Below are 57,671 nucleotides of genomic sequence, written 5' to 3'. Positions count from 1 at the left end.
GCCAGCCGTGGACCTATCGCTTCGACCTGGGCGTGATGTACCGCCCGGCCTTTGCCGACCACAAGCTGGCCTTCGGTCTGGACGTGTTCAACGTGCTCAACCAGCGCCGTGCGGTCCAGTCCGATCCGACGTATGAATCGGGCCAGCACACGATTTCCAATACCTACGGTATCGGCACCTTCTACACCGCGCCGCGTTCGGTGCGCCTGAGCGCGTCCTACGACTTCTGATGTAGAAGCCGCTCTCTTTCAGCAGGACATTTGACCCCGGCATCTGCCGGGGTCTTTTTTTTGCAGGTGCCGCCCACGAAAAAGGCGCCCTCAGGCGCCTTCTTCGTTACCGCATCACGGCCAGGTTCAGCGCCAGACCTTGATCTGCTCGGCGTCGGTGCGCTGCATCGGCTGGCCGGCCTTGCAGCTGAAGGTCGCACCGAAGGCCGGCAGGTTCGACAGCGGGCCGTTGGTGCGCCAGCGACCCGGTGCACGGATGTCGGCGGTCAGGCGGCGTGCGGCCTCGTTCGGCGACAGCTGCTGCGGCCACAGGGCGGCCCAGGCGCGGAAGAAGCCCTGCTGCTGCGCCGGCTTGGCCTTCGGTTCCTGCGCGGTGTACGCCGCCCAGGCCAGTTCCAGGCCGGCGATGTCGGCCAGGTTCTCTTCCTGGGTCAGCGTGCCGTTGACCTTGGCACCCTTCACGCCCGGGAACTCGTAGGCGCCGTACTGCGCGGCCACGCGGCTGCCGAGCAGGGTCCAGGCGGTCTTGTCGGCCGGGGTCCACCAGCTGCGCAGTTCACCCTTGGCATCGACCAGGGCGCCCTTGGCGTCGACGGCGCGGTTCAGTTCGTGGCCGACAAGGCCACCGAAGCTGCCGAACTTGTCGGCGGCGTCGGCCTTGGCGTTGAACACCGGGCCCTGCAGGATCGCGGCGGTGACGATCAGGCGGTTCTGCGCCAGGTCGTAGGCCAGCGACGGCTGCTGCGGCAGCACGTCCCAGCGACGGTCGGCGTTGCCCTTGCCGATGCGCTTCATTTCCTCGCGATGGCGCCAGGTCGATGCGATCAGCATGTTGCCGCCGAACGAACCACGGCCCATCGGCTGCACGCTGTAATCCAGGTCACGCAGCGGGGTGCCGATCTCGATCTTCAGTGCGGCCAGCTTGGCCTGTGCTTCGGCCTTGGCCTCGGCGCTCATCCAGGTGCTGTTCTTGACCGCCTCGATCTGCACTTCGCGCACCTTGTCGACGATCCACGCCGCCTGGCGGCGATCTTCGGCGGACAGGTGGCGGGCGGCGTACTCGCGGCCGACCATCGGGCCAGCGGCCACGTTGATGGCGTCCAGCACGTTTTCCCAGCGCTGCGCGGGCAGGGTCTCACCGCGCAGCACGCGGCCGCGGAATTCGAACTCGGCGTCACGGTAGGCCTTGGACAGGTACGGCGCCATCGAGTCGCCCACGCGCCAGCGCAGGTAGGCCTTCCACTGTTCCGGCTTGAGCTTGGTGACCATCGTGTCGAGCTGCTTGAACAGGCCCGGGTCGGCCAGCGAGACCAGGTCGTCGTTCACGCCCTGTGCCTTCAGGAAGGCATCCAGCTGCAGGTTGCGGTAGCGGCTGTTGAGATCCTTGGTCGAGATCGGCGCGTAGTTGTTGAACGGGTTGTTGATGCCGGCCAGCGACTGCGCGTTGCGGGCCAGTTCGGTTTCCAGTTCGATCACCGACTGCGACTCGGCATCCAGCTTGGCTGCCGGGGTACCGGTCAGGGCCAGGATCTGCTTGACGTAGTTGCGGTAGCGGCCCATCAGGGCCACGGTGTCGGCGTCGGTACGGGTGTAGAACGCCGGGTCGGGCAGGCCCATGCCGCCCTGCATGAAGTAGCCGATGTGGCGGTCCAGCGCCTTCAGGTCCACGTCCGGGCCGAAGTTGAAGGCCACTGGGATGCCGACCTGGTGCAGTGCGGCGATCGAGGCCGGGACGTCCTTGGCCTTCTTGATCGCGTTGATGCGGGTCAGCAGCGGGGCGATCGGGTTGGAGCCATCGGCTTCCACCGCGGCTTCGTCCAGGCCGCTGGCCCAGAAGTCGCCCAGCAGCTTCTGCACGTTGCCCTGCGGCGCCTTCATCGAGGCGTCCAGCAGTTCACGCTGCTGCTGGCGGCTGCGGTCGACCAGCTGGCCCAGCGCGGTGGCGGCGCCGGACTGCGGCACCGGGTTGGCCTTCAGCCAGTCCGCGTTGGTGGCATCGTAGAAATCGCTGCACTGGGCGCTGACGGCCGGGGCGCGCACGGCCTTCTTCTTGGCGGCGAACGCATCGTGGGTCGGGACCAGGGTCGCCAGGCTGATACCCAGGGCGACGGCAAGCGGACGGAAATTGGGCATGTAGAACGAATCCGTGATGGATTGAGGGCGGGCGAACTATAGCAAGCCGTGCATGGGCACGGGATGCATGCGTCACGCGGCTTCTGCATGGGGTCAGAGCCCCCGCGCTGCGCGCAGGGGATCGGACCCCGCCAAAAACAAAGGCCCGGGAAATCCCGGGCCTTTGCAGGTCTAGCTTGGCGTCAGCCGCGGCTTACCAGATCACCACCTGCTGGTCGCCGGTGCGGGCCATCGGCGAGCCGGCCTTGCACTGGAACGCAGCGGCGAAGGTCGGCAGGTTCGACGGCGCACCCATGGCGCGGAACTGCGCCGGAGCGTGCGGGTCGGTGGCCAGGCGGACCTTGGCGTTTTCCGCGGTGTACTTGGTGCGCCACACGGTGGCCCAGTTGAAGAAGAAGCGCTGGTCGCGGGTGAAGCCGTCGACCTTCGGATCTTCCTTGCCGGCGGTGGCCTTCTGCAGGGCGTCGTAGGCGGTGGCCAGGCCACCCAGGTCGGCGATGTTCTCGCCCAGGGTCAGGTGGCCATTCACTGCCTGGCCGTCGACCTTGTACTGGTCGAACTGCTTGACCAGCTTGCCGGTCAGGCCTTCGAAGTTCTTCTTGTCAGCCGGGGTCCACCAGTCTTCCAGGTTGCCGCTCGGCCCGAAGCGTGCGCCCTGGTCGTCGTAACCATGGGTCATTTCGTGGCCGATCACCGCACCGATGCCGCCGTAGTTCAGCGCGTCGTCGGCCTTCGGGTCGAAGAACGGCGGCTGCAGGATGGCGGCCGGGAACACGATCTCGTTCTGCAGCGGGTTGTAGTAGGCATTGACCGTCTGCGGGGTCATGCCCCACTCGGTCTTGTCCACCGGCTTGCCGACCTTGGACAGGTTGAACTTGTAGTTGAACTCGTTGGCCGCGCGCACGTTGCCCAGGTAGCTGTCGCGCTGGGTCTGCAGGCCGGCCCAGTCACGCCACTTGTCCGGGTAACCGATCTTCGGGGTGAAGGTTTCCCACTTGGCGATGGCCTTGGCCTTGGTTTCGTCGCTCATCCAGCTCAGGCCCTGGATGCGTTCCTTCAGCGACGCGGCCAGGTTCTTCACCAGTTCTTCCATCTTCGCCTTGGCTTCCGGCGAGAAGGCAACCTTCACGTACAGCTGGCCGAAGGCTTCGCCGGCATCGTTCTCGATGGTGCCCAGCACGCGCTTCCAGCGCGGCTTCTGTTCCTTCTGGCCGTTCAGGGTCTTGCCGTAGAACTCGTAGTTCTCCTGCACGAACGCGTCAGCCAGGTACGGCGAAGCGCCGTCGACGGTGTGGAAGCGCAGGTAGGCGCGCCAGACCGACGCGTCGGTGTCGCCCAGTGCCTTGCTCACTTCCTCGTGGAAGGCCGGCATGGCCAGCGAGAACTTCTCCGGTGCGGCAACGCCCTGCGACTTGAAGAACTCGGTCCAGCTGAAGTTCGGGGTCAGCTTGTCGGCGTCGGCCAGGGTGAGCGGGTTGTAGAACAGCTCGACGTTGCGCGACAGTTCCACGCGCGACTTGGAGGCCTTGGCCAGGCGGGTCTCGAACTTGACCACGTCCTCGGCCTGCTTGGCGGCGTCGGCAGCGGCCACGCCCGACAGCTCCAGCACCTTGGCGACGTGGGCCTGGTAGGCCTTCAGCTTGTCGGCGTTCTTGGCGTCGGTGTAGTAGGTGGTGTCCGGCAGGCCCAGGCCGCCCTGGCTGGCGTAGGCCATGTTCATGGCCGAGTTCTTGAAGTCCGCTTCGGCGCCGAAGCCGAACAGGATGTTTTCACCCTTGGCGGCGCTGGTGCGCAGGTAATCGGCGATGGCGGCCTTGTCCTGCAGGCCGTCGATGGCGGCCAGGTCGGCCTTCAGCGGCTCGATGCCCTGGGCGTTGATCTTGGCCTCGTCCATGCCGGTGGCCCACAGGTCGCCGACGATCTTCTCGATATGGTTCGGGTTCTTGACCTGGGCGACCTGCTCGGCCAGCTGGTGCTGCACCGCTACCGAACGCTCGTCGAGGATGGTGAAGGCGCCCCAGCTGGTGCGGTCGCCCGGAATCTCGTTGGCGGCCAGCCACTTGCCGTTGACGTAGTCGCCGAAGGCGCCACAGGCGTCCAGTTTGCTGTCCAGGTCGCTGGCCAGGAAGGCGTTGTAGGCCGGCAGCTTGGCTTCGTCGAGCGTGTAGGTGCTGGCCTGGTCGGTGGTGGCCGGCGTGGAGGCGGCGGCGTCCTTTGCCGGGGTATCGGTCTTGCCGCAGCCGACCAGCGCGGCCGAAACGGCCAGGGTCAGCAGCACGATCTTGGGAGTACGGGTCACTTGTATGGCCTCCAGGCCGAGTGAGTCAGGGAATGGCCGCAGGACGGCCGTGGGCCGAACGATACGCCGCCGGCCCGCCCTGCAAGGGTGTCGAAGGTCATGGCCGATGGCAAGCCGCCGGCCCGTTGCACGTGGGCCGCTGCACAGCCGCCAGAATCGGGCAGGGCGCCGCACGGGCTGCGCAAAGAACGCTGCCGGCACAAGGCCGGCAGCGGAGACATCAGGGCTTGCCGTTGTCCAGCCTGGGCTGTTCGTCGGCGGTCTGCGGTTCGGGGGCATCCACCTGCGGTGCGCCGGCCTCGATGCGGGTCTTGCGGTCGGCTTCATCCTTGATCTGGGTTGCCGCACCGACATCGACCCGGGCGACCTTGGGCTTGGCCCACACCGAATCCTGCCAGGCCTGGTACTTCTCCGGGTCCCAGTAGCGATCGTCGTAGAACTTGCTGCCATCGATCTCCGTAGTGCCGCCCAGGCCGGGCACCACGATGCGCAGGTTGCCAGTCGCGCCGGTGCGGCTGCCGGTCACCTGGCGGCGTTCGCGGCGCAGCGCGGCATCGATGCGCGGGCGCGCGGCCTCATCACCGAAACGGGCGTAGACCGCCGGGCCTTCCTGCAGGGCACGGTCGCGTTCCTCGGGCGTCAACGCGGCCCAGTAGCGCTCGCGCAGGTCGAGGAAACCTTCATAGCCGCGCTCGGCGGCCAGGTCCATCCAGGCGTAGGCAAGGGCGCGGTTGACCGGGGTGCCGGTGCCGTTCCACAGCATTTCCGCCACCATCGCCTGCGACGGCTTGTCGGCATAGAAGCCGGCGCGCTGGAAGAAGCCGAACGCCTGTTCCATCTTGCCGGCGTCGCGCTTTTCGATGCCCAGCAGGCGGAAGCGCAGGTCCGGGTGGCCGCTGAGGAAGCCGGCAGTGATCATCATCGGATCCTCGGTGGGATCCGGTGCGGCGGCCGGTGAAGGCTTGGCGGCCAGCGCGAGCGGGGCGTGCAGCGCGAAAGGCAGCAGGGCTGTAAGCATGAGCCTGCGGTACATCGGTATCTCTCCTTGATTGAACGATGGCACCCACGCACCCGTTGCCGGGTACGCGCAGGCACACCTTCATGGTGCGCCAAAAGGTGCCCGAAGTTCCCGGCTCCCCTGTTCAGGGAGCCGGGGGACGGCTCAGTCAGCCGCCTTTGCCCCCGATGCCGTCGACGGGCCGATGTGGCGGCTGAAGAAATCGAGCATCGTGGTGTACAGCTTCACCCGCGCCGGCACACCGTAGAAGCCGTGCATTTCGCCGGGCTCGATGATCATGCCTTCGGGCTTGTTGCCGGCGGCGATCAGCGCCTTGTTCATCAGCTCGGTCTGTTCCGGCGGCGTGCGCACGTCACGCGCACCTGCGGCAAGGTAAACCGGGATCTTCACTTCCGATGCGCGACGTGCCGGCGAGGTGCGGGTCCAGTCGGCGGTGTCGGTGCCATGGGTGCGGCGCAGGAAGCGCTGGCCCGACTCGCGTTCGGGGATGTCGCCCTTCTTGAACATCATGTCGATGTCGTAGACGCCGACGTAGCCGAAGGTGCACTTGAACAGGCCCGGTGCACGGATCGGGGCCATCAGCGACGAGTAGCCGCCGAAGCTGCCGCCGTAGATGCAGATGCGGTCCTTGTTGGCGTAGCCCTGGTTGATGGTCCACTGCGTGGCATCGATGATGTCGTTCTGGATGCCATCGGCCCACTGCTTGTGGCCCGCATCCTGGAACGCCTTGCCGTAGCCACCGGAGCCGCGGTAGTTCACCTGCAGCACCGCATAGCCGCGGCTGGCGAACAGCTGCGTTTCGCCGGAGAAGCCCCAGTTGTCACGCGGGCCGATCGGACCGCCGTGCGGGTTGACGATCAGCGGCAGGTTCTTGCCGTCGCTGCCATGGGGCAGGGTGAGGTAGGCATGGATGGTTTTGCCGTCGCGCGCGGTGAAGCTGAAAGGCTTGACCGAGGCCATGCGCGCCTTGTCCAGCTGCGGCGCGCGCTGCATCAGGAAGCGTGCCTTGCCGGTGGCGCGGTCATACAGGTACAGCTCGCCCGGATTGCTGTCGCTGTAGACCGAGACGATGATCTTGCTGCCATCGGCGGTGTGGCTGGAGAAATCCACCAGTTCGCCGGGGAATGATGCGGCCAGCGAGCCATACAGTTCGGCGTCGGGGTGGTTCTCATCGACCAGGGTCACCTTCGGTGCACCAGCTTCGGTGATCACGCCCAGCAGGCGGTTGTCATCGGTGGACCAGATGTAGTCGGAGACTTCGGCCACCGGGTCCTGGAACAGGGAGGTGAACGCGCCGGTGGCGGTGTCCAGCGTGCCCACCGCGCCGGGCGCCTTGTCGTCGCTCTGGGTGACATACACGGTGCCATCGGCGGTGGCGCGCTCGACCCACAGGTGCTTGCCGTCGGTCTTGGAGGCGTTGACCAGGGTCCAGTCGCGGCCATCGCGGCGGTACAGTTCGGTGCGCTCGTCGTACTCGCCTTCCTCGTTGCGGCTGGACGAACAGACCGCGAAACGCGGTTCCTTCTGCGCGTCCAGCGCGATGGAGCAGTCGTCCTTGGGCGCGCGTGCGAGCACGGTGCGGCGGCCGCTGAAGGTATCGACCTGCACCACCTGGGTGCCGGCACCTTCGTTGGAGCGCGGGTAACGCGACTGCATGATGACATTGCGGTCGTCGTCCTTCAGCGTGTCGAGCAGGCTGAAGCTTTCGCGGCCGACGGTCTTGCCGCGCTGGGTGGCATCGCGGGTGCCGTAGAAGATCAGCGGCACGGCCTGGCTGCCATCGGCGTTGACGGCGAACCACTCGCCGGTGGCGAAGGGCTGGGCATAGCCGCCCATCTTCTTCACCGCATTGAACATCAGGCGGTCCGGCGCGATCCAGGTGAACTGGCCGACGCTCTTCTTTTCCGGCAGCTGGTTGACCTTGAGGATCTTCAGGTCGCTGGTGCGCAGGACGGCCAGGACGTCCTGGTCGCCGTGGTCCATGGTCACGGCCAGGTACTCGCCATTGGGCGAGATGCGCACGTTGCCGTAGGCAGCGTGCTTGACGAAATCTTCGACCGAGTAGGCCGTCGCGGCGGAGGCCGGCACGGCGGTGGTGCCCAATGCCAGTGCAAGCAGGGCGAAGGACAGCTTGTACATCGTGTATCCCCTTCAATTGGCGGGCCTTCGTGGCCCAGGGTGTGGCGTTGCTGCCGATGCGCAAACACAGAGCCCGGCCTAGGCCGGGCTCTGCTTGTCACACAACCTGTCGCATCAGAAGCGGTAGGACAGGCTGAAGTAGTAGCGACGGCCCAGCGGGTCGGCGCCGATGTAGCTGTTGAAGTACGGGTATGCGGTGTTGGTCGGATCGCGACGGAACTGGTTGTCGGTCAGGTTGACCACTGTGAACTCGGCACGCACGTTCGGGCCGAACTTCTTGCTGACCTGCAGGTTGTACTGCATGTACGGAGCCAGGCGTTCGGTCCAGGCGGCGTTCCAGTTCGAACCGTAGCGGGTACCGAACAGGGTGGCACCCCATTCGTCGCCGGCCCAGCTCAGGCTGCCGCGCAGGCGGCTGCGCTGGCTGTAGTCATACAGCGGCAGGTCGCGGTAATCGATCAGCTCGTCGTCGCTGTTTTCCTGGTACTTGTTGGTCAGCACCAGCGAGTAGCCCAGGTCCAGGCCGAAGTCGCCGAGGCGATCGGTATCCAGCTTGTACTTGAAGGTGGCATCGATACCGCTGGTTTCCAGCAGCGCCGCGTTGATGTACGCGGTGTTGAGCTGGGTGATGCGGCCGTCCAGGGTGGTGCCCGGTGCACTGGTACGGGTGACCAGCGCGGTCAGGTTGCGGCAGAAGGCCGAATCAGCAGCCTGCTCGAACGGCGTACCATCCGGGCGCACGCCCAGGCGGCAGTTGGCTTCGTTCTGCAGCAGGTAGGTCGAGCTGAGCTGGGTGGAGGCATCTTCCAGGCGGATCTTGTAGTAGTCCACCGACATGGACATCGAGTCCATGATGTCCCACACGAAGCCGGCGCCCCACGACTTGCCTTCTTCTTCCTTCAGGTTCGGGTTGCCGGCGATCAGCGACTGCGCCTGGTACAAGGCGATGTCACCGCTCACGTTGCACTGCGTGCGGGTACGGCCCGGGGTGCCGGCGGCCTGGCCCAGGCCGGTGCCGGAACGGCAGCTGTATTCGTCCAGGATGGTCGAGAACGAGGCGGCGCCTTCGGCGTAGACCAGCTGCATGTCCGGTGCGCGGAAGCTGGTGGCGTAGGAACCGCGGATCAGCAGGTTGCTGAACGGACGGTATTCCAGGCCGACGTTGAAGGTCTTGGCATCGTCGACGGCGGTGATGTCGTCGTACTTGTCCCAGCGGCCGGCCAGGTTCATCGACAGGTTGCTGAAGATCGGCACGCGGAACTCGGTACCCACTGCATAGCGGTTGCGGGCGCCGTGGGTTTCACCGGAGCTGGTCAGGTTGTAGATGGTCTGGTCGTCGATCGGACGCAGCTGGTTGGTGCGCACGTCGCTGACCAGGTCGGTGGTCTGGCGCATGCCTTCGATGACGGCGGCAAAGCCGATCGGGCCCGCCGGCAGCTCGAACAGGTCGCCACTGATGTTGAAGTTGGCCGTTGCCGAGGTGGATTCGGCCACGTTCTTCACGCGGGTGGCGAAGGACTGGTAGATCTCCGGGGTGATCGGGGTATTCCAGCGGTCCTGGTTCAGCGCGTAGATCGGGTTGATCCCGTTGTAGCCCTGCAGCGGGCCCAGGAAGTAGTCATGCACGGCCTTGGCCAGCAGGCGCGGGCGGTCGGCTTCGTACTCGTACTTGCCGTAGTTGACGCTGGCTTCCCAGTCGAAACGATCGGCGAAGGTGCCCTGTGCACCGAAGGTGAAGTCGTAGCTCTTCTCGTCGTACAGGGTGCTGGCCGCTTCATTGCCACCCAGTTCGAACGGGTTGAACGTGCGCTGCAGCTGGATGACGTCGCGCAGGTTGGAATCGAAGTACGCGCCGGGAGCTGCGCCGGTCGGCCCGATGGTGAAACGGTCGCCGGAGGTGCCCCAGAACTCGACGCCGGAGCTGGCCTTGGCCTTGGTCTTGTAGAAGTTGACGCTGCCGAACAGCTGGGTGGTGTCGGTCACGTCGAACGTGCCGTAGCCATAGCCGTTGAAGTTCTGGTTCTTGTTCCAGATCGAACGGGCGGCGACCTGGTCGTAGCTGCCGCAGTAGGTGCCGCGGGTGGCGGTGGTCACCGTGGTGTAACCGAACGCATCACAGGCCGAGGCGTTGTACAGGGCGTTCTGGTTGCGCACGTTGCCATTCCGGCCACCGGCGCTGATCGCGATCAGCGACAGCGCCGGATTCACCGCGACGCCGGCGGCGTTGTTGCGGGTATCGGCCAGCGCGTGGCGCTGCGAAGCGAACACCGGCTCGTTCTCGCTGTACTGCAGGGCGTAGGTCGCGCTCCAGCGGTCGCCGGTCTTGCCGCCGGTGTATTCGACGTTGACGTTGTCGCCGCCGCCTTCTTCGGTGGTGCCGGTGGTCAGGCGCAGCTGGTTGCCGTCGTAGTTCTTGCGCAGCACGATGTTGATCACGCCGGCGACAGCGTCCGAACCGTAGATGGCCGAGGCGCCGCCGGTCAGGACTTCAACGCGCTCGACGATCGAGCTCGGGATGGCCTTGATGTTGACCACGTTGTTGTCGCGGTTGTACGGCTGCGGGTACTGCGCCGGGCGGCGGCCGTTGACCAGGGTCAGGGTGTAGCCCGGGCCCAGGTTGCGCAGGTTGACCACCTGGGCGTTGGGCGTGAAGCCGGTCACGGCGAGGTCGCCGGTGAACGAGCTGGTGGTGTTCTGGGTCAGGGTCTGCAGCATGTCGCCGACCGACTGGAAGCCCTCGCGGTCGATGTCGGCGCGCGAGATGACGGTGACCGGCGCCGGGCCTTCGACTTCAGCGCGCTTGATGCGCGAGCCGACGACCGAAACGCGGTCCAGGTTGGTGGCGCTCTTGCCACCGGCTTCGTTGCCGGCTTCCTGGGCAAAGGCGGGCGAGACGACGGCTGCCAGCAGGGCGGACGTCAGAGCAAAGCTCAGCGGGTGGCGGCTGAGCGCCGTGCGGATGGTCATGGATGGATCCCCTGATGTATCAATTCTCGACAGGCGCGTGGACCTGTCGTCCCTGGAGGGCTTTTCGCCCCGTTCTGTAACCGGCTTCACAGGCCGATGAGCCGACGTTAACACGACCTTAACTTGCCGTGTCAACTGTTCATGCTCCCGTCATGAAGCCAAAGTAGGCAAAGTGCTGATTTGGATGGATTTTTGATCCAAGGCGTTGATTTCAAATGAAAGGTTTTGCTGCACAGCAGGCCGTTCCGCCCCCCTGTAGACGGTGGATACGGTGCCGGATGTTCAGTTGGCAGTTCGGGTTGTGACGGCGGGCAGGGGGGGGGGGGGGGCCGCCATTGCGGCGCCCGTGGGCCGGCCACGCGGGCAAAAAAATGGCCCCGCCGAAGCGGGGCCAGTGCCAGTCATCACTGGAGCGTCGAGGCGCTTATTTCGCGCCGAAGTCGTACTGCATCTGGGCGTAGATCGCCCTGCCGTACGGGTTGTAGAGGTTTTCGTTGTACGGTGCGCTGCTGTTGCCGCCGAAGCTGTGGCGCTGGCTCGACGGGTTCTTGTTGAACACGTTGTTGACCATCAGCGACAGGGTCAGGTTGTCCATCGCGCGGTAGCTCACGCTCAGGTTGTAGGTGGTGTACGAGCCCCACTTGCCCGCCTTGTAGCCCGAGGAGTGGACGTAGTCGTAGCTTTCGCCCAGGTACGCCATGTAGTTGGGGGTACGGCCGATGTAGTTGTAGTACAGGGTGGTGGTCCACTGGTTCTTCGCCCAGCCGATCGAACCATCGGCTCGCACCTTGGCGAAGGCCTGGTAGTTCCACATCGCATACGGATCGCGCAGCAGGTCCAGGTAGTCATCGCCGGTCTGCGGCTGCACTTCGCGCTTGAGGATGTTGGTGTAGTTGCTGGCGAACTGCAGCGAGCCGAAGCGGCCGATGTCCTGCACATACTTGAAGCTGGCGGTCAGTGCATTGAGATTCTGCCGTGCCACGTTGAGCTTGGGCGTGTAGATCTGGTCGAGGTTGCCCGACGCATCGCGGGTGACCCAGTCGGCCACGTTCTGGCAGGTGGCGTTGGTGTTGTTGTCCAGGTTGTTGCGGCAGTAGTACTCGGCACGCAGCAGCTGGTCGGAACTGAGGGTGTCGACCTCGTTCTCGATCTTCCAGCGGTAGTAATCCACCGACAGCGACAGGTTGGCCATCGGTGCCCAGACCACGCCGGCGTTCCACACATCGGCGGTGATCGGTTCCAGCTCCGGGTTGCCCGACTGCACGCCGAAGGTGGACTGGTCTGCATACGGGCAGCCGACGGTGTCGGCCGGCGCGAAGCCGAGCTGGGCGCAGCGGTAGTAGTCGGTGGCGGCGGTGTAGAAGCCGCTTTCGCCCTGGAATGCATCGGGCAGCGACGGCGCACGGAAGGCGGTGCCGTACTTGCCGCGGAACAGCAGGCTTTCAATCGGACGGAACTCGACGCCGATGCTGTACGTCGACTTGTCGACCGTGTTGTCGGCGATCTTGAAGGCGTCGTAGCGGCCCGAACCGGTGACAGTGAGCGAGTCGAGCAGCGGCAGGCGCAGTTCGCCGGTCACCGCGCAGTTGCTGCGATGGCCAGCGCCGGCCACCGAAGTGGTGCCCCAGACATCACCGTTGAGCAGGCGTGCATCCGGGCTGTAGTCCCAGCCTTCGCTGCCGCCTTCGACGACGATGCCCAGGCCGGCGTCGCCACCGGGCAGCGAGAACAGCCCGCTGTTGGTCAGCTGCACGCGGCCCAGGTTCTGCCAGGTGCGGCTCTGGTTGTAGGTGTAGCCGGTGAAGCTCTGGAATGCGCCCGCCGGCAGCTGCGAGTAGAACGCGCCCCAGTTCGGGCTGTAGATGTTGTAGCCATCGTCGGTCTGGCCAAGCACCGGACCGAACACATTCTGTTCGAACCAGCTGTCGATCGGCTCGGCCCAGCGTGCGAAGCCGCGCTCGGTCAGTTTGTATTCGCCGCGGCTGAAGCTGGCGCTGTAATCCCAGTTGGTACCGAAGGTGCCGCGGCCGCCCAGGGTGATCTGGTAGGCCTTGTTGCGGTTGGTTTCCTGGATGTCACGGTAGCCCTGGCCGCCGATGTCCTCCGGCGCGAACGCGCGCTGCAGGCTCATGTACTGGTCGGTGTCCTGGTCGTAGATGTAGCCGAAGCCCGGCCCGGTGCTCCAGAACGTGTAGCCGGAACCGGTGACGTAGTTGATCTCTTCAAGGCTGTAGAGCGCTTCGGCGAACAGTTCGAAGTTCTCGTTGACCTGGAAGTTGAGCGAGGAATAGAACTGGCTGCTTTCCTTGGCGTTCTTGATGGTGCGGTAGCCGGCGCTGTACTTGGAACCGCAGGACTCACCGGCCGCACGCACGCCGAGTTCGGTGGTGCCGCCGAACTGCCCGGCCACGCTGGCGCAGCGGGTCGGGTCCATCATGACGAATGCGTTGTTTTCGTCGGGCAGGTAGACGAGGAAGTCGTTGGACGGCACCTGCGCGCTGTAACCGCCGGGGTTGTTCACCTTGGTCAGGTCGCGCTGGTAGCCCCAGATCGGACTGGATTTTTCGTACTGCACGTTGAACAGCGCGTTGAAGCGGTCATCGGCGCTGTTGAAGCCCTTGGCCACGCTGACCCGGACGTTGTTGCCGCCGCCCTCGGTGTAGGCGCCGCCGCGCACGTTGATCGTGCCGCCATCCATGCGCTTTTTCAGGATGATGTTGACCACGCCGGCGATGGCATCGGAGCCGTACAGCGACGACTGGCCGCCCGGCAGGATCTCGATGCGCTCGACGATGTCGATCGGGATGCCGCTGATGTTGTTGAAGGCGTCGCTGCCGTTGTACAGCGCCGGGTACTGCAGCATCGGGCGGCCGTTGATCAGGTACTTGGTGTAGCCCGGGTCCAGGCCGAACATGCCGGCCGCTTCGGCACCCTGGGTGAAGGCGGCGGAGGACTGGCCGCCCTGCAGGCCGCCGGTGGTCAGCGAGGACTGCTGCAGGACTTCGGCGATGCTGGTGAAACCGCGGGTCTGGATGTCCTCGGCGGTGACGGTCAGCACCGGAGTGTGGTTTTCCACCTGGGTCTGCGGGATGAGCGAACCGGTGACGGTCACGCGGCCGAGGTCGGTGGTTTCCTTGCTGTCCTGGGCGAAGGCGGGAAGGGCGGTGGCGAGCAGGCTGCCGAGCAGCGCGAGCGAGAGCGGGTGGCGGACGACATTGGTGCGACGACGAATCATTGCGATATCCCATCCATTAAGTAAATGCAGGCGCCCCCGTTCCCGGGGCATTCAATCAGCCTTCAGTTTCCAGGCTGTGGGGCCGAACGTAACACGGCATTAACGTTAATGGCACGGGGTTGTAAGAAATCTCTGCGTAGGTCGGATAATTCTCTTGAAAAATCAATTGGATGGGAATTTATTTGCCGAGTTTGGCGTTTCGCCTTCAAGTCGGCTTAATAATATATTCACTTATTCTTAATTATTGAATTTAAAATGAGTTTCGCGTTTCACCTAAATGCGGTCGGCTGAATCAGCGTTGGCAGGAGAATCTGTCGAAGGCGGCAGTCTTCGTGCGGCGGAGGTTCAGTATTGGCCCGCTACGCGCGCATGAGGGGAAGGGCTGCGCCTGGCTGAACTTGTATGATGTGAGGTTGCCCGCCCCATGAACCGCTTCCGGAGTCCGCAGTGAACAGCCCCGCCCGTCGTCCCCATGCCAGCCAGGTGCAGAAGGGCCTTTCGCCCCATGCGCGCATCCGCAACGTGATCGCGGTGGGATCGGGCAAGGGAGGCGTGGGCAAGTCCACCACCTCGGTGAACCTGGCCGTGGCGCTGCAGCAGCTCGGTGCCCGCGTGGGCGTGCTCGATGCCGATATCTACGGCCCCAGCGTGCCGGCCATGCTCGGCCTGTCCGGCCGCCCGGAAAGCCCGGACAACAAGAGCATCGAGCCGATGCGCGCGTTCGGCGTGGACACCATGTCCATCGGCTACCTGGTGGAAGACGAGACGCCGCTGATCATGCGCGCGCCGCGGGCGACCGCCGCCCTGACCCAGCTGTTCGAAGACACGCTGTGGGACGACCTGGACTACCTGCTGATCGACCTGCCGCCGGGTACCGGTGACATCCAGCTGACCCTGGTGCAGAAGATTCCGCTGGCCGGTGCGGTCATCGTCACCACGCCGCAGGACATCGCCACGCTGGATGCGAAGAAGGCGCTGAAGATGTTCGAGAAGGTGGAGGTGCCGGTGCTGGGCATCGTCGAGAACATGGCCGTGCACACCTGCAGCAACTGCGGCCACGTCGAGCACCTGTTCGGCGAGGGCGGTGGCGAGCGCATGGCCGCGCAGTACGGCGTGCCGCTGCTGGGGTCGCTGCCGCTGCAGATCGACATCCGCGAACAGGGGGATGCCGGCAGCCCGATCACCGTCGCCCAGCCCGAGTCGACCGCGGCCCAGGCCTACCGCCGCGCCGCCGAGCGTCTGGTGGAGGAGGTGGGCAAGCGCCCGCGTGCCTCGATCCAGATCCTGTCCTCGCTGCTGTAAGGCCAGGCCTGCGGGGCTGCGGCGTGCGTGCCCGGCCCCCTGCTAGAATCCACGCGCCCCCTCGTACCCAGGACAAAGCATGAGCATCAAGAGTGACCGTTGGATCCGCCGCATGTCCGAGCAGCACGGCATGATCGAGCCGTTCGAGGCCGGCCAGGTGAAGCACGCCAACGGCGAGCGCATCGTCAGCTACGGCACCTCCAGCTATGGTTACGACGTGCGCTGCTCGCGCGAGTTCAAGGTGTTCACCAACATCAACTCCACGATCGTCGACCCCAAGCACTTCGACCCGGGCAGCTTCGTGGACATCGTCGGTGATGAGTGCATCATCCCGCCGAACAGCTTCGCGCTGGCGCGTACGGTGGAGTACTTCCGCATCCCGCGCGACACCCTGGTTGTGTGCCTGGGCAAGAGCACCTATGCCCGCTGCGGCATCATCGTCAACGTGACCCCGCTGGAACCGGAGTGGGAAGGCCACGTGACCCTGGAATTCAGCAACACCACGCCGCTGCCGGCGCGCATCTACGCCAACGAAGGCGTGGCCCAGATGCTGTTCTTCCAGGCGGCGGCCGACGACGTCTGCGAGACCTCGTACAAGGACCGCGGCGGCAAGTACCAGGGCCAGACCGGCGTGACCCTGCCGCGCACCTGATCAACATATCGGTAGCGCCGGGCCATGCCCGGCGTTTTCGTATGGGCCGCGTGGTGCATTCGCCGGGCATGGCCCGGCGCTACCTTTATTTGCCGCGTCCGAACAGCATCGCGATGCCGACGCCGACCAGGCCGACCGGCCACCAGGTCAGGAACAGCTTGGACAGGTTCAGGTGCGTCCAGCCCAGGTTGCTGGCGAGCATGAACAAGCCGATCAGGATCAGCAGGATGGCGGCGACGAGATTGAAGCGCATCGGGTCGTCAAAGGCTCAGGGATGGGCCGGATATCCTAGCCGTTCCTTCCAGTAGGCGACATGCTGGTCCAGTGCGGCCGGCTCGTAGCGGTGCGCCGGACCACTGCCCCAGACCGGGCCCGGCCACGCCGGATCGCCGTCGTGGCGGCCGATCACGTGGAAATGCAGCTGGCGCACGATATTGCCCAGCGCGCCGATGTTGATCTTCTCCACCCCGTCCGTGCCGTGCAGGGCCTTGCAGGCGCGGTTGAGTTCGGTGCGCAGCTTGTCCTGCTGCTCGCCGTCCAGCTCGATCCATTCGGTGATCCCGGCCAGGCGCGGCACCAGCACCAGCCAGGGGAATCGTTCGTCGTTCATCAACCGCACTTGCGACAACGGGCCTTCTGCTACCAGGACGCTGTCGGTGGCCAGGCGTGAATCCAGTTCGAAATCGCTCATCCAAGATGCTCCGTGAAGAAGTCCAGGGTGCGTTGCAGCGCCAGGGCGGCGCTGTCTGGATCATACGCATGTCCGACCTCCCGGTTGAAGGCGTGGTCGGCCGGATAGACGTAGGTGGCCATCTGCGGCAGCTTTTCGCGGTGGGCCTGCACGGCTTCCGGCGGGATGCTCTTGTCCTGGGCGCCGAAGTGGAAGATCACCGGGGCCTTGGGCGTTTCGTCGAGGAAATTGACGTTGCGGCCGCCGTAGTAGCTGGCCGAGGGCAGGCCCAGGCGCATCGCCGCCAGCAGGGCCACGCTGCCGCCCCAGCAGTAGCCGACGGTGCCGACCTTGCCATGGGGGGCCAGGCGCGTCGCCGCGGCGCGGACCACTTCCAGCGCCTTTTCCATGCCCAGGGTGTTGACCCGCTCCAGGCCGTCCTTCACGCCCTCGGGGCTGTAGGGCAGGGCATCGGGGTCGGATTCCGGGCCGTCCACCAGGTCGAAGAACGACGGTGCCAGCACGGCGTAGCCTTCGGCGGCGAAGCGCTCGGCCACCCCGCGCATGTGCGCGTTGACCCCGAAGATTTCCTGTATGACCACCAGCGCCGCGCGCGGCTTGCCCTCGGGCAGGACCTGCCAGGCGCGGACCGGGCCATGATGCGTATCCAGGGTGATCCATTCGGACATCGTCGGGTACCTCGTTGCAGGGGACAGGCCTGCATTGTCGACGCTGGCCGGGTTAGCGGCGTGTCAGCGGCTGTGCGCGATCAGGCGGCTGGCCATTCAGAGCCCGGCCACCAACCCCGTTATACTGGCGCCCTTTCAGGCCCCGGCCCCCAGGTCCCCCTGCCATGCCGGCAGGGGCCCAGGCCCCCAGAGTCCCGCGATTTCCATGTCCCAGCTGAACCCCAAAGTCGGCTTCGTCAGCCTTGGCTGCCCGAAGGCCCTTGTCGATTCCGAGCGCATCCTGACCCAGCTCCGCTCGGAAGGTTATGACATCGTCCCGTCCTACGATTCGGCCGACGTGGTGGTGGTCAACACCTGCGGCTTCATCGATTCGGCGGTGACCGAATCGCTGGACGCCATTGGCGAGGCGATGAACCAGAACGGCAAGGTCATCGTCACCGGCTGCCTGGGCAAGCGCCCGGAGCAGATCCGCGAGGCGTACCCGAACGTGCTGGCGGTGTCCGGCCCGCAGGACTACCAGAGCGTGATGGAAGCGGTGCACGAAGCGCTGCCGCCCAAGCACGACCCGTTCGTGGACCTGGTGCCGGACTACGGCATCAAGCTGACCCCGCGCCATTACGCCTACCTGAAGATTTCCGAGGGCTGCAACCACAAGTGCAGCTTCTGCATCATCCCGTCGATGCGCGGCAAGCTGGTTTCGCGCCCGGTGGATGAGGTGCTGCGCGAAGCCGAGCGCCTGGTGCGCGGCGGCGTGCGCGAGCTGCTGGTGGTTTCGCAGGACACCTCGGCCTACGGCGTGGACGTGAAGTACGCCGAGAAGATGTGGCGCGACAAGGCCTACCAGACCCGCCTGAAGGCGCTGTGCGAAGGCCTGTCCGAGCTCGATGCCTGGGTGCGCATGCACTACGTCTACCCGTACCCGCACGTGGACGAAGTGGTGCCGCTGATGGCGGAGAACCGCATCCTGCCGTACCTGGACATCCCCTTCCAGCACGCCAGCCCGCGCATCCTGCGCCTGATGAAGCGCCCGGGCGCGGTCGAGAAGACCCTTGAGCGCGTGCAGAACTGGCGCCGCATCGCCCCGGACATCACCGTGCGTTCGACCTTCATCGTCGGCTTCCCGGGCGAGACCGAGGCCGAGTTCGAAGAGCTGCTGTCGTTCCTGGACGAAGCACAGCTGGACCGCGTGGGCGCGTTCGCCTATTCGCCGGTCGAGGGTGCTACCGCCAACGACCTGCCCGATGCCGTGCCGGAAGAAGTGAAGCAGGAGCGCCTGGCCCGCTTCATGGAGAAGCAGGCGCAGATTTCCGCCGCGCGTCTGGAAGCCAAGATCGGCACCGTGCAGCAGTGCCTGGTCGATGCCATCGAAGGCGATATCGCCGTGGCCCGTTCCAAGGCCGATGCGCCGGAGATCGACGGCCTGGTGCACATCCAGAACGCCGACCAGGTGCCGCTGCGCGTGGGCGAGTTCGTCGACGTGGAGATCACCGAGAGCGACGAGCACGACCTGTACGGTGACGCGCTGGCCAGCGCCACGCGTCCGGCGTTCGACCTCAAGGTGCTGTGACCGCAGCGACGGCCGCCGGCGGCGACGCAGGCGGCCCTCGTCGCTTCATCCCGCCGCCGCGTGCGGCGGTCGATGCGCGGGTGTTCGAGCATCCGCTGTTCGATGGCGTGCGCGGCTTTGCCGATCTGCTGGCGGGACCGGGTTGGCCGACCGTCGCCGCGCTGGATGCCCGGCTGGCCCTGCCTGGGCTGCAGCTGGTCGAGCAGGATGCCGCGCTGCTGGCCGATGGCCTGCACTATGAAACCCGCATCGCCCGGGGCCGCCTCGCGACCCGCGCGGACAACTGGCACGACCTGTTCAATGCGCTGGTCTGGGCGGGTTTTCCCCGGCTCAAGCGCGTGCTCAATGCACGGCAGTGCCTGCATATCGCGGCGATGGCGCCCGGCCAGCGTAACCGCGCACAGGCCGCGCTGACCCAGTTCGATGAAACCGGCGTGGTCGTGCAGGTGCGCGATGCCGGCGTGCTGGCCGCATGGGACGCGCACGACTGGCACGCACTGTTCGATGCTTCGCATTGGCAGGGCGGTGGCATCGCTGTGGTGGCGGTGTTCGGCCATGCGCTGATGGAGCAGGCGCTGCTGCCGGGCCGGCTACTGGTCGGCAAGTGCGTGGTGGTGCAGGGCGATGGTGAGGCGGGATGCATCGAGACGGTCACCCGAGCCATCGACGAGGGCCGGGTGCTGGGCGATCCGCTGCAGCTGCGGCCGCTGCCGTTGGCCGGTATTCCCGGCTGGCATGAGGTGCAGGATGCCGCCTTCTACCGCAACGCCGATTACTTCCGCCCGCTGCGCTTCGGCCGCCACTACCCGCCGCCGCTGACGCTGCTTCGGTAGAGTCGACTGTTAGTCGACTGCTCTTCCTGCACCCATGAAAATCCCGCGCTGCGCGCGATAGTCGACCGACAGAGAGTCGACTAACAGTCGACTCTACCGCGGCGCGTACTCCACCCCGATCACCGCGAACGTGAACTGCCCACCGGGCAGCTCCACCGCGAATTCGTCATCGATGCGCTTTTTCAGCAGCGCCCGCGCCAGCGGCGAATCGATGCTGATCCAGCCCAGCCCGGCATCGGTCTCGTCCGGGCCGACGATGCGGTAGCGGCTGGTCTCGCCACTGTCCACGTTCTCCAGCTCCACCCACGCACCGAAGAACACCGCCTGCGGATCGGTCGGCGTGGTGTCGACCACGCGCAGCGATTCCAGGCGCTTGGTCAGGTAGCGCACGCGGCGGTCGATCTCGCCCAGCTGCTTCTTGCGGTAGGTGTACTCGGCATTCTCCGAACGGTCGCCTTCGGCAGCGGCCGCGGCCAGCGCCTTCACCACGTCGGGGCGGCGCACGCGCCACAGGTCATCCAGCTCGGCTTTCAACCGGGCGTGGCCGGCGGCAGTGATCAGGGCGGTGCTTTTTTCTGCGGGGGGACGCCAGCGGGACATGCAGTACGACTTCTTTTCAGGATGACGAATAGGAAGTGGGGTCGGAGCCCGGGGTCAGATCCCTTTCCAGCGGAAAGGGCTCTGACCCCGGCAGTGGAAGATCAACGCTTGCCGCCGAAAATGCCACCGAGAATGCCGCGCACGATCTGGTTGCCCAGCTTGGTGCCGACCGTGCGCGTGGTCTGCTTGGCCATGGTTTCGATCATGCCCTGGCGGCGCTTGGTGCCGAAGATCGCGTCCTTGATCGACTGGCCGAAGCCGCCTTCCTGCGCCTCGTCCTGCTCGCGGCTGCGGGCGGCCGGGGCTGCGGCCTGCTCGGTGGCCTTCTGCGCGCGCTGGGCCAGCAGTTCGGCGGCCGATTCGCGGTTCACTGCGGTGTCGTAGCGGGTGCCGACCGGGCTGCCCGCACGCACCTGCGCGCGCTCGGCTTCGGTGATCGGCCCCATGCGGCAGCGCGGCGGGGCGATCATCGTCTGCTGCACCGGCATCGGCACGCCCTTGTCCTGCAGCGTGGACACCAGCGCTTCGCCGGTGCCGAGCTGGCTGAGGGCCTTGGCCACGTCCAGCTTCGGGTTCGGTACGAAGGTCTCGGCGGCGGTCTTCACCGCCTTCTGGTCGCGCGGGGTGAAGGCACGCAGCGCGTGCTGCACGCGGTTGCCGAGCTGGCCGAGGATGTTGCCCGGCACGTCGTCGGGGAACTGCGAGCAGAAGTACACGCCCACGCCCTTGGAGCGGATCAGCCGCACCACCTGCTCGATGCGCTGCACCAGCGAGGCCGGCGCGTCGTCGAACAGCAGGTGGGCCTCGTCGAAGATGAAGACCAGCTTGGGTTTGTCCAGGTCGCCCACTTCAGGCAGCTGCTCGAACAGTTCCGACAGCAGCCACAGCAGGAAGGTGGAATAGAGCTTGGGCTTGAGTACCAGCTGGTCGGCGGCGAGGATGCCGATCACGCCGCGTCCGTCGTGATTGACCCGCATGAGGTCGGCCAGTTCCACCGCCGGTTCGCCGAAGAAGCCTTCGCCGCCGTCCTGGGCCAGGCGCAGCACGGAGCGCTGGATGGCCGCGATCGACTGTGCGCTGACCAGGCCGTACTCGGTGGAGATGTCCTTGCGTTCCTCGGCCACCAGGCCCAGCAGGGCGCGCAGGTCGTCCATGTCCAGCAGCAGCAGGCCACGGTCGTCGGCCAGCTTGAAGACGATGTCGAGCACGCCCGCCTGGGTGTCGTTCAACTCCAGGATGCGCGCCAGCAGGGTCGGGCCCATCTCGCTGATGGTGGTGCGCACCGGGTGGCCGAGCTTGCCGTACAGATCCCAGAACACAGTGGGGCTGGCGGCCGGTGCGTAGTGGGCCACGCCGATCTCGGCGGCGCGCTGCAGCAGGGCATCGGCGCCGGTGCCGGGTACGGCCAGGCCGGACACATCGCCCTTCACATCGGCCAGGAACACCGGCACGCCCAGCCGCGAGAAGCCCTCGGCCAGGGTCATCAGGGTCACGGTCTTGCCGGTACCGGTGGCACCGGCCACCAGGCCATGGCGGTTGCCGAGTTTCGGCAGCAGGGTGACAGCCACATCGTCGGTGATGCCTTTGCCGAGCAGAATCGGATCCATGGTCCAGCCCTTGTGGTGAATGCGCCCAATGTTAACCGCCGACGGTAGCGGGCCGACGGCCGGGTTGCCCGGACCTTGGCGGCACCGCTACTCTGCCTGCCTGTTTCGCACACAGTGCCACCAATGCCCGTTCCTGTCCTGATTTCCCGTGGTTGGCCGCTGCTGGCGCTTGCCGGCCTGGTATCCCTGGCGCCCGACGCCCATGCGCAGCGTGTTTCGGCGCGGGACCAGGCCAAGGCCGATGCGCTGCAGCAGCGCATGGCCACCGCCGAGAAACGCTACAGCGATGCCCTGCTGCTGGTCGCCAATGCCGACCCCAAGGGCAGCAACGAAGCCGACGCGGCGCTGGAGGACATGGAAGATGTCATCAGCGAATGCGTGAAGCAGAAGGGCTGCCAGATGAGCAACATGCTGGCCACCTACAAGCGCCTGCTGAAGCGTGATGCCGACGCGGCCGCCAGCGATGACAGCGCCGACGAGGGCGGCGACCGCCTGGAGGCCGACCCGGACCACGTGGGCCCGTTGACCGCCGACGTGCCCGAGGCCGCCCGCGCCGCGGCCCTGCTCAACGACAAGCGCCACGCCTTCGACAACATGGTCGACTACAACCCGGCCGTGCAGGCGGGCATCCGCCGCTGGCTGACCGACATGCGTCCGGCCCTGCTGACCAGCTACGAGAACTACCAGAACCTGCGCGCGGTGATGTGGCCCGAGTGGGAAAAGCGCGGCCTGCCCGAGGCGCTGCTGTTCGGCATCATGGCCAAGGAATCCAATGGCCGCGTACATGCGTCCTCGCGCGCTGGTGCGGCCGGCCTGATGCAGTTCATGCCGGCTACCGGCCGCCGCTTCGGCCTCGGCCCGGACGGCACCGGCTTCGATACCCGCTTCGACGCGCGCAGCGCCGCCGAAGCCAGCGCCAGCTACCTCAACGAGCGCCTGCGCGAACTGAACAACAACGTGGAAATGTCGGTGGCCGCCTACAACGGTGGCGAAGGCCGTGCCGCACGCGTGTTCAAGCAGAGCGGCGGGCAGAGCTTCTGGACCGACAGCGTCTACAACCAGTTCCCCGGCGAGACCAAGGACTACGTGCCGATGGTGATCGCCGCGGCGTGGATCTTCCTGCACCCGCAGCAGTACGGCGTGGAGTTCCCGAAGATCAGCGCGCAGCCGGCCACCCTGCGCCTGGCCAAGTCGACCACCATCTACGAGCTGACCATCTGCCTGGGCAGCCACGGCACGCGTGACGGCTACATGCGCGCGCTGCGCAACCTCAACCCGCGCTATGAGGCCGATGGCTGGATTCCGGCCGGTACGCTGATCAACGCCACCACCCGCATCACCGGCCTGTACCAGCGCAACTGCGTCAGCGGCCCGCGCGCGGACCTGGCCCGCACCCTGATCACCGCCGATCTGAATGCGGCCATCGTGCGCCCGACCGCCGCCAGCTACACCGGCAGCGTGGCCGTGGGCGGCGTGGTGCCGCTGGCCGACCCGAACGCCAGCGCCACGGTGCCGACCGCACCGACCGCGCCGGTGGCCGCACCGCGCCCGGCGGCGCCCAAGGCCAAGCCTGCCAAGACCTACAAGGTCGGCAAGGGCGATACCCTGGGCCGCATTGCGGCGAAGTTCCAGTGCGAAGTGCCGACCCTGGCGCGCGCCAACGGCCTGAAGGCCCCCAGCTACAGCCTGCGCCCCGGCCAGGTGCTGAAGCTGCAGGGCTGCGACAAGTAACCGAACCGGAAGAGAGCCATGGACCTGGAAGCAACCCGCGATCTGTTCGCCAACCTGCGCGAGAACACCGACTGGGATCTCGCCACGCCCCTGCTGTGGGGCTATTACTTCGTGCATTCCACCCCGGACCGCCTGCAGGCGCTGGCGACCACTCTGCAGGCGCAGGGTTACGAGGTGATTGAACTGTTCGAGCAGGAGCCGGAAGAGGGCGATGCGCCCTTCCACGTGCTGCACGTGGAGCGCGTGGAGATCCACGACGAAGCGTCGCTGGACCTGCGCAACCAGGAACTGGCCGCTTTGGCCAGCCAGACCGGCGTGGAAGACTACGACGGCGTCGACGTCGGCCCGGCCCCGACCCTGCAGTAACGCACCGCTTTCTGTAGAGCCGAGCCCATGCTCGGCTGTTTTTGCCGGCAGCCGAGCATGGGCTCGGCTCTACAGGCCCGGCATTGCCGCTTCCTCAGCGCAGAGTTGCCAGCGCCTGGCCCAGCTGCACGGGGCTTTCGGCGCCCAGCTGCGGGGCGAATTCGGCCACGCCCGGCGGCAACAGCACGATCACGGTCGAGCCGTAGTTGAAGCGCGCCATTTCGGCGAAACGCTCCAGCTGGATGCCCTGGCCGCGGTAATCCTTGCGGGTGATGCGGTCGCCGTAGGCCGGGATCTCTTCGCCGCTCCACACCGTTTCCACGCCGGACACCAGCAGCGCACCGACCATCACGCTGACCATCGGGCCGAAGCTGGTATCGAAATGGCAGACCAGGCGCTCGTTGCGGGCGAACAGGCGCGGCACGCCGTTCACCGCGGCCGGACCGACGCTGAACAGGCGGCCCGGCACGTGCACGGTCTCGCGCAGGGTGCCAGTCCAGGGCATGTGCACGCGGTGGTAGTCACGCGGTGACAGGTACACCGTGGCGTACAGGCCGTCGTTGTACGGCTTGGCGTCCTCGTCGCTGCCCAGCAGCTCGGCGGCGGTGAAGGACTGGCCCTTGGCCTGGAAAATGCGGCCGGCCTCGATCTTCCCCAGCTGGCTGATGCGGCCGTCGGCCGGCATCACCAGGCTGCGCGGATCGGCATCGGCCACGCGCGCGCCCGGCTTCAGGGCGCGGGTGAAGAACTGGTTGAAGGTCGGGTAGCTGCGCGGGTCCGGGTTGGCCGCTTCGTCCAGGTTGACGTTGAACTTGCGGGTGACGGTGTCGATCAGCCAGCGCGACACGCGCGGGTCGTCCGAGTACGCCAGCGAGCGCGCCATCGAGGACAGCAGGCGGTGGGGCAGGGCGTACGTCAGGGCGGTGGTCAGGCTCATGGGGCGGATTTCTCGGTCAGCTTCTGCAGGTCGCGGGCGATGGCCGGCGCGTTGAACGGGGGCCGCACCAGGCCGGCAAGGCGGCCCTGCGGGTCGAGCACGGCCAGGCTGGCCGAGTGCTCGACGGTGTAATCCTCTGGATTCTCGTCGAAATGCTTGCCCGGCACCTTCTGGAACACGAAGCCCAGCGAGGTGGCGAAGCGCTCCAGCGAGGGAATGTCGGCGGTGGCGGCCAGGGTGTCCTTGTGGAAACCGTGCACGTACTCGCCCAGGCGGATGGCGTTGTCACGGTCCGGGTCCACCGACACGAAAAGCACGCGCGGGCGCAGCGTGTCGGGCAGGGCTTCCCACTGCTTCTGCGCACCGGCCAGCTCGGCCAGGGTGGTGGGGCAGACGTCCGGGCAGAAGGTGAAACCCAGGAACACCAGGGTCCAGTGGCCCTTCAGCTCGCCGGGGATGAGCCGGGTGCCATCGGACTGGGCCAGGTTGAAATCGGGCAGCTCGCGGGTGTGCGGGTACAGGGTGATCGCTTCGGTGGCCGGCTGGTTGGCCGGCGGCTTCGGCGCGAACACCTGCTGCGCGGCCAGCAGGCCCAGGCCCGCCGCCAGGGCGATCAGCAGGATGATGCCGACGTTGCGATTGAACATGGGAGCCCCCGCAGGAAGTAATCCCCATCATACCGGCTGCAGCCTGATCGTTTCCGTCGCAACGGATGCCGCCGCGGGCGCCAGCCTCTATAATCGTGGGCCACTTTGCCCGCAGTACCGCCATGACCGCTGAAACGGCCGCCGAACTCCACACGATCATCGACCTGATCCGCTACGGCACCAGCCGTTTCAACGAAGCCGGGCTGACCTTCGGGCACAGCTACGACAACGCCCTGGACGAGGCCACCCAGCTGGTGCTGCACAGCCTGCACCTGCCGCACGACCTCGGCCCGGCCTACGGCCAGGCGCGCCTGCTGCAGGCCGAGAAGGTCCGCGTGCTGGAACTGTTCCAGCGCCGCATCGACGAGCGCGTCCCGGCCGCCTACCTGACCGGTGAAGCCTGGTTCGCCGGCCTCAGCTTCAAGAGTGATTCGCGCGCCCTGGTGCCGCGTTCGCCGATCGCCGAGCTGATCGAGTGCGGCTTCGAGCCGTGGCTGGCCGGCCGCGATGTCAGCCGTGCGCTGGACCTGTGCACCGGTTCGGGCTGCATCGCCATCGCCATGGGCCACTACTACCCGAACTGGGAAGTGGACGGCGTCGACCTGAGCGATGACGCGCTGTCGCTGGCCGAAGAGAACAAGGAACGCCTGCAGGCGCACAACGTCACCCTGCTGAAGTCGGACCTGTTCAACGGCCTGACCGGGCGCCACTACGACCTCATCGTCACCAACCCGCCGTACGTCACCAACGACGAGACCGATGCCCTGCCGCAGGAATACTCCTACGAGCCGGAAATGGGCCTGCGTGCCGGCGACGACGGCCTGGACCTGGTGCTGAAGATCCTGCGCGACGCCCCGCTGCACCTGAGCGAGGACGGCCTGCTGATCTGCGAAGTGGGTGAATCCGAACAGCACCTGATCAAGCTGCTGCCGGAAGTCGATTTCGCCTGGGTGGAGTTCAAGGTCGGCCAGATGGGCATCTTCGCGGTCGAATGCCGCGAGCTGATCGCCCACAGCGCACGCATCACCGAACTGGCGGCGCAGCGCCCGTGAGTTCCAATTCGTTCGGCAAGCTGTTCACCGTCACCACGTTCGGCGAGTCGCACGGGCCGGCCATCGGCTGCGTGATCGACGGTTGCCCGCCGGGGCTGGCGCTGGACGCGGCCGAATTCACCCACGACCTGCAGCGTCGCGCCACCGGCAAGAGCCGGCATACCTCGGCGCGGCGCGAGGCCGACGAGGTCGAGATCCTGTCCGGCGTGTACGAGGGCCTGACCACCGGCACCCCGATCGCGCTGCTGATCCGCAACACCGACCAGCGCAGCAAGGATTACGCGAACATCGGCCAGCAGTTCCGGCCGGGCCATGCCGACTACAGCTACTGGCACAAGTACGGCATCCGTGACCCGCGCGGTGGCGGCCGTTCTTCGGCCCGCGAGACCACCATGCGCGTGGCCGCCGGCGTGGTCGCCAAGAAGTGGCTGGCCGAGCGCTTCGGCGTGACCGTGCGCGGTTACCTGTCGCAGCTGGGCGAGATCCGTCCGGGCGGTTTCGACTGGTCGGCGGTGGAAGACAACCCGTTCTTCTGGCCGCACGCCGAACAGGTGCCCGAGCTGGAGGCGTACATGGATGCGCTGCGCAAGTCCGGTGATTCGGTCGGTGCGCGCGTGGACGTGGTGGCCGACAACGTGCCGCCGGGCTGGGGCGAGCCGATCTACGGCAAGCTCGACGGCGACCTCGCCGCCGCGCTGATGAGCATCAACGCAGTGAAGGGCGTGGAGATCGGCGATGGTTTCGCCAGCGCCGCGCAGAAGGGCACCGAACACCGTGACCTGCTGACCCCGCAGGGCTTCGCCAGCAACCATGCCGGCGGCATCCTCGGTGGCATTTCCACCGGCCAGCCGGTGGTCGCGTCCATCGTCCTCAAGCCCACCTCCAGTCTGCGCCTGCCGGGCCCGTCGCTGGATACCGAGGGCAACGTGGTCGAAGTGGTCACCACCGGTCGCCACGACCCGTGCGTCGGCATCCGTGCCACCCCCATCGCCGAGGCGATGATGGCCCTGGTGCTGATGGACCAGGCCCTGCGCCACCGCGCCCAGTGCGGTGACGTCGGCACCATCACCCCGCGCATTCCCGGGCAGATCGATGGCTGATACCCGGCCGACGGTGTGGGTGAGCCAGCCGCTGATCGACGCGGCCATCGCGCCGCTGCGCGATCGCGTGCAGCTGCTGGCCACCGACACCGTCACCGCCTGGTCGCCGCAGCAGATCGCCCAGCGCCTGGCCTCGGTCGACGGCGCGATCATCACCCTCAACGAGCGCATCGGCGCGGCCCAGGTGGCCGATGCCGCGCAGCTGCAGGTGATCGCCAACGTCGGCGTCGGCTACAACAACCTGGATGTCGACGCGCTGAGCGCGGCCGGCATCCTCGCCAGCAACACCCCGGACGTGCTCACCGAGACCACGGCCGACCTCGGTTTCGCCCTGCTGATGGCCACCGCGCGCCGCATCACCGAATCCGAGCGCTGGCTGCGTGAAGGGCAGTGGGGGCAGTGGTCGTTCCAGACCATGCTCGGCGCCGACATCCACGGCAGCACGCTGGGCATCCTTGGCATGGGCCGCATCGGCCAGGGCGTGGCCCGCCGTGGCGCGCTCGGGTTCGGCATGAAGGTGCTGTACCACAACCGTTCGCGGCTGCCGGCCGAGACCGAAGCCGCGCTCGGCGCGACCTACGTGGACCTGGACACGCTGCTGGCGCAGTCCGACCACCTGGTCACCGTGCTGCCGTATACCCCGGCCTCGCACCACATCATCGATGAGGCCGCGCTGGCGAAGATGAAGCCGTCCGCCACGCTGGTGAACATCGCCCGCGGCGGCATCGTCGACGAACTGGCCCTGGCCGATGCGCTGGCCCATGGCCGCCTGGCCGCCGCCGGCCTGGATGTCTACGAAGGCGAACCGAAGGTGCGCCCGGAACTGCTGGCGCTGCGCAACGTGGTGCTGACCCCGCATATCGGCAGCGCCTCGCTGGGCACCCGTACCGCCATGGTGCAGCTGGCCGTGGACAACCTGCTGGCCGGCCTCGGCCTGGCCGGCGAAGCGGCGCGCATGCCGAGCGCGATCAACGCCGACGCGGCCCTCGCCGCGCGTGGCGTGCTGGGCAAAAAAACCGGGAAACGATAGGGAACCTCTGCGCGCCCCGCCTGAGGAGGTTCCCCGAACCCAGCTGTCGTGCGTGAGTTTTCCCCCTTTCCGTTTTCGTGAGAGTTCCCCCATGAGCAATGCACAACGCAGCTTCCACGTCGCCATCGTCGGTGCCACCGGCGCCGTCGGCGAAACCATGCTGGCCATCCTGGCCGAGCGCAACTTCCCGGTTGGTACACTGAGCCTGCTCGCCTCCGAGCGCTCGGCCGGCGGCGAAGTCGAGTTCGAAGGCCAGAAGGTGAAGATCCAGGACCTGGCCACCTTCGATCCCAGCGGCGTGGAGATCGCCCTGTTCTCGGCCGGTGGCAGCGTCTCCAAGGAGTACGCGCCGAAGTTCGCCGCCGCCGGTGCGGTGGTGATCGACAACTCCTCGGCCTTCCGTTACGACGATGACGTGCCGCTGGTGGTGTCCGAGGTCAACCCGGACCAGGTCGGCAACCGTCCGCGCGGCATCATCGCCAACCCGAACTGCTCGACCATGCAGATGCTGGTGGCGCTGGCGCCGCTGCACCGCAAGTACGGCATCGAGCGCATCAACGTCTCCACCTACCAGTCGGTGTCCGGCGGTGGCCGTTCGGCGATGGAAGAGCTGGGCAAGCAGACCGGCCAGCTGCTGAGCTTCCAGGAGATCGATCCGCAGCGCTTCCCGGTGCAGATCGCCTTCAACCTGATCCCGCACATCGACGACTTCCAGGACAACGGCTTCACCAAGGAAGAGATGAAGCTGGTCTGGGAAACCCGCAAGATCCTCGGCGACGAGAGCATCCTGGTGAACCCGACCGCCGTGCGCGTGCCGGTGTTCTACGGTCACTCCGAATCGGTGGCGATCGAAACCCGCGACAAGGTGACCGTGGCCGAAGCGCGCGCGTTGCTGGAACAGTCGCCTGGCGTGGAAGTGGTGGACCGCCATGAAGCCGGTGGCTACCCGACCCCGGTCACCCACGCCTCGGGCACCGATGCCGTCTACGTCGGCCGCATCCGTGAAGACCTGTCGCACCCGCGCGGCCTGAACCTGTGGATCGTCTCGGACAACGTGCGCAAGGGCGCGGCATTGAATGCCGTGCAGCTGGCCGAGCTGGTCGCCGCCGAACAGCGCTGATCCCTCGCTGTGTAGAGTCGAGCCATGCTCGACTGCTTTGAGGGCAGTCGAGCAAGCTCGACTCTACCGGGCGCTGCCCCCTGGGTGGGTGCGGACCGTGGTCCGCACGCTTTATAGTGTCGCCCATGAATAAACGGGCCAAGGGCGCCTCACGCCCGCTCCTCTATCTCTCTGCCGCGCTGCTGGCACTGGCCAGCAGTTCGGCCATGGCCCTGGGCTTGGGCGACATCCGCGTGCTGTCGCGCCCCGGCCAGCCGCTTCTGGCCGAAATTCCGGTGGTGTCCGCCGATCCTTCCGAACTGCAGAACCTGCGCGTGGCGCTGGCCTCGGCCGTCACCTTCGAGCGGGTCGGCCTGCAGCGGCCCACCGGCCTGGTCAGCGAACTGCAGTTCGAACTGACCACCAACAAGCAGGGCAGGGCGGTGGTGCGGGTCACTTCGCAGACGCCGGTGGAAACCCCGTCGCTGAGCTTCCTGATCGAGGCCGACTGGGGCCAAGGCCGCCTGGTCCGCGAATACTCGGCGCTGGTCGATGCGCCCGCCAGTGCGCTGGCCGTGGCCGAGCCGGAAATCGTCGCCCCGGCCGGCATGCTGTCCAACACCATCGCCCGCGACACGCCCGCGCCGGTCGCGCCGTCCACGCAGGCCGCATCGCCGGCGGCGCCTGCCGTCGCCGCCCGTGCGCCCGCACCGCGCCCGCGCGCCGCCGCGCCCGCGGCCAAGGCCGGCGCCGACGGCAACATCACCGTTCAGCAGGGCCAGACCCTTTCGCAGATTGCCGGTGAGCTGGCCCGTAGCAACCAGATCAGCCGCGACCGGGCGATGATCGCCCTGCTGCGCGCCAACCCCGAGGCCTTCATCCGCGGCAACGTGAACCTGCTCAAGCAGGGCGCGGTGCTGCGCGTACCCGGCAGCGATGCGCTGGCCGCGATCGATGGCAATGAAGCCGCCGCGCTGGTCCGCGAGCATGCCGCGCAGTGGCGCCAGGCGCGGACCGTGCCGCAGCCGGCCGGTGCACCCGCGCCCGCCGCCACGCCGGCCGTGGCGGCGGCCACCGCCGCTGCCGCGACGGCCGGGGCACGTCTTGAGATCGCTCCGGCGCTGGCGTCCGACGCCGCGCACGCGGGCACAACCACCGGCACCGGTGCCGGCAGCGAGGGTGACATGCTGGGCAATGAACAACTGCGGCAGGCCAGGGAAGACGTTGCCACCCGCGACGCCGAGATCGGCGAGCTGAAGCAGCGCGTGGCCGAGCTGGAGAAACTCAAGGACCAGCAGCAGTCGCTGATCGCGATGAAGGACAACGACCTGGCCGCTGCCCAGCAGCGCCTGGGGCAGGCACCCGGCGCGCCGGCCGGTGGCACGCCGTGGTACTGGCTGGGCCTGCCGCTGCTGTTGCTGGTGGCCGGCGCCGCCTGGCTGCTGCGCCGTCGCAAGCCCTCGCCGCTGCCGCCGCTGCGCGAGGAGGGCGATGCCGTGGCGCTGGCCGCTGCGGTGCCTGCCGGTGCTGCGCTGGATTCGCTGGCCGAACAATCGTCCTGGGTCACCGGCCACGAAGATGACGGCCGCCAGGAACCGTCGATGCCGGCCTGGGCCATCGAAGAGGATCATGTCGTCCACGCGCATGACGCGCAGGCCGACGAGGCGCCGTCTGCACTGGTCGTGCAGGAGGACGAACCGGTGGCGCAGCCCGCTGCGGATGTCGAGGCCTCCTGGCAGGTCGGGGCGCTGGTCACCGACGAGGGCGACGAACTGCCGCCGGCGGTGAGCGACGCACCGCGCTGGGACGAACCCGAGGCCGTGGCGCCGGAACCGGCCGACGCGGCCCCCGTGCCCGCCGATGAGATCGGCGTGCCCGACTATGCCCTGCACGCCGAGCAGCAGCCGGAATTCCGTGGCGTGTTCGATCTGCCGGCCGAGCAGGCCGAGCAGGCGCAGCCCGTGGAGGCAGCCAGCGAAGACCTGGACCTGGCCGCAGGCTCCAGCAGCAACGACTGGGCCCCGCGCGCGGGCCAGGAGCGCCTGGAACTGGCCATCGCCTACCTGGACCTCGGCGATGCGCAGACCGCGCGGACCCTGCTGGAAGAAGTCGCCACCGATGGCGACGTGCACTGCCAGGCCCAGGCGCGCGAACTGCTCGCCCGCCTGGACTGACCACTGGACCACAGGGGCCGCCCATGAGCCGCGAAAACCGCATCGACTACGTTGAGTTCGCCTCGGTCGACCCGGCCGCCAGCCGTGCCTTCTTCGAGGCCGTGTTCGGCTGGTCGTTCGTCGACTACGGCGAGGACTACACCGCCTTCGACGATGGCCGCCTGCAGGGCGGTTTCTTCCGCGGCCAGCCGCAGCGTGCCGAGGCCGGCGCACCGCTGCTGGTGCTGTATGCCGACCTGCTGGCACCGGTCGAAGCCGCGGTGCGCGCGGCCGGTGGGCAGGTCGTCCGGCCCGTATTCTCTTTCCCCGGTGGCAGCCGCTTCCAGTTCGTCGAGCCCGGTGGCAACGAACTGGCGGTCTGGTCCGAACGCGACCCGGCCTGAGCGTCGCTCCACCCGCAACATCGAGGTAGCAGCACATGCGTTACGCGCTCGGCGTCGAGTACGACGGCAGCGATTTCAGGGGCTGGCAGAACCTGGGCGAGGGCGGACCCAGCGTCCAGGCCAGCCTGGAGAAGGCCTTGTCCTCGGTGGCCGACGCGCCGCTGCAGGTGGTCTGTGCCGGCCGCACCGATGCGGGCGTGCATGGCCAGTGCCAGGTCGTGCATTTCGATACCGACGCGGTGCGCGACCCGCGCGCCTGGATGCTGGGCACCACCACCCGCCTGCCGCGTTCGATCGCGGTGCGCTGGTGCGTGCCGGTGGCCGATGATTTCCACGCCCGCTTCTCGGCGCGCGCGCGCCGCTACCGCTACCGCCTGCTCAACCGCGAGGTGCGCCCGGCGCTGGACCGGCAGACCCTGAGCTGGGAACGGCGGGCGCTGGACGAGACCCTCATGCATGCCGCCGGCCAGGCCCTGCTCGGCGAGAACGACTTCAGTGCGTTCCGCTCGGTGCAGTGCCAGGCCCTGCATGCGCGGCGTGAACTGCAGTCCCTGCAGGTCAGCCGCCAGGGCGAGGTGATCGAGGTGGCGGTGCGTGGCAATGCATTCCTTCATCACATGGTCCGCAATATCGTCGGTTCGCTGATCATGGTCGGCAGCGGCGAGAAACCGGTGGAGTGGATCGCCGAGCTGCTGGCCGGCCGTGATCGCACCGTTGCCGGCCCTACCGCACCTCCGCAGGGGCTGGTGTTCCTGGGGCCGCTGTACCCCGACAACTGGCAACTGCCTGCCGAGGTCACCTTATGAGCCGCTCCTACTACCGTACCCGCATCAAGTTCTGTGGCATGACCCGCGCCGGCGATGTGCGCCTGGCCGGCGAACTGGGCGTGGACGCGGTGGGTTTCATCTTTGCCCGTGAAAGCAGCCGCCGGGTAGCCCCGGCCGAAGCCCGGGCGATGCGCCAGGCGATCGCACCGATGGTCGACGTGGTGGCGCTGTTCCGCAACAACAGCAAGGAAGAGGTGCGTGAAGTGCTGCGCACCGTGCGTCCAACCCTGCTGCAGTTCCATGGTGAGGAAGACGAGAGCTTCTGCCGCAGCTTCAACATGCCCTACCTGAAAGCCATCGCCATGGGCGGTCGCGAGGACGTCAACGCACGCACGCTGCAGCTGCGTTACCCGAGCGCGGCCGGCTTCCTGTTCGACAGCCACGCCCCGGGCGGCGGTGGCGGCACCGGCGTGGCCTTCGACTGGGCGCGCATTCCCACCGGCCTGCACCGCCCGTTCCTGCTGGCCGGCGGGCTGAACCCGGAAAACGTGAAGGACGCCATCCTCGCCACCCTGCCGTGGGGCGTGGATGTGTCCAGCGGCATCGAGGTCGAGCCGGGCATCAAGGACGGCTACAAGATGCGCACGTTCGTCGAGGAAGTGCGCAGCGCCGACTGCACCGTGCTGGAGTAACGGCACGGTTGCCCGTGCGGTGCCGCCTGCGGGCGGCCCGCACCTTCACATTTGTCCCTGCACGCATTCTTCACATAGGATGAAGGGAACGCTGCGGCCATGAAGGCCGCTGCCGGATGCACGGAAGCGCCCTTGGTGGGCGCGTTCCGAACAGGTGCCACGCGCCCCTCAGCCTAGGAAGGCAAGCGATGCAGGAGTTCTTCACTGTCGTTTTCGGCTACCCGACCTTGCCGTACAGCATCGTGCTGGCGGTATCGCTGGTCTATTGGGGACTTGCCGCTTTTGGCCTGGTCGATGACGGCTTCGGCGACCTCGGCGCCGACGGTGCGCTGGACGGCGGCACCGACCTCAGTGGCCTGTCGGCCCTGCTGCAGCGCTTCGGCCTCGGCGGCGTGCCGGTCATGGTCGTGGTCACCCTGCTGGGGTTCTTCGGCTGGGCGTTGACCTATTTCATCCATCTTTTCATCCTGCTGCCGCTGCCGTACGTGCTGCGCTGGGGCTTCGGCACGCTGGTGGCCGTGCTCGCGCCGCTGCCGGCCGTGCCGATCACCGCACTGCTGCTGCGGCCCATCCGCAGTTTCCTGCAGCGCCTGCAGCCGGTTGCGCAGGCCTCCCTGCTGGGCCGGGTCGGCGTGGTCGCCTCGCCGCGGGTGGACGCCCGCAGCGGCCATGCCAATGTCGATGATGGCGGCGCCGGGCTGATCCTGCAGGTGCGCAGCGACATCGAACTGCAGCGTGGCGAGCGCATCGTGCTGGTCGAGCACGTGGCCGAACAGCACTACTACCGGGTGGTCCGCGCCGACGCGGTCGCCCTCGATTTCCAGGACAACCTGCTTCCGGGCAACAAGGAGAATCACTGATGAGTTTCGCTGGCGCGGCCCCCTTCCTGATCGGGATCATCGTCGTCGTAGGCCTGCTGCTGGGCCTGGCCGGACTGTTCAAGGCGTTCTACCGCAAGGTCGACCAGGGCGTGGCCCTGATCGTCAACGACATGAGTGCCACGCCCAAGGTGCACTTCACCGGTGCGCTGATCATCCCGGTGCTGTACCGCGCCGAGCTGATGCGCATCAGCCTGATCACCCTGCAGATCGACCGCCGCGGCAAGGAAGGCCTGATCTGCCGCGACAACATGCGCGCCGACATCGCCGTGGCCTTCTACCTGCGGGTGAACGAAACCCAGGCCGACGTGCTGCGCGTGGCCAAGGCCATCGGTGCCGACCGTGCGTCGGACAAGCACGCGGTCGATGAGCTGTTCAACGCCAAGTTCTCCGAGGCGCTGAAGACGGTCGGCAAGAAGTTCGACTTCACCGAGCTGTTCGAGAAGCGCCAGGAATTCCGCGACGAGATCATCGCGGTCATCGGCAACGATCTCAACGGCTACGTGCTGGAAGACGTGGCCATCGATTACCTGGAGCAGACCCCGAAGTCGCTGCTGGATCAGTTCAACATCCTCGACGCGCAGGGCATCCGCAAGATCACCGAGCTGACCGCCGCGCAGAACGTGGTGACCAACGAGCTGGAGCAGAACGAGAAGCTCGCCATCACCAAGAAGAACGTGGAAGCGCGCGAAGCGCTGCTGGCCCTGGAACGCCAGCAGGCCGAGGCCGAGGCGCGGCAGAAGCGCGAGATCGAGACCATCCGCGCACGCGAGGAAGCCGAAACCGCCAAGGTGCAGGAAGAGCAGCGCCAGCTGTCCGAGAACGCACGCATCGAAGCGCAGCAGCTGATCGAGATCCGCGACCAGAACCGCCTGCGCGAAGTGGAAGTGGCCGAACAGAACCGCCAGCGTGCGGTGGCCATCGAAGCCGAGCGCGTCGAGCGTGCGCGCCAGCTGGAGCAGGTCACCACCGACCGCGAAGTGCAGCTGCAGGGCGTGGAGCGCGACAAGGTGGTCGAGCAGGGCAAGATGGACGTGGCCAACATCACCCGCGAACGCATCTCCATCGACAAGACCGTGGCCCAGGAAGAAGAGCGCATCAAGGAAGTGCGCGAGGTCTCCGAGGCCGACCGCCAGAAGCAGGTGCTGATCCTGGAAGCCGAAGCGAAGGCGCAGGAATCGCTGGTGCGCGAAGTGAAGGAAGCGCAGGCCCGCGAAACCGCCTCCAAGCACCGTGCCGTGGAACTGACCACCCTGGCCCAGGCCGAGCACGAAGCGGCCGGCAAGCAGGCCGAGGCCAAGCGCCTGCTGGCCGACGCCTTCCGTGCCGAACAGGCGGCGCCGGGCCTGGCCGAAGCGCAGGTGCGTGAAGCCTCCGCGCTGGCCATCGAGAAGGTCGGTATCGCCGAAGCCCGCGTGATCGAAGCCAAGGCCGAAGCCAACCTGAAGCAGGGCAGCAACGAGGCTCGCGTGCTGGCCGAGACCCTGCAGGCCCAGGCCCAGGGCGAGGAGAAGATGGGCTTGGCCCGTGCCACCGCCACCGAATCGCTGGGCAACGCCGAAGCCGGCGTGGTGCAGAAGAAGCTGCTGGCCGAAGCCGAGGGGCTGGTGCGCAAGTTCGAGGCGATCGCCTCGCTGAGCGACCAGGCACGCGGCCACGAAGAGTTCCGCATGATGCTGGACAACAGCCTGAAGCAGGCGCTGGCCTCCATCGAAGCGGGCAAGGAAGTCTCGCGCGAGAACGCCAACGTCATTGCCAGCGCACTGCGCAACGCCGACATCGACCTGGTCGGTGGCGACGGCGGCATGTTCGAGAATCTGGTCAAGGCGGTGTCGCTGGGCAAGTCGATCGAAGGCTTCGCCGGCAAGAGCCCGATCGTGCAGGAGCTGATGCAGCGCTACCTGGGCGTGGCCGTGGCCGAACCGGCACCGCGGCAGATCGCCGGGGACGCCGAGGTGGCGCCGACCGTGTCGGCCGCCGTGGTCGACAGCGCCCGTTGATGCACCGGGCGATGGCCGCTGCGGCCATCGCCCGCCCGCGCCGGCCGCGACCACGGCCGGCCGTCCGTGAGCCGGAAGCCTGCTGATGTCTGAAACCCATCCGTCCGCCGAAACCCCCGCGCCGGAGGCCGGCGGCAACACCGTCGACCAGGCCGTCGCCCAGGGCGGTGCCTACGAAGTCCTGCGCCGCCGCCTCAGCGAGCAGGGCCAGCGCCTGCAGGCCCTGGCCGAGACCCTCAACCGCCAGCGCCTGGCCGAATTCGGTGACAGCCGCCTGGAGGTGATCGGCCGCTTCCGCATCCGCAGCGAAAACAACTGCGTTGGCCGGGATATCGTCCAGGTCGGGCCCGACCGCCTGCTGTTCGGCTACAACGTCTACATCGGGCTGAAGACCCACACCCGCATCGAGGATGTGTTCGGCCTGTACCGGCTGGTGCAGGGCAAGGATGGCTACGACGTGGCTTCGCTGGAGCTGAAGGGCAGCTTCCTCGACCAGCCCGGTTTCGTGCACGACTTCAACGAGCTGTATTCCTACTACAAGCACGCGCGCCTGCTGCAGCTGATCGTGGTCGGCGACAAGCTGCTGGCCTCGTTCCAGATCGGCGAGCGCAGCAGCGACGTGCGCGTGTTCCGCTGGGCGCTGTCGCGCGAAGGCGAGCTGACCTATCTCGATGCGCGCGGCGAACGCGATATCGCGCTGCCGCCGCCGTTCGATTTCGAATGGACCAAGGCTACCCGCGACCTCGCGGTCAACGGCCGCCATTCGCACCTGAACATCCTCGACACCCTGTTCGTGGAGACCACCGGTGGCGACCTGACCATCAAGGTCGAGAACAACACCGAGACCGGGCAGGGCATCTACAGCGAACCGGTGGAGGACAGCACGCAGTCGCTGGACGACGCACAGTTCGAGTTCGCCCGTGTCGGCTCGCTGCTGCTGCTGAAGGTGCTGCCGTACCGCGAGACCGTCTGGCGCGGGCTGATCTACAACACGCTCACCGGCGACATCGTGCGCAACGACGCCATCGTCCAGGCCTGTGTGCAGCTGCCCGAAGACCACGGCGTGATCTTCCCCGGCGGCTATTACCTGCAGGGCGGCGAGCACAAGGCCTTCGATGCCTCGATGGCCGGCATGCAGTTCAAGCGCAGCATCCGTTCGCCCAATGGCGAGGACGTGCTGTACATCTTCTATGAGCGCGAAGGCGGGCGCTCGGCGCTGTTCGTCTACAACACCATCCAGCGCGTGCTGCAGAACCCGGTGTTCGGCCACGGCTATGCGTTCATGCAGGATGGGCGCATGGTGCTGTTCCATGCCGAGGGCACCGAGCCCACGCGCATCCATCCGATGCAGGTCTGGCAGACGCCGTTCAGCAGCGACGAGTTCGCCGCCAGCCGTCCGCCCGGCAACACTTTCATGGGCCGCATCGGCAATGCGGAGCTGGTGCGCGGCATCTCCAACCTGTTCAACCTGGCCCGCGAGATCGACGGCCAGGATGTCTCGGTGCAGCGCTACCAGCGCCTGGTGGCCGACACCCGCCGCCTGTTCGATGCCCACCACTGGCTGGGCGACGAGGCCTGCGATGGCGCCGAGGCGCTGCTGCGGCAGATCAGCGCCACCGGCGAATCGGTGTTGGACGAATACGAGAAGGTCCAGTCCATCCGCGAGCAGTCGGCGCAGGCGATGGTCGAGGCGGAGGCCAGCTTCAAGGGTCTGCTGGGCCGGCTGCAGCCGCAGAACTGGAACGAGGTACAGGCCTTTGTCGAGGCACTGAACGAGATCACCGCGCTGCGCGGTCGCCTGCTGACCATCCGCGAGCTGCGCTACATCGACACCGCGCGCATCGAAGCGATGGCCGCCGAACTGGTACAGGCGCAGGACCGGGTCGGCGCCGCCACCGGCGAATTCCTTGCCGGCGATGCCGCGCTGGCGCCGCTGGGCAGCCGCCTGCAGGTGCTGGACGAAGCCGCCCAGCAGGCAGCCAGTGCGCGCCAGCTGGACGGGCAGCTGGACGGCATGCGCGGCATGGCCAGCGACCTGGACATGCTGTCCGAACTGATGGCCGGGCTGAAGGTGGACGATGCTACCGCGCGTACCCGCGTGGTCGAATCGATTTCCGCGCTGTACGGGCGCCTGAACCAGGCGCGCACGCGCGCCGAGCAGCGACGCCGCACCCTCGGTTCGGCCGAGGCCGTGGCCCAGTTCGCCGCGCAGTTCGCCCTGTTCTCGCAGTCCATCACCAGTGCGCTGGCGATGGCCAGCGACCCGGAAAAGGCCGACGAGCAGCTGTCGCGCCTGCTGGTGCAGCTGGAAGAACTGGAAAGCCAGTTCGGCGAGCACGAGCAGTTCCTCGGCGACATCCTCAGCAAACGCGAGGAGCTGGTCGAGGCCTTCGAGACGCACAAGCAGGCGCTGCTGGATGACCGCCAGCGCAAGGCGCGTTCGGTGCTCGACGCGGCCAACCGCATTCTCGATGGCCTGGCCAAGCGCACCGAGCGCTTCGCCACGGCCGATGAACTCAACGCGTTCTTCGCCGGCGATCCGCTGATCCTCAAGCTGCGCGAACTGGCCGAGCGCCTGCGTGCGCTGCGCGACAACGTCAAGGCCGATGACATCGAGGCGCGCCTGAAGGGCGTGCGCGACCAGGCGGTGCGCCAGCTGCGCGACCGCAGTGATCTGTACGAGGCCGGTGGCAACGTGGTCCGGCTCGGTCCGCGGCATCGTTTCAGCGTCAACACGCAGGCGCTGGACCTGACCCTGCTGCCGCGTGGCGACACGCTGGCCATCCACCTCACCGGCACCGATTTCCTGGAAACCCTGCACGATCCGGAACTGGATGCGCTGAAGCCGTTCTGGCCGGTGACCCTGGATTCGGAATCCAATGCGATCTACCGCGGCGAGTACCTTGCCGGCAGCCTGCTGCTGGCCGCGCAGGCCGGCCGCGACGGCCTGGACCTGGCCCAGCTGCAGCACGACGTCGCCAGCCCCGAGGCGCTGGACCAGCGCGTGCGCACGTTCGCCGCACCGCGTTACCGCGAAGGTTACGAGCGTGGCATCCACGACCATGACGCCGCGCTGATCCTGCGCGCGCTGCTGCCGCTGCAGCAGTCGGCAGGCGCGCTGCGGCACGCACCTCGCGTGCGCGCACTGGCCCTGCTGTTCTGGGCCGCGCAGCAGCGCGAGGACGCGGTGAAGCAGTGGCCCAGCCGCCAGGCCGGTGCAGAGACCATCGCCCGTCTGTTCGGCTCCGACGAAGGACGCAACGCCCTGCGCACGGAAATGGCGGCAGCCATCGCCGCGTTCGCGCAGGCCGAAGCCTTGCCGTTCGATGATGAAGCCGCCGAGGCGGCGGCCGCTTACCTGGGCGAAGAGCTGATCAACGGCGAGCCGGTGTTCAGCACCAGCAAGCATGCGCAGGCGCTGCTGGATGCGCTGGCCCAGCAGCTGGAACAGGCTGGGCAGCGCGAGGCGCTGGAACGCGCCCTGCAGCGTGCACAGGAGCCGCTGGCGGCACGCTGGGCGCTGGCCGGGCAATGGCTGCGCGCACTCGCCGGTCTGCCTGCCCAGGCCGCACACGCTGGCTACGCCGACGAGGCCGCGGCGCTGCTGCTGGTGCAGCGCCAGCTGCGCACGCGCGGCAGCGACGCACCGCTGCGCGTCGACGTGGCGGGCCTGCTGGGTGAACACCCGCGCATCCACGGCGGCACGCTGTCGCTGTCACTGGATGACTTCCTGGCACGCCTGCAGCATCACCTGAAGCGTTTCGTACCCGATTTCCATGCCTACCAGGCGGTGCGCCAGGGCATCATCAACCGCGAACGGCAGACCCTGCGCCTGTCTGAATTCAAGGCGCGGCCGCTGTCCTCGTTCGTGCGCAACAAGCTCATCAACGATGTCTACCTGGGCGTGATCGGCGACAACCTGGCCAAGCAGATGGGCACGGTGGGCGAGAACAAGCGCAGCGACCTGATGGGCCTGCTGATGATGATCTCGCCGCCGGGCTACGGTAAGACCACGCTGATGGAATACGTGGCGCACCGGCTCGGCCTGGTCTTCATGAAGATCAACGGCCCGGCGCTGGGCCACGAGGTGCGCTCGCTGGACCCGGAACAGGCGCCCGACGCGACCTCGCGGCAGGAGCTGGAAAAGCTCAACCTAGCCCTGGAGATGGGCAACAACACCATGCTGTATGTCGATGACATCCAGCATACCCATCCCGAGTTCCTGCAGAAGTTCATCTCGCTGTGCGATGGCACCCGCCGCATCGAAGGCGTCTGGCGCGGCCGCACCCGCACCTACGACATGCGCGGCAAGAAGTTCTGCGTGGTCATGGCCGGCAACCCGTACACCGAGTCCGGCGAGGTGTTCAAGATTCCGGACATGCTGGCCAACCGTGCCGACATCTACAACCTCGGCGACGTGCTGGGCGGCATGGAGGCAGCGTTCACCCTCAGCTACATCGAGAACAGCCTGACCTCCAACCCGGTGCTGGCACCGCTGGCCACCCGTGACATGGCCGACCTGTACCTGCTGGTCGACCGCGCGATGGGCAAGGACGTGTCGACCAACGGGCTCAGCCACGCCTACAGCGGCGCGGAAGTGAACGAGATCACCGCCACCCTGCAGCGCATGCTGCGCGTGCGCGACGTGGTCTACCGGGTCAACCAGCAGTACATCGCCAGTGCCGCGCAGGATGACCGCTACCGCACCGAGCCGCCGTTCCGCCTGCAGGGCAGCTATCGCAACATGAACAAGCTGGCCGAGAAGATCTCGCCGGTGATGAACGAGGACGAGCTGCAGCAGCTGATCTCCGACCACTATCTGGGCGAGGCGCAGCTGCTGACCACCGGCGCCGAAGAGAACCTGCTGAAGCTGGGCGAGCTGCGTGGCGTGCTGGATGAGGCGCAGGCGCAGCGCTGGGCGCAGATCAAGCGTGACTTCCTGCGCAACAAGGCCATGGGCGCCGACGACAGTGATGTCGGCGGACGCGTGGTCGCGCAGCTGGCCGACATCGCCAGTGCCCTGCAGCTGCCGCCGGCCGCGCCGGTGCTGGCCGCGGAGCCGGCGCCGTGGCCGGCACTGCTGGAGGCGCTGCAGCGCCTGGCCGAGGTGCGCCCGGCAGAGCATCCACCATCAGAGCATGCACCGTCAGAGCCTGCACCCGCGGCGCCAACCGAGCCGGTGCAGATCGCTGCGCCCAGCGCTCCGGCCAGGCCGCTGGCTGATGACCTGCAGGCCGGGCTGGCGCCGCTGGTGCAGCTGCTGGTCGCGTCGCAGGCACGGCAGGAACAGGTGTCGCAGACCCTGGCCGCATTCGCCGGGTGGGCCCGGCAGCAGGTCGAGGGCGCGGCGGGCAGCAACGCCGCGGCGGTGCGCCGTCCGCGCGTGCGCCGCGCCACCACGCCGGAGGAACGCGCACTGGATGAGGCGCTGATGCGCCACTTCTACGGCGAGTCGCTGCCCACCGATGCCGCTGACGGCACACCGATGCCGCCGCCGCTGCCGTGACTGACACTGCGCCCCTGCCAACGCCGCAGCGGCCGGACACGGCCGATGTCGCGCGCGTGGGCGAGTACGGCGCGCCCTTGCTGCAGGCGCTGGCCGCTCGCGAAGCTGCGCTGCCGGCGACGGCCGGCGACGGCCTGGTGGCGGCGCTGGCACGCATCGCGCTGGCCCTGCAGTCGGCCGACCCGGCGCGCCTGCGTCGGCAGGAAAGCTGGTGGGGCCGCCTGCTCGGCCGCGATGTCGAGCGCGAAGCCGAGGGCCGCGGGCTGCAGTCGCAGCTCGGCGTCCTTGCCCTGCAGGCACGCGAACAGGCCCAGCAGCTGCAGCAGCACATGGACCTGCGGGCTGCCGCGATCAGCGCCGCAGGGCAGGCCGCCGAGGCACTGGAGGCCTGGGCGGATGCCGGCGCCGCCTGGCGCCCGACGCTGGACGCCTCCGGCCGCGCCGCGCTGGCGCCGCGCATCGACCATCTGCAGCGGCTGGCGGCACTGCGCCGCATCGAGGCCGGCCAATGGCAGCTGCTGCAGGAACAGGACGCGGTGCTGCTGCAGCGCTTCGCCCGCATCCATGATGTCCTGCTGCCGGCATGGCGGCAGGCCGCACTGGCCGCGCAGGCCGCCGCCGGCGCGGTCCGCGCCGGGCAGGCGGCCACGCTGCACGCACAGATTGATGACGAGGTCGCGGCGGCTCAGGCTAGACTGCGCTGAGCCGGCCGCCGCTGCCGCTAACCCACCTGCAAGGAGACTGCCCGATGACCCAGGACAGCCAGCACCCCGGCACCCTCGTGCCCACCCCGGCCATCCCTTCCGCACTGGACGAGGGCGCGCTGCAGGCCCTGGGCCTGGTCCGCGAGGATCTTCCCCGCATCGCCGAGATCCGCCAGGAACTGGACGACCTGCGCCCGGGCAACCTGCAGGTGTTCGGCCGCGAAGCCGCGTCGCGCACCGCCGCGTTCTCCAGCCAGCTGCTCGACCAGGTGCGCAACCGTGACCTCGATGCCAGCGGCGACAAGCTCGGCGAAGTGGTGCGCATCGCGCGCAGCCTGAAACTGGATGGCTTCGCCCAGCGTTCCAAGGTGCCGGTCATCGGCGGCCTGATCGATCGCCTGCGCGTGTCCAAGGGCGAGCTGGTGCAGAAATTCAGCGATACCAATGCGCAGATCGAGCAGCTGCTGGGCGACGTCGGCGTGCAGCAGGCGCTGATGGGCAAGCGCGTGGGCGAGTTCGACCGCATGCACGAGATCGTGCGCGAGGAGCGCCACGCGCTGGGCCTGTATGCCGCCGCCGGCAAGCAGCGCCTGGCCGAACTGCAGGCAGAGCAGCTGGCGGGGCAGGGCAGTGATGACCCGCAGCAGCGCATCCGCCAGAGCGAGGTCGACAATGCGATCCGCCTGATCGAAAAGCGCGTGTCCGACCTGCAGTTGATGCAGCACGCCGCCGACCAGTCGCTGCCGATGATCCGCCTGATCCAGGCCAATGCGCTGCAGCTGATCGAGAAGTTCAACACGGTGCGCGAGATCACCATCCCGTCGTGGAAGCGCCAGTTCGCCATCCAGCTGTCGCTGGGCGAGCAGAAGGCCGCGGTCGAACTGTCCACCGCCATCGACGATGCCACCAACGAGATGATGCGCCGCAATGCCGACCTGCTGCGCCAGGCCTCGGTGGATACCGCGCGCAGCAACCAGCGCGGCGTGATCGACGTGGCCACGCTGCGCCACGTCCACGACCAGCTGATCGCCACGGTCGAGGAAGTGCGCAGCATCCATCGCGAGGGCATGCAGCAGCGGCAGCAGGCCGAAGTCGAACTGTCGCGCCTGCGCGAGGACCTGCAGCAACGGCTGGCCGCACCCACCGCGCCCTGATTGCGTGACGGTTCCTGCTGTCATCCAACCCCAAGGACTGGCCATGAAAATCGCGTACCTGCACGACCAACGTCGCTCCGCAGGCCTCGGCATCGCCCTGTCAGGCCTGCTGCTGTCCCTGCAGGCCTGGGCAGCAGCACCGGCCGCAGACCCCGTTGCCACCCTGGTGCAGGCCAGTGGCGTGCAGTGCACGGACGCCAAGGCCGGCAGGGGCTGTAACGCCGGCGATGTCGCCAGCGGTGATTTCTACGACGTTGAACTGACGCCCAGCTGCGGCGCGCAGGGTTTCTTCGCAGGTGTCGCCGATGCCAACGGCGTCGACGCGCTCGACCGCGTGCCCAGCACCGGCAGCAAGGCGGTGGCGACGGCGCGGTTCGCGCAGGGCCAGCTGGTCTGCGTGCAGGCCATCGGCCGGGCCGGGCAGAACCCGCAGTACTACTTCGTGACCTCGGTGCCGGCCAGCAGCGTCGCCGCCTGCAAGGCAGGCAGCGCGCTGTGCGGCACCTATGGCGACCGGCCGATCCAGCACCTGAAGCGCGATCACAGCCACGCCTGCCAACCGGCATCGGCACAGTGCGCACAGGGCTGGGTGAGCGCCAGGGCGCTCGACGTGTTCTCCAACGGCCTGTAATGCCGCGCTTGCTGCCGATTTCGTAGCGTCGAGCTTGCTCCCGATTTCGTAGAGTCGAGCTTGCTCGACTGGAACGAAAGCAGTCGAGCAAGCTCGACTCTACGCGCGAAGGCGGTCGAGCAAGCTCGACGCTACAGCTGCTGCGTGGCCCAATCAGCCAACGCCTCCACGCGCGGGTCGGCCGGCCCATCCGGCCGCGCCAGGACCCAGAAACCGCCGGTCGCAGCGAAGCCCCATGGGGCGACCAGACGCCCGGCGGCCAGGTCCTCGGCCACCAGCGGCTCCGGCGCGATGGCCGGCCCCAGTCCGGCAACGGCCGCTTCCAGCAGGTAATACAGGTGCTCGAAGCCGGTGCCCATCTGCAACCGCGTGGGGTCCAGCCCGTGCGCCTGCGCCCATGCCGGCCAGGCCTGTGGGCGCGAGCTGGTGTGCAGCAGCGTCTCCTGCAGCAGCGCGGCGGGCGCTACATGGCGCAGGCGCTGCGCGGCAGGATGCGAGGGCGCCACCACCACGCCCACCCGTTCCGGCGCCAGCTCACGCACCTGCCAGCCCCGCGGCCACGGCCCCTGCGCCAGCAGCAGGACCGCATCCAGCGCCGCCTGTGCCTCGGTGAAGGCGCCATCCAGCGCCGACCATTGCAGGTTCACCCCGGGCAGGGCCGCCTGCAGCGCGGGCAGCCGGGGAATCATCCAGCGTGCCAGCACGCTGCCGCTGCAGCCCAGCACCAGTGCCGGGGAACGCGCCGGCTGGCGCAGTTCGCGCACGCAGGCCTCGATGCCGGCGAAGGCCTCGCCGCAGGCCACGTGCAGGCGCTGCCCGGCCTCGGTCAGGCGCAGCCCGCGGCCGGCACGCTGGAACAGCGGCAGCCCCAGGTGGTCCTCCAGCAGCTTCAGCTGCCGGCTCACCGCACCGTGGGTTACGTGCAGGGCCTGTGCGGCGCGGCCCACGCCGCCCAGGCGGGCGGTGGCCTCGAAGGCACGCAGGGCGTTGAGCGGTGGCAGCAGGGAGGTGCTCATGTGAGATTTCCTGACGATATGCGCCAGATAATATCGATATTCCGGTCAGGATCCGTGCGCTAGAGTATCCACCTGTCTCGAACCAGCGGTCGCTTCCATGTCTGCCTCCCCCATTGCCGACTACCACGCCTTCCCGGACGCCCAGGGCCACTTCGGCCGCTACGGCGGCAGTTTCGTCGCCGAAACCCTGGTCGGCCCGCTGCAGGAACTGGCCCAGGCCTACGACCAGGCCCGCCAGGATCCGGCGTTCCAGCTGGCCTACGACAAGGACCTGGCCCATTACGTCGGCCGTCCCAGCCCGATCTATCACGCGCAGCGCCTGAGCGACCATGTCGGCGGTGCGCAGATCCTGCTCAAGCGCGAGGACCTGAACCACACCGGCGCGCACAAGATCAACAACACCATCGGCCAGGCCCTGCTGGCCGCGCGGATGGGCAAGAAGCGCATCATCGCCGAGACCGGCGCGGGCCAGCACGGCGTGGCCAGTGCCACTGTCGCCGCGCGCCTGGGCCTGGAATGCGTGGTCTACATGGGCGCCACCGACATCGAGCGGCAGAAGATCAACGTCTACCGCATGAAGCTGCTGGGCGCGACGGTGGTGCCGGTCACCTCCGGCTCGGCCACCCTGAAGGACGCGCTCAACGAAGCGATGCGCGACTGGGTGACCAACGTGCAGGACACCTTCTACATCATCGGCACCGTGGCCGGACCGGACCCGTACCCGCGCATGGTGCGTGACTTCAACGCCATCGTCGGCCGCGAAGCGCGCGAGCAGATGCTGGCCGAGTACGGCCGCCTGCCCGATGCGATCACCGCCTGCGTCGGCGGCGGCAGCAACGCCATCGGCCTGTTCCATGCCTTCCTCAACGACCGCGAGGTCGAGATCTTCGGCGCCGAAGCGGCCGGCGACGGCATCCACACCGGTCGCCACGCCGCCTCGATCGCCGCCGGCCGCCCCGGCGTGCTGCACGGCAACCGCACCTACGTGCTGTGCGATGACGATGGCCAGATCATCGAGACCCATTCGGTGTCGGCCGGCCTGGACTACCCCGGCGTCGGCCCGGAACACGCCTTCCTGTCCGACAGCCGTCGTGCCACCTATCTCGGCATCACCGATGAGGAGGCGCTGCAGGCCTTCCACCTGCTGGCGCACGTCGAAGGCATCCTGCCGGCGCTGGAATCCAGCCACGCGCTGGCCCAGGCCATCAAGCTGGCCCGTGAGCGCCCGCGCGACCAGATCGTGCTGTGCAACCTGTCCGGGCGTGGCGACAAGGACGTGCACACCATCGCCGCGCGCGAAGGCCTGGTGCTGTGAACTACGTGCTGCGCCACGGTGGCGCGCTGGTGCTGGCGGTCGGTCTGGGTGGCTGCACGCCGCCCGATCCGCCGGTGCTGGCCCCCGCGCCGGCGTCGCCCGCAGCCATCGCTCCGGCACGCCAGCTGGCCAGCAATGATGATGACGCTGCGCATCGCCCGATCGAGGATGCGCCGGCGGCTACCCGCGCCGACAGCGCCGAGGACGAAACCGCCCCGGCAGTCGTGTCGGTGGCGCTGGACCATGCCGGCGACGTGCTGATCGGCCAGCCCTTCAGCGAGCTGCAGGGCGAGGCGCAGTGGCACTCGGCCGGGCTGGGCGAGGCGACGGCCGGGCGTTGTGAGTATTACGAGCGCGGCACGCTGCCCGAAGGCGTGGCGATGATGGTGCAGGACGGCGACGTGGTGCGTTTCGACCTGGCCCCCATCGATGATTCGGGCCAGGTGGTGGTGCAGCCCGGGCCGTTCGGCCTGCGCCTGGACATGCCGCGTGCGCAGGCCCTGCAGCTGCTGCCACGGGGCGCCCTCGCGCGTCCTTATGGCGAAGATGCCGAGGCCGGCGAGACCCTGCTCTGGCAGGACCCCGGTTCCGACCTGGCGATCCGCGTGGAGATCGTCGACGGCACCGTTTCCCGAATGTACTGGGGCGCCAGCGGCGCCGTTGACCTGATCGAAGGATGTACCTGACATGTCCGTATCCCGACTCGATGCCTGTTTCCAGCGCCTGCGCGAGCAGCAGCGCAAGGCGCTGATCCCCTTCATCACCGCCGGCGACCCGTCGCTGGAGGCCACCGTGCCGGTCATGCATGCGCTGGTCGACGCCGGTGCCGATGTGATCGAACTGGGCGTGCCGTTCTCCGATCCGATGGCCGATGGCCCGACCATCCAGCGCAGTTCCGAACGCGCGCTGGGCCGCGGTGCCGGCAGCCGCTACGTGCTGCAGGCGGTGGCGCAGTTCCGCCAGCGCGATGCGCAGACCCCGGTGGTGCTGATGGGCTACCTCAACCCGGTGGAGATCCACGGCTATGCGGCCTTCGCCGAGGCTGCAGTGGGCGCCGGCGTGGACGGCGTGCTGCTGGTGGACCTGCCGCCGGAAGAAGCCGGTGAAGCCCAGCAGGCCTTCGATGCGGCCGGCCTGGCGCTGGTCCTGCTGGCCTCGCCGACCACCAGCGAAGCCCGCGCGGACAAACTGCTCGCGCTGGCCCGCGGTTACCTGTACTACGTCAGCTTCGCCGGCGTCACCGGTGCCTCCGAGCGCCTGGACAGCGATGCCGCCAGCGCACGGCTGCAGGCCCTGCGTGCACGCGCCAGCGTGCCGGTGGTGGCCGGCTTCGGCATCAAGGATGCGGCCAGTGCCGCGGCCATGGCCCGCCAGGCCGATGGCGTGGTGGTCGGCAGCGCCCTGGTGGCGGCGCTGGCCGATGCCGGATCGGCCGAGGAGGCCGCCCAGCGTGCCGGTGCCTTACTGGCCCCGCTGCGGCAGGCGCTGGACGCCTGACCCACGCGTGCGCCAAGGGTTGCCGGCCAGCGGCCGGCACTATCTCCGCCGCGCTGGACGCCTTGAAGGTAGCGCCGGGCCATGCCCGGCGACGCTAAACGTACGTCCCAGCATGGTTTTTTCCTGCCGGCCCGTTCCCCGCAAGGGGTGCACGGGCGGGCGCAGCAGAGCTAGACTGTCCGCCTTTGCGGCCCTCGGGCCGCCCTGAACGGAAGTGTCCTCCCGCATGAGTTGGCTCAGCAAGTTGATGCCGTCTGGCATCCGCACCGACAACACCCCCAGCAAGAAGCGCAGCGTCCCCGAGGGCCTGTGGGAAAAGTGCAGTAGCTGCGGCAGCGCGCTGTACCGCCCCGAGCTGGAAGAGAACCTGGAGGTCTGCCCGAAGTGCGGTCACCACATGGCGATCCGCGCCCGCGCGCGCCTGGCGGCCCTGTTCGACGCCGACAGCACCACCGAGATCGGTGCCCGCCTGGGCCCGACCGACCTGCTGAAGTTCAAGGACCAGAAGAAGTACAGCGAGCGCATCAAGATCGCGCAGAAGAACACCGGTGAGTACGACGCGCTGATCGCGATGCGTGGTCTGCTCAAGGGTCGTCCGCTGGTCGCCTCGTCCTTCGATTTCGCCTTCATGGGCGGCTCGATGGGTTCGGTGGTCGGTGAGCGCTTCGCGCTGGCCGCTGAAACCGCCGTCGAGATCGGTGCACCCTACGTGTGCTTCTCCGCCAGCGGCGGCGCGCGCATGCAGGAAGGCCTGTTCTCGCTGATGCAGATGGCCAAGACCTCGGCCGCGCTGGGCAAGCTGCGCGAAGCCGGCCTGCCGTACATCTCGGTGCTGACCCATCCGACCACCGGTGGCGTGTCGGCCTCGTTCGCCATGCTGGGTGACATCAACATCGCCGAGCCGCAGGCGCTGATCGGCTTCGCCGGCCCGCGCGTGATCGAGCAGACCGTGCGCGAGAAGCTGCCTGAAGGTTTCCAGCGCTCCGAGTTCCTGCTGGAACACGGCGCCATCGACCAGATCTGTGACCGCCGTGAAATGCGTGACCGCCTGTCCGACCTGCTGGCCATGCTCGGCCGCCAGCCGGCGCCGGAGGTGGCGTGATGGCGGGCCGAAAGTACTTCGGTACTGACGGCATCCGCGGCCGCGTCGGGCAGAGCCCGATCTCGGCCGACTTCGTGCTGCGCCTGGGCAATGCGCTGGGCCGCGTGCTGGTCGACCAGCGCGGCCCCGGTGGCCGCCGCCCGATCGTGGTGATCGGCAAGGACACGCGCATTTCAGGCTACATGTTCGAAGCCGCACTGGAAGCCGGCCTGGTGGCCGCCGGTGCCGACGTGCAGCTGCTGGGGCCGATGCCGACCCCGGCGGTGGCCTTCCTCACCCGCACCCTGGGCGTGGATGCCGGCGTCGTCATCAGTGCCTCGCACAACCCGCACTACGACAACGGCATCAAATTCTTCTCCGCCCAGGGCGAGAAGCTCGACGATGCCACCGAACTGGCGCTGGAAGCCGCGCTGGACGTGCCGTTCGTGACGGCCGAATCGGAAAAGCTGGGCAAGGCCGCGCGTGCGCGCGAAGCGGTCGGCCGCTACATCGAATTCTGCAAGGCCAGCGTGCCGCGCACCTTCGACCTGCGCGGCGTGCGCCTGGTGCTCGACTGCGCCCACGGTGCCACCTACCAGATCGCACCGCTGCTGTTCCGCGAGCTGGGTGCCGAGGTGATCGGCATCGGTGCCGAACCCAACGGCGTCAACATCAATGACGGTGTGGGCTCGACCCACATCGACAACCTGGCCGCCAAGGTGCGCGAGACCGGTGCCGACCTCGGCATCGCCTTCGACGGCGACGGCGACCGCGTGCTGATGGCCGACGACCAGGGCAACCCGGTCGACGGCGACGACCTGCTCTACATCCTGGCCCGTGCGTGGCAGGCCGACGGCCGCCTGCGTGGCCCGGTGGTCGGCACGCTGATGAGCAACTACGGCCTGGAAAAGGCCCTGGGCGAACTGCAGATTCCGTTCGTGCGCAGCAACGTGGGCGATCGCTACGTCCACCAGGCGCTGATCGAAGGCGGCGGCGTGCTCGGTGGCGAAGCCTCCGGCCACCTGCTGTGCCTGGACCGGGCAACCACCGGCGATGGCATCGTCAGCGCCCTGCAGGTGCTGGTCGCGCTGCGCCGCACCGGCCAGACCCTGCGGCAGGCGCTGCAGCCGCTGGCCAAGGTGCCGCAGAAGACCGTCAACGTGCGCCTGGGCGATGTCTCGGCCAAGGCCACCGTGCAGGCCGACAGCGTGCAGTCGGCGCTGGCTGATGCGCAGCAGGCCGTGGCCGGCCGCGGCCGCGCGTTCCTGCGTCCGTCCGGTACCGAGCCGGTGGTGCGCGTCACCGTCGAGGCCGACGAAGCCACGCTGATGCAGGACACGCTGGATCGCCTGTCGGCTGCGGTGAAGTCGGCAGCCTCTGCCTGAGCCACCGGCCGCCGGTCCAGACTGAAAACGCCCCGGGAGACCGGGGCGTTTTTTTGTTCCGCAGCGATGGGATGACGGCCAGGGCCGCTCAGGGCCCCGGCACCATCTTCTTCTGGCGCGCCTTGAAACCGTTGAAGAACGGCGCGATCAACGGGTTGTAGCTCTGCGCGATGCGCTTGCGCAGCCAGCTGGCCGGACGGTTGCGGATCGCAAAGCGGTAGATGCGTTCCGGGTCGCCACCGACCACGTTGCGGCCGAACGGGTGGGTCGTGTGCAGGTAACGGAAGCCGTGTTCGCGCGCGACCTCGACGTGGTCCTGGTCGAAATCGCCGTAGGGCCAGCACAGGGTGTCGGAGACTTCGCCCAGCTTGTCCTGCAGCACCTGCCGCGAGATCGCCAGGTCCTGGCTGATGCCGGCCCGGCGCTGTGCGCGGTCCAGGTCGTCGCGGCGCAGCCAGCGGGTGTGCGTGTGGGTGTGGCAATGCACTTCGAAGGTGCCCGCCTCGATTGCCTCGCGAGCCTCGCTCCAGCGCATCATCACGTCGTCGCTGCGATCGTTCTCGAAGATCGCCGCTTCGCAGCCACGGTGGTCCGGCGTCGCCGGCAGCGCCGCGCCGGCGATACCCGCATGCGGGCGAACCTCGCCTTCGCCCATCCAGCCGGTCACCACGAACACCACCGCGTGCATGCCGTACTTCTCCAGGATCGGGTGCGCGTACACCCAGTTGTCCAGGTAGCCATCGTCGAAGGTGATGACGATGGACCGGCGCGGCACCGGTTTGCCGGCCAGGAAGCCGGCGTACTGGTCCAGGGTCAGCGAGGTCCAGCCGTTGCTGGCCAGCCAGGCGATCTGGCTCTCGAAGTTTTCCGGCGAGACGGTGATCATCCCCGGCGAGGGGCTGACGTGGTGGTGCATCAGCACCGGAACGGTTCGCGCATCAGCCATGTCCCAGCTCCTTCAGCCACTGGTGGTAATAGTGTTCGGTGGTTTCGCCATGCCCGGCGGGGCTGAAATCGTGCGCAGTGCGCATCCAGTCCCAGCCGGCACGGCCCATCATCTGCCGGCGCTGCGGATCATCCACCAGCAGGCGCAGGGCGGCGGTCAACGCGCCATTGTCGCCCAACCGGGTGAGGATGGCATTGCTGCCTTCGGCCACCATCTCCGGCACACCGCCCACCCGCGTGGCGACGATCGGCACCGCCACGTAGGCCGCCTCCAGGAACACCGTGCCGGCGGCCTCCTTGTGCGAGGCGAGGGCGAAGATGTCGAAGCCGGTCATCAGCCGGCAGGCGTTGTCACGGTAGCCGAGCAGGTGCACCTGCCGTTGCAGGCCATGTTCCTCGCGCATCTCCAGCAGGCGCTGCATGACGGCCTCGCCGTTGCCGACCACCACCAGGTGCAGGCGCGGATTGGCCTTGCACAGCGGCGCGATCGCACGCAGCAGGTCGGCATGGCCCTTCGGCTCGCGCAGCACCGCCACGCAGCCGACCACGATGTCCTCGTCGCTGAAGCCAAGCTCGGCGCGGACCTCGGCGCGGACGTCCTGCAGGCACTGCCACGGGTCATCCTTGCGGATGTCGGTCCAGCGTGGCGGTACCGCGATGGGCGGCACGATGCCGATGGTGTCGTTGGCAATGCCACGCTCGGCCAGCAGCTGCTTCACGAACCGGCTCACGGTGATCACCCGGTGCGGCAGGCCGGTGTAGGTCAGCAGCGAGTTGACCGGACTCATCAAGTGCCGCGAGCGCACCACCAGCGGCGTGCGCCCCAGGCGCGCACCGGCCGCGGCGATCAGCGTGTCGCGGCGGCTGGTGGTGTTGACCACGTCGTAGCGCTCGCGGCGCACCAGCCGCGACACCGACCAGATGCCGCGCATCAGCCGTGCCATGCCGCCCATGCGCAGGGTGTGCACGGTGAAGCCATCATCGCGGGCCATCGTGGCCAGCCGCGCGTCGGGCTGGCACAGCAGCGCGACCTCGTGGCCACGCGCACGCATCACCTGCATGTGGCGAAGGATGTAGATCTCCTGGCCACCCATTCCTTTGGCGGCTTCGGTGTGGAGAATGCGCAGCGGGCGGTTCATCGCGAATCAGTCCTGTAATTCAACGGTTGCGGAAGCGGGTAAGGGCATCCCACGCGGTACGCAGGCTGGCCGGGTCCGGCGCCTGCTGCGGAAGGGGCAGGTAGTTCTGGTCCAGTGCGGTCGCGTTGCCGAACTTGTCGAACACGTAGATCGCGTCGCCGTGGCGGACCGCGCGCTGCGACCAGCTCTCCACCACCAGCGAGCGCGGGCCCTGCGGCACGGCCAGCAGGTCCTGGCCGGTGCTGAAATCGCCCAGCGCGTTCTCGCAGCCCAGGGCATGCCGCATCAGCGTCGGTACCCAGTCCTCGTGGGAACTGGTGCGCGCGTCGTGGCCGCTGCCTTCGCCCGGCCAGCGCAGCACGAACGGCACCTGCAGCTGGTGGTTGGAGAAGTTGCCGTTGTGGCCCCAGTAGTTGAGCTTGAGGTCGTTGAATTCCTCGGCGTGGTCACCGGTCACCAGCACGATGGTGTCCTGCTCCAGGCCCTGCGCGCGCAGCTGGTCAAGCAGCTCGCCGACCAGGCTGTCGGCGTAGTGCACAGCGGTGTGGTAACGGTTGAGCTCCGGCGTCGGGTCATGGTCCGGGCCGAACTTGAGGAAGTCGATGTCGGCCGCCATCGGTGTGGCTACCGGCCGATAGCCGGCTGGCATGTGATACGGCGCGTGGGTGGAATCGAGGAACACGAAGCCGAACCACGGGCGCTGCGCGTCCTGGCTGCGGGTGATGTCCTGCTGCAGTGAGGCCACGATGCTGCGGTCGCGCCCGGATGAATCCAGTTCCGCCGGCCCCTGGTGCAGCTGGTCGCGCACGTCGGCAAAGACGGTGCGGTCGAACTCGGGGCTGTACAGCGGCGCGCTGCCATAGAGGTGCAGGTCGTAGCCCTGCTGCTGCAGCACCGTGAACAGCTGCGAGCCGCGCTGCTCATCCAGCATGCTCGGCCAGTAGCCACCGGGCAGGCCGTACAACAGGCCGAACAGGCCGTAACGGGTCGCGTTGCCGGTGCTGAAATGATGGTCGTAGACGCGCGCCGAGTCCGCCAGCGCCGCGGTGTGTGGCATGTACTGCGGGGTCAGCGCGTCGTGCCGCAGCGATTCCAGCACCACCATCAGCACGTTGGGCCGACGGTGGCTCTGGCAGCGCAGCGGCTGCAGCGGGTACTGCAGCTGGGCGTGGCGCGGGTCGGGCAGGCCGGCCTGCTGCTGGCTGTGCACGCCGAGCCGGCGCATGAAGCTTTTGGCGGTGATCGGCTGCGCCCAGGGCAGGTAGTTCCACTGGCCGATCACGGCGCGCTCGCCGAGCGCATCGTAGTAGGCGGTGGCGACCTGGCCGCCGCCCATCAGCAGGGCGATGGCGGTCCATGCCTGCAGCACGCGGCGGCGGTGCGGTGCGGGCGACAGCAGCTTCCAGCACGCCCAGGCCAGCAGTGCCTGCGCGGCGAAGATCGCCGCCACCAGGCCGCCCGCCTGCAGCCAGGTCTTCCACGACAGGCTGACCTGGTCGTGCAGCGCGCCGCCGAACACCATGTTGGCAACCATCGCATTGAGGTGGAACCGGTACAGGGCGAACACCTTGGCGTCGACCAGCAGCAGGCACAGCCACAGGCCCTGCACCGTGATGGCTGAAAGCGTCAATGTGCGCGCGCTGCGCGGCCACAGGCCGATCACCAGCGGCAGCGCGCCGGCCAGCGCGCCCAGCGCAAGCAGGTGGCCGGGCAGGGCGACCGCCAGGTAGGCCAGGCCGAGGCCGCCGCCGGGGTTGTCGCCCAGCGGCACGTTGCCCAGCGTGATCAGCAGGGCCAGCGCTGCGTTGGCAGCGACGAACAGCGACCACCACGCCAGCCGGCGCCAGCGGCGGTCAGGTGCGGAAAGCGGGGCAGGGGCGGAATCGGGCGAGGCGGCGGACATGGTGCAGGAGCGGGCGGGCAGGGGGCGGGGGACGTGCTGCATGGGCGCCCGGAGGGGCCGCCTGCTCGCGCGGGTGGCGCATTGTATCGGTTTGTTTCAATGTATCGATGGCGTACTTCGGCCGATCTGTCACAATGTTCAGGCTGGCCGGCAGACAGCTGCCGGCTCTTTGACCCAACGACAAGCCAGGAACCGCTGTGAGCCAGATCCCGACCCTCGACATCACCCGTTTTGACAGCGACCGCGAGGCCTTCGTGGCCGAGCTGGGCGCGGCCTACCGCCAATGGGGATTCGCGGGCATCCGCAACCACGGCATCCCGCAGGCCGACATCGACGCGGCCTACGATGTGTTCAAGGCCTTCTTCGCCCTGCCGGACGAGGTCAAGCGCCAGTACCACGTGGCCGGCAGCGGCGGCGCCCGCGGCTACACCCCGTTCGGTGTTGAAACCGCCAAGGGCTCCAAGCACTTCGACCTGAAGGAGTTCTGGCACATCGGCCGCGAGATCGCCGACGACTCCAAGTACCGTGACGTGATGGCGCCGAACCTGTGGCCGTCCGAGGTCGAGGGTTTCCGTGAGCGCGGCTACGGCCTGTACCAGGCGCTGGACAACCTGGGCTCGCGCGTGCTGTCGGCGCTGGCCCTGCACATCGGCCTGCCGGAAGACTTCTTCGCCGACAAGACCAACTTCGGCAACTCGATCCTGCGTCCGATCCACTACCCGCCGATCACCACCGACGACATCCCGAACGTGCGTGCCGGTGCACATGGCGACATCAACTTCATCACCCTGCTGGTCGGCGCCAGCGCCGCGGGCCTGGAAGTGCAGTCGCATGATGGCAAGTGGGTGCCGTTCACCTCCGATGCCGACACCATCGTGGTCAACATCGGCGACATGCTGCAGCGCCTGACCAACCACGTGTACCCGTCGACCATCCACCGCGTGGTCAATCCCCCGGGTGAGCTGGCCCGCCAGCCGCGCTACTCGGTGCCGTTCTTCCTGCACCCGAACCCGGATTTCCTGATCGACGTGCTGCCCTCGTGCATCACCCCGGAGAACCCGAGCCGGTACCCGGAGCCGATCACCGCCCACGGCTTCCTCGAGGAACGCCTGCGCGAGATCAAGCTGAAGTAATGAAGAAGCCGCCGAAAGGCGGCTTTTTCATTACGGGTAGCGCCGGGCCATGCCCGGCGAGCGCAGCGGAGGTGTTCGGCAGGGCTGCCGCCCTGCACCCGCAGAGGCCAGGGCCAAAGCCAAAGCCAAAGCCAAAGCCAAAGCCAAAGCCAAAGCCAAAGCCAAAGCGGCTCTGGGTTATTGCTGGTTGGGCGGGGCGGTGTGGGTTCGCAGGACACGCCGTGAACCCTTCCATGGAGCAACTGTGTTGCCGGAGGGGCGCCAGCCCTTCCGGCAGACGGGCACGGTAGTGCCGGCCGCTGGCCGGCAGCCTCTGAGGATGCCCAGATACGCGCCTGTTAAGCGGGGATCGGTCCGCTTTCAGCGTCGCGCACGCGGGCGTTGAGGATCACCAGCATCTTCCGCATCACCGCCACGATGGCCACCTTGCCCTCCTTGCCGCGGGCTCGCAGCGACTGGTAAAAGTCGCGCAATCGAGGTTCATGCCGCATGGCCGACATCGCCGCCATGTAGAGCACTTGGCGGATCTCAGCCCTGCCACCTTGGATGCTTCGTTTCCCGCGCATGCTGCCGCTGTCGTGGGACATGGGCGCCACACCGACCAGGCTGGCGATGCGCTTGCCACTGATCCTGCCAAGCTCTGGCAGATAACTTGCCAGTACGGCCTGCAGCGCTGGTCCCACGCCTTTCATCGACTTCAGGACAGCCAGTTGAGGCTGCTGGGCAACCTGCTCGGCAATGTGCTTCCCCAGCCGTTCAACCAGCGCCTGCTGGCGATTGATGTTGGCCTGCAGCAGCCGGCGCAATTCACGATCACCGACCATTTCCTGCTGCTGCCGCGCGATGGTCAACGCTTCCATCGCCTGACGACGCGCTCGCACGAACTCCCGCATCTTCTGCTGCCAAAGCTCTAGCGGCTGATAGGCAGGCAGTTTCACCAGCGCCGCCATTTGCGCCAGCGCGTAGGCATCCAAGCGGTCGGTCTTGGCGATATGGCCCATCCCCTGGGCCAGCCTGCGGGCCCTTAGGGCATTGGCACGGACCACCGGATGGCCAGCCTTGTGCAGGAAATCCAGCACTGGCTGTTCATAGCCGCCGGTAGCCTCCAGCACGATCTGGGCGGCCGGATGTTCTCTCAGCCAAACATCCAATTCAGAAAACCCGGTGAGGTTATTGCTGACCTGCAGGGTCTCTCCGTCCGTCGTGCCGACATCCAGCTGGCGCTTGCTGACATCAATCCCGATCCCGTTCATCACCGGACTCCGTATAGTCTGGAAGGGTCGAGAGCTCCCCCGCTTGCCCAGTCTTATCACTGCGAGTGTCTGCTCCAGCAACTGTTCGGGCGGATCAAGGGAGATTCCGGCGTGGGCGCCAAGCTCCATGGCGATCGTCGAGATCCAGGCTCATACGGCGGCCCACGCCGGCTCTCGACACCTACGCTGCCAGATTCCGATCAGATAAGGCT

General features: G+C 67.6%; 45 protein-coding genes (1 of these 45 running past the window's edge). 27 read left to right on the top strand and 18 right to left on the bottom strand.

All coding sequences use genetic code 11. The features are described from left to right. On the top strand, positions 1-230 hold the final stretch of the coding sequence (locus IAE56_RS04695) for a TonB-dependent receptor (protein ID WP_200751656.1). It extends 2,809 nt beyond the left edge of the window; 230 of the gene's 3,039 nt are visible here — the last part of the coding sequence; its start codon lies off the left edge, out of view; it ends in the stop codon at positions 228-230. A gap of 126 nt (positions 231-356) precedes the next feature. Here IAE56_RS04695 and IAE56_RS04690 read toward each other — a convergent pair whose 3' ends face one another. From IAE56_RS04690 to IAE56_RS04665, 6 genes are all read right to left on the bottom strand, one after another. After that, complete coding sequence (locus IAE56_RS04690) at positions 357-2,363, bottom strand: M13 family metallopeptidase (protein ID WP_200751655.1); 2,007 nt, start codon at positions 2,361-2,363, stop codon at positions 357-359. A gap of 193 nt (positions 2,364-2,556) precedes the next feature. Further along, entirely contained in the window at positions 2,557-4,662 is a 2,106-nt protein-coding gene (locus IAE56_RS04685) for a M13-type metalloendopeptidase (RefSeq protein WP_200751654.1), read from the bottom strand. A 220-nt stretch (positions 4,663-4,882) separates the two neighbouring features. Further along, positions 4,883-5,695 carry an SEL1-like repeat protein gene (locus tag IAE56_RS04680; protein WP_200751653.1) on the bottom strand — a complete coding sequence of 271 codons (813 nt, stop codon included), beginning with the start codon at positions 5,693-5,695 and terminating at the stop codon, positions 4,883-4,885. A 129-nt stretch (positions 5,696-5,824) separates the two neighbouring features. Next, positions 5,825-7,819, bottom strand: coding sequence for a S9 family peptidase (locus IAE56_RS04675; protein ID WP_234455879.1), 1,995 nt, complete (start codon positions 7,817-7,819; stop codon positions 5,825-5,827). A 114-nt stretch (positions 7,820-7,933) separates the two neighbouring features. After that, positions 7,934-10,786, bottom strand: coding sequence for a TonB-dependent receptor (locus IAE56_RS04670; protein WP_200751652.1), 2,853 nt, complete (start codon positions 10,784-10,786; stop codon positions 7,934-7,936). A 424-nt stretch (positions 10,787-11,210) separates the two neighbouring features. After that, the gene (locus IAE56_RS04665; RefSeq protein ID WP_200751651.1) at positions 11,211-14,021 is read right to left on the bottom strand and encodes a TonB-dependent receptor; all 2,811 of its coding nucleotides are present in this window, start codon (positions 14,019-14,021) and stop codon (positions 11,211-11,213) included. Between the two features lie 447 nt (positions 14,022-14,468). Between IAE56_RS04665 and apbC the strand changes: the two genes are divergently transcribed. Further along, the gene (gene apbC / locus IAE56_RS04660; protein ID WP_116862737.1) at positions 14,469-15,323 is read left to right on the top strand and encodes an iron-sulfur cluster carrier protein ApbC; all 855 of its coding nucleotides are present in this window, start codon (positions 14,469-14,471) and stop codon (positions 15,321-15,323) included. Between the two features lie 79 nt (positions 15,324-15,402). Further along, entirely contained in the window at positions 15,403-15,975 is a 573-nt protein-coding gene (dcd, locus tag IAE56_RS04655; RefSeq protein WP_079222647.1) for a dCTP deaminase, read from the top strand. Positions 15,976-16,060: 85 nt separating this feature from the next. On the opposite strand, the gene IAE56_RS04650 is transcribed toward dcd, so the two are convergent. From IAE56_RS04650 to IAE56_RS04640, 3 genes are read right to left on the bottom strand one after another with little or no spacing between them, the layout of a single operon-like run. Continuing rightward, positions 16,061-16,228 (bottom strand): DUF5668 domain-containing protein, encoded by a 168-nt coding sequence (locus IAE56_RS04650; RefSeq protein ID WP_165835665.1) that lies wholly within the window; start codon positions 16,226-16,228, stop codon positions 16,061-16,063. A 15-nt stretch (positions 16,229-16,243) separates the two neighbouring features. Further along, on the bottom strand, positions 16,244-16,666 hold the full coding sequence (locus IAE56_RS04645) for an HIT family protein (RefSeq protein ID WP_108765801.1): 423 nt from the start codon (positions 16,664-16,666) through the stop codon (positions 16,244-16,246). Then, positions 16,663-17,334, bottom strand: a complete 672-nt coding sequence (locus IAE56_RS04640) for a dienelactone hydrolase family protein (RefSeq protein WP_200751650.1) — start codon at positions 17,332-17,334, stop codon at positions 16,663-16,665. The genes IAE56_RS04645 and IAE56_RS04640 overlap by 4 nt, the downstream gene beginning before the upstream one ends. A 205-nt stretch (positions 17,335-17,539) precedes the next feature. On the opposite strand from IAE56_RS04640, the gene rimO reads away from it, so the two are divergent. After that, entirely contained in the window at positions 17,540-18,901 is a 1,362-nt protein-coding gene (rimO, locus tag IAE56_RS04635) for a 30S ribosomal protein S12 methylthiotransferase RimO (protein WP_108769489.1), read from the top strand. Then, positions 18,898-19,734 (top strand): DUF3025 domain-containing protein, encoded by an 837-nt coding sequence (locus IAE56_RS04630; protein ID WP_200751649.1) that lies wholly within the window; start codon positions 18,898-18,900, stop codon positions 19,732-19,734. The genes rimO and IAE56_RS04630 overlap by 4 nt, the downstream gene beginning before the upstream one ends. Before the next feature lie 93 nt (positions 19,735-19,827). On the opposite strand, the gene greB is transcribed toward IAE56_RS04630, so the two are convergent. After that, entirely contained in the window at positions 19,828-20,334 is a 507-nt protein-coding gene (gene greB, locus IAE56_RS04625; protein WP_200751648.1) for a transcription elongation factor GreB, read from the bottom strand. A 101-nt stretch (positions 20,335-20,435) separates the two neighbouring features. Further along, complete coding sequence (locus IAE56_RS04620; protein ID WP_200751647.1) at positions 20,436-21,941, bottom strand: helicase HerA-like domain-containing protein; 1,506 nt, start codon at positions 21,939-21,941, stop codon at positions 20,436-20,438. Positions 21,942-22,064: 123 nt separating this feature from the next. Here IAE56_RS04620 and IAE56_RS04615 point away from each other — a divergent pair, with 123 nt between their 5' ends. Together IAE56_RS04615 and IAE56_RS04610 are read left to right on the top strand one after the other, a co-directional pair. Continuing rightward, positions 22,065-23,672, top strand: a complete 1,608-nt coding sequence (locus tag IAE56_RS04615) for a transglycosylase SLT domain-containing protein (protein ID WP_200751646.1) — start codon at positions 22,065-22,067, stop codon at positions 23,670-23,672. A gap of 18 nt (positions 23,673-23,690) precedes the next feature. Next, a complete protein-coding gene (locus IAE56_RS04610; protein WP_200751645.1) occupies positions 23,691-24,038 on the top strand; it encodes a ribonuclease E inhibitor RraB in 348 nt (115 codons plus the stop codon). A gap of 94 nt (positions 24,039-24,132) precedes the next feature. Here IAE56_RS04610 and asd read toward each other — a convergent pair whose 3' ends face one another. Continuing rightward, positions 24,133-24,975, bottom strand: coding sequence for an archaetidylserine decarboxylase (gene asd / locus IAE56_RS04605; RefSeq protein WP_200751644.1), 843 nt, complete (start codon positions 24,973-24,975; stop codon positions 24,133-24,135). After that, a complete protein-coding gene (locus IAE56_RS04600) occupies positions 24,972-25,622 on the bottom strand; it encodes an SCO family protein (protein ID WP_108769482.1) in 651 nt (216 codons plus the stop codon). The genes asd and IAE56_RS04600 overlap by 4 nt, the downstream gene beginning before the upstream one ends. Positions 25,623-25,744: 122 nt before the next feature. Between IAE56_RS04600 and prmB the strand changes: the two genes are divergently transcribed. The 14 genes from prmB to IAE56_RS04530 all read left to right on the top strand — a co-directional run bounded on the left by prmB (position 25,745) and on the right by IAE56_RS04530 (position 44,792). After that, positions 25,745-26,674, top strand: coding sequence for a 50S ribosomal protein L3 N(5)-glutamine methyltransferase (prmB, locus tag IAE56_RS04595; RefSeq protein ID WP_108770725.1), 930 nt, complete (start codon positions 25,745-25,747; stop codon positions 26,672-26,674). Then, positions 26,671-27,774 carry a chorismate synthase gene (gene aroC / locus IAE56_RS04590; protein ID WP_108769481.1) on the top strand — a complete coding sequence of 368 codons (1,104 nt, stop codon included), beginning with the start codon at positions 26,671-26,673 and terminating at the stop codon, positions 27,772-27,774. The genes prmB and aroC overlap by 4 nt, the downstream gene beginning before the upstream one ends. After that, a complete protein-coding gene (locus IAE56_RS04585; RefSeq protein WP_200751643.1) occupies positions 27,767-28,804 on the top strand; it encodes a D-glycerate dehydrogenase in 1,038 nt (345 codons plus the stop codon). The genes aroC and IAE56_RS04585 overlap by 8 nt, the downstream gene beginning before the upstream one ends. 91 nt (positions 28,805-28,895) lie before the next feature. Next, a complete protein-coding gene (locus tag IAE56_RS04580) occupies positions 28,896-29,924 on the top strand; it encodes an aspartate-semialdehyde dehydrogenase (protein ID WP_164072893.1) in 1,029 nt (342 codons plus the stop codon). A gap of 125 nt (positions 29,925-30,049) precedes the next feature. Next, positions 30,050-32,077 carry a FimV/HubP family polar landmark protein gene (locus IAE56_RS04575; protein WP_200751642.1) on the top strand — a complete coding sequence of 676 codons (2,028 nt, stop codon included), beginning with the start codon at positions 30,050-30,052 and terminating at the stop codon, positions 32,075-32,077. Positions 32,078-32,100: 23 nt separating this feature from the next. Beyond that, entirely contained in the window at positions 32,101-32,460 is a 360-nt protein-coding gene (locus tag IAE56_RS04570; protein WP_108769478.1) for a VOC family protein, read from the top strand. A gap of 35 nt (positions 32,461-32,495) precedes the next feature. Further along, positions 32,496-33,266, top strand: a complete 771-nt coding sequence (gene truA / locus IAE56_RS04565) for a tRNA pseudouridine(38-40) synthase TruA (protein ID WP_200751641.1) — start codon at positions 32,496-32,498, stop codon at positions 33,264-33,266. After that, positions 33,263-33,919, top strand: a complete 657-nt coding sequence (locus tag IAE56_RS04560; RefSeq protein WP_108747095.1) for a phosphoribosylanthranilate isomerase — start codon at positions 33,263-33,265, stop codon at positions 33,917-33,919. Before truA ends, IAE56_RS04560 begins: the two co-directional genes overlap by 4 nt. Before the next feature lie 188 nt (positions 33,920-34,107). After that, entirely contained in the window at positions 34,108-34,779 is a 672-nt protein-coding gene (locus IAE56_RS04555) for an OB-fold-containig protein (RefSeq protein ID WP_200751640.1), read from the top strand. After that, positions 34,779-36,797, top strand: a complete 2,019-nt coding sequence (locus IAE56_RS04550; protein WP_116865115.1) for a hypothetical protein — start codon at positions 34,779-34,781, stop codon at positions 36,795-36,797. The genes IAE56_RS04555 and IAE56_RS04550 overlap by 1 nt, the downstream gene beginning before the upstream one ends. An 85-nt stretch (positions 36,798-36,882) precedes the next feature. Further along, positions 36,883-42,303, top strand: coding sequence for a DNA repair ATPase (locus tag IAE56_RS04545; RefSeq protein ID WP_200751639.1), 5,421 nt, complete (start codon positions 36,883-36,885; stop codon positions 42,301-42,303). Then, positions 42,300-43,007, top strand: coding sequence for a hypothetical protein (locus tag IAE56_RS04540; protein WP_200751638.1), 708 nt, complete (start codon positions 42,300-42,302; stop codon positions 43,005-43,007). Before IAE56_RS04545 ends, IAE56_RS04540 begins: the two co-directional genes overlap by 4 nt. Before the next feature lie 44 nt (positions 43,008-43,051). Next, positions 43,052-44,161 carry a toxic anion resistance protein gene (locus IAE56_RS04535; RefSeq protein WP_164072884.1) on the top strand — a complete coding sequence of 370 codons (1,110 nt, stop codon included), beginning with the start codon at positions 43,052-43,054 and terminating at the stop codon, positions 44,159-44,161. A 43-nt stretch (positions 44,162-44,204) separates the two neighbouring features. Further along, a complete protein-coding gene (locus IAE56_RS04530) occupies positions 44,205-44,792 on the top strand; it encodes a hypothetical protein (RefSeq protein ID WP_200751637.1) in 588 nt (195 codons plus the stop codon). Between the two features lie 131 nt (positions 44,793-44,923). Here the strand turns inward: IAE56_RS04530 and IAE56_RS04525 are convergent, their stop codons facing one another. After that, positions 44,924-45,808, bottom strand: coding sequence for a LysR family transcriptional regulator (locus tag IAE56_RS04525; protein WP_200751636.1), 885 nt, complete (start codon positions 45,806-45,808; stop codon positions 44,924-44,926). A gap of 97 nt (positions 45,809-45,905) precedes the next feature. On the opposite strand from IAE56_RS04525, the gene trpB reads away from it, so the two are divergent. From trpB to glmM, 5 genes are all read left to right on the top strand, one after another. Further along, positions 45,906-47,123 carry a tryptophan synthase subunit beta gene (gene trpB, locus IAE56_RS04520; RefSeq protein WP_200751635.1) on the top strand — a complete coding sequence of 406 codons (1,218 nt, stop codon included), beginning with the start codon at positions 45,906-45,908 and terminating at the stop codon, positions 47,121-47,123. After that, entirely contained in the window at positions 47,120-47,809 is a 690-nt protein-coding gene (locus IAE56_RS04515) for a hypothetical protein (RefSeq protein ID WP_200751634.1), read from the top strand. Before trpB ends, IAE56_RS04515 begins: the two co-directional genes overlap by 4 nt. A gap of 1 nt (position 47,810) precedes the next feature. Then, positions 47,811-48,620, top strand: coding sequence for a tryptophan synthase subunit alpha (gene trpA / locus IAE56_RS04510; RefSeq protein ID WP_200751633.1), 810 nt, complete (start codon positions 47,811-47,813; stop codon positions 48,618-48,620). A 226-nt stretch (positions 48,621-48,846) separates the two neighbouring features. Then, positions 48,847-49,722 (top strand): acetyl-CoA carboxylase, carboxyltransferase subunit beta, encoded by an 876-nt coding sequence (accD, locus tag IAE56_RS04505; protein WP_108769466.1) that lies wholly within the window; start codon positions 48,847-48,849, stop codon positions 49,720-49,722. Continuing rightward, positions 49,722-51,086: a phosphoglucosamine mutase gene (gene glmM / locus IAE56_RS04500; RefSeq protein ID WP_200751632.1), complete on the top strand. Its 1,365-nt coding sequence runs from the start codon at positions 49,722-49,724 to the stop codon at positions 51,084-51,086. Before accD ends, glmM begins: the two co-directional genes overlap by 1 nt. Positions 51,087-51,174: 88 nt before the next feature. Here glmM and IAE56_RS04495 read toward each other — a convergent pair whose 3' ends face one another. The 3 genes from IAE56_RS04495 to IAE56_RS04485 are packed head-to-tail and all read right to left on the bottom strand — an operon-like array spanning position 51,175 to position 55,073. Continuing rightward, the gene (locus tag IAE56_RS04495) at positions 51,175-52,032 is read right to left on the bottom strand and encodes a polysaccharide deacetylase family protein (protein ID WP_200751631.1); all 858 of its coding nucleotides are present in this window, start codon (positions 52,030-52,032) and stop codon (positions 51,175-51,177) included. Then, positions 52,025-53,170 (bottom strand): glycosyltransferase family 4 protein, encoded by a 1,146-nt coding sequence (locus IAE56_RS04490; protein ID WP_200751630.1) that lies wholly within the window; start codon positions 53,168-53,170, stop codon positions 52,025-52,027. The genes IAE56_RS04495 and IAE56_RS04490 overlap by 8 nt, the downstream gene beginning before the upstream one ends. 19 nt (positions 53,171-53,189) lie before the next feature. Beyond that, positions 53,190-55,073: a sulfatase-like hydrolase/transferase gene (locus tag IAE56_RS04485; RefSeq protein ID WP_200751629.1), complete on the bottom strand. Its 1,884-nt coding sequence runs from the start codon at positions 55,071-55,073 to the stop codon at positions 53,190-53,192. Between the two features lie 197 nt (positions 55,074-55,270). On the opposite strand from IAE56_RS04485, the gene IAE56_RS04480 reads away from it, so the two are divergent. After that, positions 55,271-56,206 (top strand): 2-oxoglutarate and iron-dependent oxygenase domain-containing protein, encoded by a 936-nt coding sequence (locus IAE56_RS04480; protein ID WP_108769461.1) that lies wholly within the window; start codon positions 55,271-55,273, stop codon positions 56,204-56,206. Positions 56,207-56,544: 338 nt separating this feature from the next. On the opposite strand, the gene IAE56_RS04475 is transcribed toward IAE56_RS04480, so the two are convergent. Next, positions 56,545-57,459 carry an IS110 family transposase gene (locus IAE56_RS04475; RefSeq protein WP_200751628.1) on the bottom strand — a complete coding sequence of 305 codons (915 nt, stop codon included), beginning with the start codon at positions 57,457-57,459 and terminating at the stop codon, positions 56,545-56,547. Between the last annotated feature and the right edge of the window lie 212 nt (positions 57,460-57,671).

The organism is Stenotrophomonas sp. S41 (assembly GCF_016624625.1).
Lineage (GTDB): Bacteria > Pseudomonadota > Gammaproteobacteria > Xanthomonadales > Xanthomonadaceae > Stenotrophomonas.
This window is presented reverse-complemented; position numbering and strand designations above follow the sequence as displayed.

What these genes read in the sequence shown, in the direction of transcription:
- IAE56_RS04690 (WP_200751655.1), bottom strand. Translation starts at nt 2,363, where the DNA reads ATGCCCAATTTCCGTCCGCTTGCCGTCGCCCTGGGTATCAGCCTGGCG.
- IAE56_RS04680 (WP_200751653.1), bottom strand. Translation starts at nt 5,695, where the DNA reads ATGTACCGCAGGCTCATGCTTACAGCCCTGCTGCCTTTCGCGCTGCAC.
- IAE56_RS04675 (WP_234455879.1), bottom strand. Translation starts at nt 7,819, where the DNA reads ATGTACAAGCTGTCCTTCGCCCTGCTTGCACTGGCATTGGGCACCACC.
- IAE56_RS04670 (WP_200751652.1), bottom strand. Translation starts at nt 10,786, where the DNA reads ATGACCATCCGCACGGCGCTCAGCCGCCACCCGCTGAGCTTTGCTCTG.
- IAE56_RS04665 (WP_200751651.1), bottom strand. Translation starts at nt 14,021, where the DNA reads ATGATTCGTCGTCGCACCAATGTCGTCCGCCACCCGCTCTCGCTCGCG.
- dcd (WP_079222647.1), top strand. Translation starts at nt 15,403, where the DNA reads ATGAGCATCAAGAGTGACCGTTGGATCCGCCGCATGTCCGAGCAGCAC.
- IAE56_RS04650 (WP_165835665.1), bottom strand. Translation starts at nt 16,228, where the DNA reads ATGCGCTTCAATCTCGTCGCCGCCATCCTGCTGATCCTGATCGGCTTG.
- IAE56_RS04645 (WP_108765801.1), bottom strand. Translation starts at nt 16,666, where the DNA reads ATGAGCGATTTCGAACTGGATTCACGCCTGGCCACCGACAGCGTCCTG.
- IAE56_RS04640 (WP_200751650.1), bottom strand. Translation starts at nt 17,334, where the DNA reads ATGTCCGAATGGATCACCCTGGATACGCATCATGGCCCGGTCCGCGCC.
- rimO (WP_108769489.1), top strand. Translation starts at nt 17,540, where the DNA reads ATGTCCCAGCTGAACCCCAAAGTCGGCTTCGTCAGCCTTGGCTGCCCG.
- greB (WP_200751648.1), bottom strand. Translation starts at nt 20,334, where the DNA reads ATGTCCCGCTGGCGTCCCCCCGCAGAAAAAAGCACCGCCCTGATCACT.
- IAE56_RS04620 (WP_200751647.1), bottom strand. Translation starts at nt 21,941, where the DNA reads ATGGATCCGATTCTGCTCGGCAAAGGCATCACCGACGATGTGGCTGTC.
- IAE56_RS04615 (WP_200751646.1), top strand. Translation starts at nt 22,065, where the DNA reads ATGCCCGTTCCTGTCCTGATTTCCCGTGGTTGGCCGCTGCTGGCGCTT.
- IAE56_RS04610 (WP_200751645.1), top strand. Translation starts at nt 23,691, where the DNA reads ATGGACCTGGAAGCAACCCGCGATCTGTTCGCCAACCTGCGCGAGAAC.
- asd (WP_200751644.1), bottom strand. Translation starts at nt 24,975, where the DNA reads ATGAGCCTGACCACCGCCCTGACGTACGCCCTGCCCCACCGCCTGCTG.
- IAE56_RS04600 (WP_108769482.1), bottom strand. Translation starts at nt 25,622, where the DNA reads ATGTTCAATCGCAACGTCGGCATCATCCTGCTGATCGCCCTGGCGGCG.
- prmB (WP_108770725.1), top strand. Translation starts at nt 25,745, where the DNA reads ATGACCGCTGAAACGGCCGCCGAACTCCACACGATCATCGACCTGATC.
- IAE56_RS04585 (WP_200751643.1), top strand. Translation starts at nt 27,767, where the DNA reads ATGGCTGATACCCGGCCGACGGTGTGGGTGAGCCAGCCGCTGATCGAC.
- IAE56_RS04580 (WP_164072893.1), top strand. Translation starts at nt 28,896, where the DNA reads ATGAGCAATGCACAACGCAGCTTCCACGTCGCCATCGTCGGTGCCACC.
- IAE56_RS04575 (WP_200751642.1), top strand. Translation starts at nt 30,050, where the DNA reads ATGAATAAACGGGCCAAGGGCGCCTCACGCCCGCTCCTCTATCTCTCT.
- IAE56_RS04570 (WP_108769478.1), top strand. Translation starts at nt 32,101, where the DNA reads ATGAGCCGCGAAAACCGCATCGACTACGTTGAGTTCGCCTCGGTCGAC.
- truA (WP_200751641.1), top strand. Translation starts at nt 32,496, where the DNA reads ATGCGTTACGCGCTCGGCGTCGAGTACGACGGCAGCGATTTCAGGGGC.
- IAE56_RS04560 (WP_108747095.1), top strand. Translation starts at nt 33,263, where the DNA reads ATGAGCCGCTCCTACTACCGTACCCGCATCAAGTTCTGTGGCATGACC.
- IAE56_RS04555 (WP_200751640.1), top strand. Translation starts at nt 34,108, where the DNA reads ATGCAGGAGTTCTTCACTGTCGTTTTCGGCTACCCGACCTTGCCGTAC.
- IAE56_RS04550 (WP_116865115.1), top strand. Translation starts at nt 34,779, where the DNA reads ATGAGTTTCGCTGGCGCGGCCCCCTTCCTGATCGGGATCATCGTCGTC.
- IAE56_RS04545 (WP_200751639.1), top strand. Translation starts at nt 36,883, where the DNA reads ATGTCTGAAACCCATCCGTCCGCCGAAACCCCCGCGCCGGAGGCCGGC.
- IAE56_RS04535 (WP_164072884.1), top strand. Translation starts at nt 43,052, where the DNA reads ATGACCCAGGACAGCCAGCACCCCGGCACCCTCGTGCCCACCCCGGCC.
- IAE56_RS04530 (WP_200751637.1), top strand. Translation starts at nt 44,205, where the DNA reads ATGAAAATCGCGTACCTGCACGACCAACGTCGCTCCGCAGGCCTCGGC.
- IAE56_RS04525 (WP_200751636.1), bottom strand. Translation starts at nt 45,808, where the DNA reads ATGAGCACCTCCCTGCTGCCACCGCTCAACGCCCTGCGTGCCTTCGAG.
- trpB (WP_200751635.1), top strand. Translation starts at nt 45,906, where the DNA reads ATGTCTGCCTCCCCCATTGCCGACTACCACGCCTTCCCGGACGCCCAG.
- trpA (WP_200751633.1), top strand. Translation starts at nt 47,811, where the DNA reads ATGTCCGTATCCCGACTCGATGCCTGTTTCCAGCGCCTGCGCGAGCAG.
- accD (WP_108769466.1), top strand. Translation starts at nt 48,847, where the DNA reads ATGAGTTGGCTCAGCAAGTTGATGCCGTCTGGCATCCGCACCGACAAC.
- glmM (WP_200751632.1), top strand. Translation starts at nt 49,722, where the DNA reads ATGGCGGGCCGAAAGTACTTCGGTACTGACGGCATCCGCGGCCGCGTC.
- IAE56_RS04495 (WP_200751631.1), bottom strand. Translation starts at nt 52,032, where the DNA reads ATGGCTGATGCGCGAACCGTTCCGGTGCTGATGCACCACCACGTCAGC.
- IAE56_RS04490 (WP_200751630.1), bottom strand. Translation starts at nt 53,170, where the DNA reads ATGAACCGCCCGCTGCGCATTCTCCACACCGAAGCCGCCAAAGGAATG.
- IAE56_RS04485 (WP_200751629.1), bottom strand. Translation starts at nt 55,073, where the DNA reads ATGTCCGCCGCCTCGCCCGATTCCGCCCCTGCCCCGCTTTCCGCACCT.
- IAE56_RS04475 (WP_200751628.1), bottom strand. Translation starts at nt 57,459, where the DNA reads ATGAACGGGATCGGGATTGATGTCAGCAAGCGCCAGCTGGATGTCGGC.